Genomic DNA, 57,671 nt, shown 5'->3' with positions numbered 1-57,671 from the left:
CGCCGGTCAGCTCGAACAGCTGGCTGCCGACCTCCACGCCGGCGCGGTGCGCGAGCACCTTGGCCTCGGCGCCCGCCAGCGCGACCTCGCCGCGCTCCTGCGCGGTCAGCGCGTCGCCGCGCTCCAGCGCGCGCCGCAGCAGGTCGACGGCGTCCGCGGACACGGCCTGCGCCGCCCTCACCTTCAGCCACAGGTCGCCATAGCGGTGCTGCACCAGCGGGTCGTCGACCGCGCGGGACACGCCCGACGCCGGCCAGGCCCGGCCGCGCGTCGCGGTGTAACGGCGCGCCTCGTCGAAGGCGCCCTCGCCGAGGCCCAGGTAGAGGTGGGTCATGACCAGTTGAGCGATCTGCGAGCGCAGCGTCGCGCGCGGCGTCGGACTCTGGCCCGGCACCTGCAGCAGTTCGTCGTCGTCCAGCCGCACCGCGTCGAAGCGCACCGTGCCGCTGTCCGTCTGGCGCTGGCCGAAGGCATCCCAGTCCTGCTCGACGCGGACGCCCTCGCGCCGCGTCGGCACGATGCCGATCAGGAAGGCGCCCTCGCCGGTCGTCGCGGACACCGTGAGCCGGTCGGAGCCCAGCGCGCCCGAGCAGAAGCTCTTCACGCCATCGAGGCGCCAGCCGGCGCCGTCACGCGTCGCGGTCAGCCGCGTGTCGGCGGGATTCAGCGCATTGCCCCAGAACAGGCGCTGCTCGGCGGTCTCGCGCAGGTGACGCGCGCCGTGCGCCGTCGCCGCCGGGCCGCCGTACAGCGACACGCCGTAGAGCTGCAGGTGGTGGAAGGCCAGCACATGCGCCAGCGCGCTATCGACGCGGGCGATCCGGCGCACGGCCTCGAAGAATTCGGGGATGCCGCCGCCCAGACCGCCGTGCGCCTCGGGAATCGTCAACGCGAGCAGGCCGCTGGCGCGGATCAGCTCGCGCTGCTCGGCGGCGTGACCGCCCTCGCGGTCGCGTTGCACGGCGGTGGCGGCCAGCTGCTCGACGACGCGGTCAAGACCCGGCCCCAGGAGCTGGGTCAGCGCGGATGAGGCGTGGGCGTCGGCGTCGGCGGCGCGGGGATCGGAAGAGGTCGGGGAGGCGTCGTCAAGACGCCGCAGCACGGGAGCGGTCATCGGCGGGGGAACTCGGGGGCGGCAAACCGCGATGGCGCCGAGTGTTCCTGTCCGACCGCGCGGACCGAAGCGAGAAATTCGTCTGTGCTTATGCGGTGCCCGGCACCGCGCGGCGCCGGTTCAGCCGCCGACGGGCCAGTTGCAATCCGTCTTGGCCGCCTGCGCGTTGCTCTGGATGCCGACTTCCTGCGACATCAGCAGGCGCATCCGCTGCGCGCATTGCTCGATGTGACGCTTGTCGGGATGCCACGGCCCCGCCGCGTCCCCGCTGCTCTGCAGGTTCGCGTTCTTGGTGTAGACGACGCGCCAGAGCGTCTGCTTGAGGTCACTGGCTTGCATGGCGGGAGTATTCGAAACGCCCGCGCGTCGCGCGAGAGGGCATCGTCCTCACCGCGTGTCAGGCGTTGCCCTACATCGGGGCCTTCCGTGCCAGAGTGGCGCCCCGGGCTTGCCCCAAGCCAGTGCGCACGGCCGGGCTGTTAATCTTCCATTCATGAACCTGCTGCTCGCCGAAGACGACGCGATCCTGGCCGACGCCCTGTGCGAACAGATGCGGGCCAGCGGCTTCTCCGTGGAGCATGCGCCCAACGGCGCGGTGGCGCAGTACCTGCTCGCCAAACAGCAATTCGACGTGGTGGTGCTGGACCTCGGCCTGCCGATGGTGGGCGGCATCGAGGTGCTGCGCCAGCTGCGCCAGACCGATGCCTCGCTGCCGGTGCTGATCCTGACGGCGCTGGACAGTCTGGAGGACCGCGTCGCCGGCCTGAACGCCGGGGCCGACGACTACCTGACCAAGCCCTTCGACTTCCCCGAGCTGGAGGCCCGGCTGCGCGCGCTGCTGCGCCGCAGCCGCGCGCTGAAGGCCAGCACCGAACTGGGTCAGCTCAGCATGCAGCGCGAGACCCGCAGCGCGCAGGTGCGCGGCGAGATGCTGGAACTCAGCCCGCGCGAGTTCGACCTGCTCGACCTGCTGCTCACCCACCAGGGCCGGGTGATCACGAAGGAGCAGATCAACCAGGCCTGGGCGGGCGACCGCAACGGGGCCGGCGCCGGCGCCGCCAACGGGGCGGGCAGCGCGGACAGCGGCGCGGCGACCAACGCGGTGGAGGTCTACATCCACCGCCTGCGCCGCAAGCTCGAAGGCTCGCAGGTCGCCATCCGCACCGTGCGCGGCCTGGGCTACCTGCTGGAGCTGGAACGCGCCTGAGGCGCCCCCTGCCCCGGCACCCTCCCGATGGCCCCCTCCCGCTTCTCGCTCAAGCGCCAGCTGCTGCTGTGGCTGCTCCTGCCGCAGCTCGTGCTGTGGCTGGCGGGCGCGGTCTTCAGCTACCGCCTCGCGGGCCGTTATGCCAACGAGGCCGTCGACGCCACGCTGCTGCAGGCCACGCGCTCGCTCGCGCGCCAGGTCAAGCCGATGGGCAACGGGCTGCTGATCGACTTCCCGCGCGCCGCCCAGGACGTGCTCGAGGCCGACCCCAGCGACAAGCTGCTCTACACGGTCAGCTCCCCGCCGGGCAAGTTCATCCTCGGCAACCGCAACCTGCCCAGCCCGCCCGCGATGCCGGCGGAGCCGCCGCTGGGCCTGGCGCAGTTCTACGACGGCGAGCTCGACGCCGACGGGGCCCGCACCGCCTCGCCGGTGCGCGTCGCCGCGCTGTACCTGCAGTTCGGCGAGAACCCGCGGGCCCAGCAGACGATGCTGGTGCAGGTGGCGCGCTCCAGCGCCAACCGCGAGCTGCTCGCGCGCCGGCTGCTGATCGACACGATGCTGCCGCTGTCGATCCTGATCGTGCTGATGAGCATGGTCGTGTGGGCCGGCGTCGGCGCGGGCCTCGCGCCGATCGCGCGGCTGCGCCGGCTGGTCGAGGGCCGCAAGCCCAACGACCTGCGCCCCATCGAGCTCGACGCCGCGCCGCAGGAGCTGCGCTCGCTGGCGCAGGCGATCAACGACCTGCTCGAGGCCGTGCGCCACAATGTCCAGGGCCAGCGCCGCTTCATCAGCGACGCCGCCCATCAGCTGCGCACGCCGCTGGCCGGACTCAAGAGCCAGAGCGAACTGGCGCTGGCCGAGGCGCCGCCCGGGCCGCTGACGATGCGGCTGGCCCGCGTGCACGAGAGCGCCACGCGCAGCGCCCACCTGGTCAACCAGCTGCTGGCGCTGGCGCGCACCGAGCCGGAGTCCCTGACGCGGCAGACGCCGGTGCGCTTCGACCTCGGCCGGCTCGCCCGCGAAGTCACCGCCGAGCTGGTGCCGCGCGCGCTCCAGCAGAACGTGGACCTGGGCTACGACGGCCCCGACTGCGATCCGGAGTGCGCCTCCGCCTCGCAACTCGACGAGCCCCTCACCGAGCCCCGCGCGCCCGGCCTGGCCCAGGCGCAGGAGGACCGCCCCGTCGAGGTCACCGGCATCCCGCTGCTGCTGCGCGAGGCGTTGGTCAACCTCGTCGACAACGCGCTGCGCTATGCGGGACGCGGCGCCCGCGTCACCGTGCAGGTGCGCGGCGAGGCCGACCGGGCCGAACTGGTCGTCACCGACAACGGCCCCGGCATCCCGGAGGACCTGCGGGAGCAGGTCTTCGAACGCTTCTTCCGCGCCACCCACGAGGGCAACGGCTGCGGACTCGGCCTGGCGATCGTCAAGGAGATCGTCGAGCGCCACGGCGGCCGCATCGCGCTGTCGACCGCCCGGCCGCGCGGCCTGCGCGTCTCGATGAGCCTGCCGCTGGCGACCTGAACGGGGACACGGCGGCACCGCCCGCGCGTCGTCTCCCGTCGGCCTCGGCAAGACCTGTCACCGATCCAAGTCCGCAAGGCGGCGCGCTTCGCGGCGGGATCCCCTGCGTGGCCCGTCCCGTGACCCGTCGCGTGGTCCGCAGACCGTTTTGCACCAGGACGGCGCTCATGAACCATCAGTCGCCCGAAACAGCTACAGACCGCCCGAAAACCGTCCGTGGCGTGCACCACAACGCTAGTGGTAAGCACCAATATAGTTTCATTAATGAATTATTAAAGTTCAGCCCGCATGCAAGAAAGATAAACGTCCGATTAACGGCGGCACGCCCGGAGCGCCGTTGAGCGGAGACAACCGGAGACTGACCATGACCCGCACCTCGCGCTTGCGCACCACCACGCTGTCGACGCTGTCGGCAGCCGCCGGCCTGCTGATGGCCGCCGGATCCGCCCACGCCCTCGACTACACCGGCTACTTCCGCGCCGGCCCCGGCGGCACCACCGACGGCGGCGCCAGCCGCGCCTGCTACGCCCTCAACGGCGGCACCAGCGGCATGAAGTACCGCCTCGGCAACGAGTGCGACATCTACGGCGAATTCCAGCTCGCCCAGGGCTTCAAGAAGGACGGCATCGACTACAAGGTCGTGCTGATGACGGACTACTTCAATCCGCATTCGGACGCGGACGACGCCAAGCACCTGCGCCTGGCGCAGATGTACGCCGAGGCCAAGGGCTTCGACTTCGCCCCCGAGGCCACCGTCTGGGCCGGCAAGGAACGCGGCCGCCGCGGCGACGTCCACATCGTCGACACCTACTTCACCGAGATGGCCGGCATCGGCGCGGGCTTCAAGGGCCTCAACGTCGGTCCGGGCAAGCTCGGCGTCGCGTACTACACCAACGACAAGGACAACAACCAGCGTCCGGCCCACCGCGGCAACGTCGAGTACGTCGACATCAACTCCAATACCGACGGTACGCTGGCCTTCTTCGGCACCGCCACCAAGTCGCAGTTCGCCGGCGGCACCAACGGCTGGGGCCTGACCGCCAAGCATGTGCAGGCCAAGCTGTTCGGCTCGTCGTTCAACAACGTGCTGTGGCTGCAGTACGCGCAGGGCTCCACCGGCCTGAACTCCAACTTCGGCAACCAGACCGACACCTCCGCGGCCAAGAAGTTCCGCGTCGTCGAATCGGTGAACTTCCAGGAAGGTGCCTGGGGCGGCATGGGCATGCTGCTGTGGGCCAACGAGAAGGACAACGCCGGCAAGGCCACGGTGTCCACCTCGGTCGGCGGACGCCTGTCCTACGGCGTCACCCGCAACTTCAAGCTGCTGGGCGAAGCCGGCGTGTCGCAGTACAAGCCGGACGGCGGCCAGCGCGCCCGCCTGACCAAGGTGACCTTCGCCCCGACGCTGTCCACCGGCCCGGCGCTGATGGACCGCCCGGAGTTCCGCCTCTACGTCACCCACGCCAAGTGGAACAAGGCCGCCGGCAACGTGACCGGCGTGGAAGGCTACAACGGCGAAACCTCGGGCACCAGCTTCGGCGCCCAGGTGGAAGTCTGGTTCTGACCTGACGTCGTCACCGGCCGGACGAGGCCCCGGGCGCCTGGCGCCCCGCCTCCTCCGGCATCCCATGACAACATCACACGCATTGCCCGACGCCCTTCGAGTCGGGATGGAGACAACGGAATGATGAAGCTCAAGCAACTGTCCCAGGCCGCCGCGCTGTGCGCGCTGATGGCCGCCGGCGCGGCCCAGGCCGGCGAGGTCGAGGTCCTGCACTGGTGGACCAGCGGCGGCGAGGCCAAGGCCGCCACCGCCCTGAAGGCCACGCTGCAGAAGCAGGGCCACACGTGGAAGGACTTCGCGGTCGCCGGCGGTGGCGGCGACTCCGCGATGACGGTGCTGAAGTCGCGCGTGGTGTCGGGCAACGCGCCGGCCGCGGCGCAGATCAAGGGCCCGTCGCTGCAGGAATGGGCGGCCGAAGGCGTGCTGACCAACGTCGACGCCGTGGCCAAGGCCGGCAAGTGGGACGAGGTGATCCCGCCGGTGGTCGCCAACATCATGAAGTACCAGGGCCACTACATCGCCGCGCCGGTCAACGTGCACCGCGTGAACTGGCTGTGGGTCAACCCCGAGGCGCTGAAGAAGGCCAACGCCAAGCTGCCCACGACCTGGGACGAGTTCTTCGTCACCGCCGAGGCGCTGAAGAAGGCCGGCATCATCCCGGTCGCGCACGGCGGCCAGAACTGGCAGGACTTCACCACCTTCGAATCGGTGGCGCTGGGCGTCGGCGGCGCGGACTTCTACAAGAAGGCGCTGGTGCAGCTCGACCCGGCCACGCTGACCGGTCCGCAGATGGAGAAGGTGCTGGCCACCTTCAAGCGCATCAAGGACTACACCGACAAGAACGCGTCGGGCCGCGACTGGAACCTGGCCACCGCGATGGTGATCAAGGGCGAGGCCGGCATGCAGCTGATGGGCGACTGGGCCAAGGGCGAGTGGGTCGCCGCGGGCAAGACGCCGGGCAAGGACGTGCTGTGCGTCGCCGCGCCGGGCACGCAGAAGGCCTTCACCTTCAACATCGACTCCTTCGCGCTGTTCAAGCTGAAGAACGCCGCCAACGAGAAGGCCCAGCAGGACCTGGCCTCGACGCTGATGTCGCCCAGCTTCCAGGAGCTGTTCAGCCTGAACAAGGGCTCGATCCCGGTGCGCACCGACGTCAAGATGGACAACTTCGACGACTGCGCCAAGCTGTCCGCGAAGGACTTCGCCGCCGACGCCAAGGCCGGCACGCTGGTGCCCTCGATCGCCCACGGCATGGCCGTGCCGTCCGCCGCCGAAGGCGCGATGAAGGACGTCGTGAGCCAGTTCTGGAACAGCGACAAGATGACGGCCAAGGACGCGCAGGCGAAACTGGCGGCCGCCGCCAAGACGAAGTAAGCGCAGCGACCGTCGCCGGCGTCGTCAACGATGCCGGCGACGTCGGCCCCGAGGGGGCGGACCGACCGGACCGCCCCCGCTCCGTTTCCCCCGACGCGCCCCCGCGGCGCGTCCTCAGGTCCGCTCCCACGCATGTCCGCTTCCCGAGCCCCCCGCAGTCCCTGGCTTCCCAAGCTGGTGGTCGCGCCGACCTTCCTCGTCTCCTTCCTCTTCATCTACGGCCTGATGGCGTGGAACGGCTACCTGTCGCTGTCCGCGTCGCGGCTGCTGCCGAACTACGAGTTCGTCGGCCTGGACCAGTACCGCGCGCTGTTCGACAACGAGCGCTGGTGGCTGGCGCTGACCAACCTCGGCATCTTCGGCGGGCTGTTCATCGGCGGCGCGATGGCCGTGGGCCTGCTGCTGGCCATCCTGCTGGACCAGAAGATCCGCGGCGAAGGCGTGCTGCGCACGGTGTACCTGTACCCGATGGCGCTGTCCTTCATCGTGACCGGCACCGCGTGGAAGTGGATCCTCAACCCCGGCCTCGGCATCGAGCACCTGATGCAGCAGTGGGGCTTCGAGAACTTCAGCTTCGGCTGGCTGGTCGACCCCGACATGGCCATCTACTGCGTCGTCATCGCCGGCGTGTGGCAGTCGGCGGGCTTCGTGATGGCGCTGTTCCTGGCGGGACTGCGCGGCATCGACGACTCGATCATCAAGGCCGCGCAGGTCGACGGCGCCTCGCTGCCGCGCATCTACTGGCGCATCATCATCCCGACGCTGCGGCCGGTGTTCTTCTCGACCCTGATGGTCGTGGCGCACATCGCCATCAAGAGCTTCGACCTGGTGATGGCGCTGACCGCGGGCGGCCCCGGCTACGCCACCGACCTGCCGGCGACCTTCATGTACACGATGGCGTTCTCGCGCGGCCAGATCGGCCTGGGCGCGGCCAGCGCCACGGTGATGCTGGCCACGATCGCGGCCATCGTCGTGCCCTACCTCTATTCCGAGCTCCGCTCGAAGCAGTAAGCGAGCGCCGCGTCATGAGTACCCTCACCTCCCCCCGTCCCCCTCGCGGGCCCGCAGCCTGACCGTGCAGCGCCTGCTGCTGTGGGCCGTGCTGCTGGTGTTCGCCTTCTTCTTCCTGCTGCCGCTGTACGTGATGGTCAGCACCTCGCTCAAGGGCATGGACGAGGTGCGCAACGGCACGCTGCTGTCGGTGCCGATGGCGCCGTCGCTGGACGCCTGGTCCAAGGCCTGGACCAGCGCCTGCACCGGCACCGACTGCGGCGGCCTGAAGCCCTTCTTCATGAACTCGGTGCTGATGGTCGTGCCGGCGGTGCTGATCTCCACCGCGCTGGGCGCGATCAACGGCTACGTGCTGACCAAGTGGCGCTTCCGCGGCAGCGAGCTGCTGTTCGGGCTGCTGCTGTTCGGCGTGTTCATGCCGATGCAGGTCGTGCTGCTGCCGATGAGCCAGGTGCTGGGCACGCTGGGCATCGCCAGCTCGGTGTGGGGCCTGATCCTGGTCCACATCCTGGCCGGCATGCCGTCCACGACGCTGTTCTTCCGCAACTACTACGCCGGCCTGCCCGACGAGCTGATCAAGGCGGCGACGCTGGACGGCGCCTCCTTCTTCCAGATCTTCTGGCGCATCGTGGTGCCGCTGTCCACGCCCATCCTGGTCGTGACGCTGATCTGGCAGTTCACCTCGATCTGGAACGACTTCCTGTACGGGGTGGTGTTCTCCGGGGCCGACAGCAAGCCGATCACGGTCGGGCTGAACAACCTGGCCAACACGTCCAGCTCCGTCAAGGAATACAACGTGGACATGGCCGCGGCGCTGATCGCCGCACTGCCGACGCTCGTGGTCTACGTGGTCGCGGGCAAGTATTTCGTGCGTGGGCTCACCGCCGGCGCCGTCAAGGGTTAAGGAGTCAAGCATGGGCGCGCTCGCCATTTCTCAAGTCCGCAAGAGCTACGGATCGGCCGACATCCTCAAGGGCATCGACCTGTCGATCGAGGCCGGCGAATTCCTGATCCTGGTCGGCCCGTCGGGCTGCGGCAAGTCGACGCTGCTGGCGATGATCGCCGGCCTGGAGCACCCGACCTCGGGCGCGATCCACATCGGCGACCGGGACGTCACCTACCTGCCGAGCAAGGACCGCGACATCGCGATGGTGTTCCAGAGCTACGCGCTCTATCCGAACATGAACGTCGCGCAGAACATCGCCTTCGGGCTGGAGATGCGCAAGGTGCCGAAGGCGCAGCGCGAGACCACGGTGCAGCGCGTGGCCAAGATGCTGCAGATCGACCACCTGCTCGACCGCAAGCCGGGCCAGCTGTCCGGCGGCCAGCGGCAGCGCGTGGCGATGGGACGCGCGCTGGCGCGTGACCCGAAGCTGTTCCTGTTCGACGAGCCGCTGTCCAACCTGGACGCCAAGCTGCGCATCGAGATGCGCGCCGAGATCAAGCTGCTGCATCAGCGCACCAAGACCACGACGGTCTACGTCACCCACGACCAGGTCGAGGCGATGACGCTGGGCGACCGCATCGCGGTGATGCGCGACGGCCTGGTGCAGCAGTTCGGCACGCCGGAAGAGATCTACACGCGGCCGGCCAACCGCTTCGTGGCCGAGTTCATCGGCTCGCCGACGATGAACTTCGTCACGGCCGAGCGCAACGGCGGCGGCGCGCTCGCCGCGCAGGGCGTGACGCTGCCGGTGAACGCGGCGCAGCAGGCGTCGATCGACGCGGCGGGCGGCGTGCTCTACGGCGTGCGTCCGGAACACATCCGGCTGGCCGACACGACGGGCACCAGTGCGGGCGGCATGCCCGGCGTCCTGAAGATGCGCGAGCCGACCGGTCCCGAGACCTACCTGCTGGTGGACACGCCGAGCGGTCCGATGACGGCCCGCGTGGCGGGCAATCCGCACCTCAATGTCGGTGACGCGGTTCGCCTGCAATGGGAGGCGGAATCGGCCCACCTGTTCGACGCGAAGGACCAGCGCCGCCTGGCGTGATCCCGCCGGTGGGGACTAGCGGCCTCGCCCGCAGCCAGATCGTCTGCGCCGCGAGCACCACGGCGAGCGCCAGCGCGATCCAGGCGGAGCCGTCGGAGCCGGTCATCGGCGAGGCGGTCTGCTTCACGTACACGCCGACGAGGCCCCACACCGCGGCGCCGGCATAGCCGAGCGCGGCGGGGCCGGTGCCCGGCGCGTGCAGGCGCGCATTGGCGACCAGCAGCAGCAAGGCGGCCAGCGCCCACAGGACGAGGGTCCAGGGCAACTGGTCCTGCGTCGGCAGCATCTGCGCCGCGACGACAGTCTGCGCGGTGTCCAGGAACGCCGCCAGCGACAGCCAGCCTGCATGCAACGCCAGCGGGAACACGGCCAGCCACGACTGCGCGCCGCGCGGCATGGCGCGCGCCACCAGCATCAGCGCCCACAGCAGGCTCGCCAGCGCGGCCCAGATGACGGCCAGCGCTAGGCCGAACCATTGCTGCGAGAACACGATCATCCAGCTCGCCGTCAGCGTGAAGCCGACGACGACCAGCCAGTGGCAGCGATGGGAATCGCGGTGCCCTTCCCTGTCCGGCACCGGCTGGCCGCGCAGCAGCCACACGGCGAAGACCAGGTCGAGCAGGAAGATCACCCCCCAGATCGAGAAGGCGTAGCCGTCGGCGACGAGCAGCGTCGGGAAACGGTCGGAGATGGCGCCGTTGTCGGGGCCGAAGACGCCGCGCTGGGAGGCCCAGGCCACCAGGGGCATGGCCAGCGCGCTGAGGATGACGAGGATCTGGAGCATGGGATCGATGAGTACGGAGCCAGTCTGCGCCGATTCCGGCAAGCCACATGCCCCCTGGCCAAAGGCCCTCCTGCGAAGACCGCGGCCCTCACCCCCGCCCTCTCCCGCGGTGCGGGAGAGGAGCCCGATCGGCGCCCTTCTTACTCCCTCTCCCGCTTGCGGGAGAGTGTGGGGGTGAGGGCCAGCGGCGGTGGCATACTGAAGCCGAGACAGACGCCGGATCACTGTTGATACATACAGCTATGATCGCGGCCATGTGCCCCGATGCCCTCGCCGACGCGCCGAACGACGTCTTCGCCGACCTCAACCCCGAGCAGCGCTCGGCGGTGGAGCATGGCCTCGGCGGTCCCGCTCAGGACGGACACGGGCCGCTGCTGGTGATCGCGGGCGCGGGCTCCGGCAAGACCAAGACCCTGGCGTCGCGCGTGGCGCGTCTGATCCAGTCCGGCGCGGATCCTCAACGGCTGCTGCTGCTCACCTTCTCCCGCCGCGCGGCCGGAGAGATGGAACGCCGCGCCGGTCGCGTGCTGCATCGCGCGTTGGGCCTGGCCTCGACGCAGGCGCCGCCGCGTTTCCCGTGGGCCGGCACCTTCCACAGCGTCGGCGCGCGGCTGCTGCGCGAGTACGCCCATCGCATCGGCCTCGCCCCCAACTTCACCATCCTCGACCGCGCCGACGCCGAGGACCTGATGGGCCTGCAGCGTCAGGCGCTCGGGCTGGCCGAGACGGCCGAGCGCTTTCCGCTGAAGGGGACCTGCCTCAACATCTACTCGCGCGTCGTCAACAGCGAAGCGCGGCTGGACCAGGTGCTGCAGGAGCACTTCCCTTGGTGCTTCGCGGTCCATGACGAGCTCAAGCGCCTGTTCAAGGCCTATGTCGAGGAGAAGCAGCACCAGCAGCTGCTCGACTACGACGACCTGCTGCTCTACTGGTCGGAGCTGATGAGCGACGACAGCCTGGCCGCCGAGCTCGGCGAACGCTTCCAGCACGTGCTGGTCGACGAGTACCAGGACACCAACCGGCTGCAGGCGACGATCCTGAAGCGGCTCAAGCCGCGCGGCGACCGGCTGACGGTGGTGGGGGACGACGCGCAGGCGATCTACTCGTTCCGCGCGGCCGAGGTGCGCAACATCCTCGAGTTCCCCGCGCAATTCGATCCGCCCGCGCGCGTGGTCGCGCTGGAGCGCAACTACCGCTCCACGCAGACGATCCTGGATGCGTCGAACGCGGTGATCGCGATGGCGCGAGAGCGCCACGAGAAGCGCCTGTGGACCGACAAGACGTCGAGCGAGCTGCCGCACCTGGTCACCGTCGACGACGAGGCGCGGCAGGCGCAGTGGGTCGCCGACAAGGTGCTGGAGCGCCGCGAACAGGGCTTGAAGCTGACGCGCCAGGCGGTGCTGTTCCGGACCTCGAGCCACGCGGCGCCGCTGGAGCTGGAGCTGACGCGTCGCAACATCCCGTTCGTCAAGTTCGGCGGCCTGAAGTTCCTCGAGACCACCCACGTGAAGGACGTGCTGAGCGTGCTGCGATGGGCGGAAAACCCCCGCGGCCGGTTGGCGGGTTTCCGCGTCGCGCAGCTGCTGCCGGGCTTCGGCCCGGCGAGCGCGAGACGCCTGCTCGATGCGATGGCACCCGCGGCCGATCCGGCGCAGGCGCTGCGCGACTTCGAGCCGCCGCGCGCCGCGGCGGCGTCGTGGACGGCATTGCGCGACCTCATGCTGCAACTGATCTCGGGCGCCAGCTGGCCGCTGGACCTGGAAGAAGCCGTGCAGTGGTACGCGCCGCATCTGGAGCGGCTGCACGACGACGCGCCAGCGCGGCTGGCGGACCTCGAGCAGATCACGCGCATCGCCCAAGGCTACGGGTCGCGGGAGCGTTTCCTGACCGAGCTGACGCTGGACCCGCCCGACGCGAGCAGCGACGAATCGGGGGTGCCGTCGAAGGACGAGGACTACCTGATCCTGTCGACGATCCATTCCGCCAAGGGCCAGGAGTGGAACGCGGTGTACCTGCTGAACTGCGTGGACGGCTGCATGCCGTCGGACCTGAGCACCGGCGCGCAGGCGCAGATCGAGGAGGAGCGGCGGCTGCTCTACGTCGCGATGACGCGGGCGAAGGACCACCTGGCGGTGATGGTGCCGCAGCGCTTCTACGTGACGCAGCAGACGCGGCACGGCGACCGGCATCTCTACGCGAGCGTGTCACGTTTCCTGCCCGGCAAGGTCGTGCGCCACTTCGAGAAGGTGGGGCCCGCCAACCAGGCGCAGGCGCCGCTGCCGGAGCTCGTGAAGCCGGCGATGGACGTCGCGGCGAAGCTGCGCAAGGCCTGGGACTGATTCCCCCATCGGGCGGAGCGCATCCCCCGTCGCCATCGGATCAATCCCTCATTGGTGCGCACTCTTCGCCATCGTCGCGGAGCTGCAACTGGGTGCGCGGCGACCTGCCGGGGCGCTCATAGCATGAAGGCATGCCGTCTCCCGCCGTCGCCAAAGCAGCCGTCTCACTCCTTGCGGCGTGTCCGCCCAGCCTGATCCCGCAGTGGGTCCAGGACGTCAACACGGTCGCCGGTCTGATCAGCTTCGCGATCACGATCGTGGTGTGGTGGCAGGTAAAAAACGTCAGGCTGTCGTTCCGATTGCGAGTTCGCATTCCCGCCATCACAAAAAGTCTGGATGAGACCCTGGCCCTCCTCGACAAGGAACTCGATCTGCAGGATCGGAATCGACGGCGTCTGCGTTCGACCTTCTCGTCTTCCTTTGCGCACCTGGAAGCCGTGCTTCCCATCGCGCCGTCGCCTGCACGCCAGGCCGTCGAGCAAGCCATCGACGTCGTCGCGAAGGCGATGGACGCCTTGGAAACCGACGCCGCCATCGACGAAGGCGTCGAGGTCAAGGCGCGAGATGCCATTGGACGGGCATCGACTCAACTTCACCATGCATCTGAAAACCTTCTGTGGGACTAACCATGCACTTCGACATCAAATGCCAATCGCTCATCTCTGTACTGCACGGGCAGACACTTGCCCGCAAGGTCCAATGGCAGAAACCGGCCGACGCGCCCGCTGGAAAGGGAGAGGATCGAAGCGCACTCCGATACGAGGCGACGTATCGCCAGGCGCGCTTCGCTCTCTATCAGCAGGATGGTCTCCAACGGAACCCGTCGACGGGAATGGACGGTTCTTCGATGTGGTTCGTGCTGGCCATCCTCGACGAACAGGATTCGGAGTTCTGGCGCGAGGTGGATTCGAACGGCAGCGTCAGTCGCCTGTACCGCCTGGTCCAACGCCGTGCGACGCCCATCGACCAGATCTACGCCGCCATCGTCGATCCCGTCTACGAACAGCTCGACCGTGAAGCGGCGGAGTACCGGCGAGAGAATTCCGGCTGGCGAGCCAGTCTCCGCCGATTCAAGCGGACGTTCGTCGCGCGCTTCATGTCGGTGTCTTCAGCGCGCGCGTAACGCACGTCACGGCAAGCCCGGATGGCGGTCCGCCGCGAAGAACTTAAACTTCGCGACGGTCAAACCCTGACCCCGCGCTTTCCGGAAGATCTCCGGACAAGTCCCCGGACCACCTCCCGGACCCAGCCCGCCAGCCCAGCCCGACCGCCGTGACGATCCGCGACACCGTTCTCCGCACCCTTGCCCACACCAACTGGAAGCTCGCGCTGCCGGCGCTGATCCTCACCTGCGGTTGCCTGATCGTGCAGGCCGCCAGCGACGATCCCGAGGTCGTCGTCGCCACGGCCGCCCCCACCACCGCGGCCATCAGCCCGAACGGCGTGCTGACGCCCGCACCAGCCGGCGCCTCCGCGCCCGCGCCGACGGCCTCCTCGCCGCTGATCGCCCGGTCGCCCGACACCGTCGTCGCTCCCACGCCGTCCGACGAGCCGCTGATGAAGCTGCCGGTCAATGCCCGCCACATGCTGGTCATCGACGACACCGGGCGCGTGCTGATGTCCAAGGAGCCGGACACCGTCGTGCCGATCGCCTCGCTGACCAAGCTGATGACCGCGATGGTGGTGCTGGACGCGAAGCAGGACATGAACGAGGAAATCAAGATCGACGACGCGGACGTCGACCGCCTCAAGCACAGCAAGTCGCGCGTGCGCGTCGGCGCCACGATGAGCCGGGAGGCAGCGCTGGAACTGGCGCTGATCTCGTCCGAGAACCGCGCCGCGTCGGCGCTGGCGCGCCACTTCCCCGGCGGCCTACCGGCCTACGAGGCGGCGGTGGTCGCCAAGATCCGCGCGCTGGGCCTGTCGCACACGGCACTGGCCGACCCGACGGGCCTGTCGCCCAACAACACCTCGACGGCCGCCGAGGTCGCGCGCATCGCCGCCGCTGCCTCGAAGTACCCGGTGATCGCGCGCATCAGCAGCGACAAGTCCAGCGAGGTCGAGGTCAACGGCCGGCCGCGCGAGCTGCGCAACACCAACCACCTGGTCGGCGCCAAGGGCTGGGACATCCGCCTGTCCAAGACCGGCTACACCGAAGAAGCCGGGCGTTGCCTGGCCATGCGGATGAAGAGCGGCGGCCAGACCATCACGGTCATCCTGCTCGACGCCGACGGCTCCGCGCAGCGCCTGCGCGACGCGGCGTCGATCCGCAAGTCGCTGGCGAAGATCGCCGCGGCCTGACCCCCTCGCTGCGCACGTCATCCCCCTCGCGGGGGACGCGAGCGGATTCTTTGAGGCCGATCAAACAACCCTCGGTTTCGGCATTCGCGCCACGCCGTTCGAGCTCGACGGCTCCTAGCATCTTCGGCTCCTCCCACCGCATGTCCAGGAGTCGCCGCATGCATCCTCACTCTCCACAACTCACGAACGTCACGCCAATTCCGAACGCCCAGCCTGATCTCCATCACGTGATGTATCGGCTCGACCTGCTCTCCGCCGAGACTCACCAACTCCGTCAGGAGATGCGCGAAGGCTTCGCCGCGATTCGGAAAGATCAGGAGATTTTCAAGAAGGAACTCGCCGATCAACGCCTTGAGTCCGCCAAGGAATTCGCCAGCTGCCGCGCCGAGTTCAAAGCCGATCTCAGCACGACCCGCGCTGAGTTCAAGGCCGATCTCAGCGCAGCCCGTGCCGATTTCAAGGACGAGCTTCAGAAGATGCACGAGAAATCGCGGGAAGAATTCGAGGTCATGCTCGCGCGCACGAAGATCGAGATGAAGGAGCTCGTGGCCTCCGTGATCGCGGCGGTCGATGACCGAATCAAGATGAGCGGCCAGGCCTCGGATCTCCGCCTGCTCAAGTGGTGCGCCCGCGCCGCGATCAGCTCGTCCGCCGCTGCGGGCAGCCTCGCGTACGCGGTGTCGAAGCTGATGCCGTGATCGGCGTCCTGGGAGGCGCCCAACCTCGACCCACCTCGCGCCTCCCTCCGTCACCCGCAGTAGGCCCCGTCCTACCCGCCCCATGAGCCACCGGAGCTACTGTCGAGCCATATCGGCAGACCGGGTCCCGCCCTCATGGTTCACTCCTCCTCCCCTGCGACGGACCTGCCGCCGTCCGCCCCCCGGCTCCGCCCAAGAAGGCCAGGCGCCGCCGCCCGCCGCGCCTGTCCGCCGCCGCGTGGCGCCAGTTCATGCAGATCGCCCGGCCCTACTGGCTCGGCGACCAGCGCAAGGCCGCCTGGGGCCTGCTGCTCCTGATGATCGTGCTGATGCTGTGCGAGACCAAGCTCGCCGTCCTGCTCAACGACAAGACCGGGGAAATGACCTCCGCGCTCGCCGAGCGCAACCACTCGCGCTTCTGGCTCGCAGTGCGCGACAGCCTCATCGTGCTGGGCTTCGCCGTGCCGGTGTACGCCTTCTACTACTACATGCGCGACGCCTTCTCCAACCATTGGCGGCGCTGGCTCACCGGGAAGTTCCTCGACGGCTACCTGGACGGTCGCAAGTACTACGAGATCGGCACCGGCGCGGCGGGCGACATCGACAACCCCGACCAGCGCATCTCCGAGGACATCAACACCTTCACCGGCCGCTCCACCCACTTCGGGCTGCTGATGATCGGCTCCATGATGCAGCTGGTGGCCTTCTGCGCGGTGCTGTGGTCGCTGTCCAAGCTGCTGGTCGCCTTCCTGGTCGTCTACGCCACGGTGGGCACTTTCCTCGCGCTCTATGTCTTCGGCTCGCCGCTGATCCAGCTCAACTTCTGGCAGCTGCGCCGCGAGGCCGACTTCCGCTTCGGGCTGATGCGGCTGCGCGAGAACGCCGAGTCCATCGCCTTCTACCGCGGCGAGCCCCAGGAGCGCGCCCACATCGAAGGCCGCTTCGATTCGGTCTACCAGAACTACTGGAAGCTGATCCGCAAGCAGCGTGCGCTCAACCTCTTCCAGCGCGGTTTCAGCCAGTTGACGCTGGTCGTGCCGGCGGTGATCCTGGCCGAACGCGTGCTGTCGGGTGACCTCGAGGTCGGCGCCGCCGTCCAGGCCGCCGGCGCCTTCGCCGCGGTGCTGACCGCCGTCTCGCTGATCGTCGACAACTTCGAGAGCCTCAGCCGTTTCGTCGCCGGCATCGACCGGCTGCACGCGCTCTCCGAGGTCATGCACAAGCGCAAGCCCCGCGACGAACGGGCCCGCGAGAAGATCGAGACGAAACACGCCGAGCAGCTCGCCCTGCGCGCGCTGACGCTCTACACGCCGCAGTTCGACCGGCTGCTCGTGGAGAAGCTCGACGTCGCCCTCCAGCCCGGCGAGAGCCTGCTGATCACCGGCGTCAGCGGCTGCGGCAAGAGCTCGCTGCTGCGTGCGATCGCCGGCCTGTGGCGCTGCGGCGAAGGCACCATCGAGCATCCGCCGCTGGAGGACGTGTTCTTCCTCCCGCAGCGCCCCTACCTGCAGCCCGGCACGCTGCGCAGCCAGATGATCTATCCGGACACGACGACCGAGCTCGACGACGACGCGCTGCGCGCCATCCTCGACGAGGTCTGCCTGCCCGAACTCGCGGAACGCGTCGGCGGTCTCGACGCCTCGCAGGACTGGGAGAAGCTGCTGTCCATGGGCGAGCAGCAGCGCCTGGCCTTCGCGCGGGTGCTGGTGCGCACGCCGAAGATGGTCATCCTCGACGAGGCCACCAGCGCGCTGGACAGCTGCAACGAGCGCCGGCTCTACGAGCGCCTGTGCCGCGACGGCGTCACGCTGGTGAGCATCGCGCATCGCCACGCGGTGCTGCAGCATCACACCCACGTGCTGCGCCTCACCGGCGGCGGCGCTTGGCAGCTGCATGCCGCCGAAGGCTACGACTTCGACGCGGTGGAAGCGGAGGCCGAGGCCGCGCGGGAAGCCGCGCTCGAGGCCAAGCTGGCCGACGGTGCGCGCACCGGCCCGGTCGCAGAGCCGAGCGAGGCGGTCGGCGGACGGGCGGGCGGAACACCGGGAGCCAGGGAGTTGCCATGAGTATTGCCACCAGCGCCACCGCGGCCGCGACGCCCTCCTCGAGCCCCTCCTGGACCGACGAGGTCATCGAGACCGTGCGCTCCGAGTTCTCCGACGTCCCCGACGTCGCGCAGATCACCCGCATCGCCGTGCGCCTGCTGCTGGCGGCGGTGCTTGGCGGCATCCTCGGCTACGAACGCGAGCACCACGGCAAGGCCGCGGGCATCCGCACCCACATGCTGGTGTCGCTCGGCGCGGCGCTGTTCGTGCTGGTGCCTCAGCAAGGCGGCATGGCGCTGGCCGACATGAGCCGCGTGCTGCAGGGCGTCATCGCCGGCATCGGCTTCCTGGGCGCGGGGGCCATCCTCAAGCTCAAGGACGAGGAGCAGGTCCACGGCCTGACCACCGCCGCCAGCATCTGGATGACCGCCGCCATCGGCATCGCCTGCGGGCTGGGCCGCGAGGCGACGGCCGTCTTCAGCATGCTGCTCGCACTGCTGATCCTCGCGGTGCTGCCGCTGGTCACGCGGCCGCATCCCCGGAACGGCGAGGACCGGAAGGCGGAGGACCGGCAGGATCCCGACTGGAAGGAGGAGGTCAGACGGGACCGCCCCCCAGAGTACGAGGACCGTCAGGGCGGAGACCGGGCGCGCTCAGCTTGACCGCCTGCGGCACCGGCCGCGGGCGTTTCGTCAACGCGGTGCCGAGCTTGGTGCTCAGCTTCATGCGGTTGTTGATGGCCCATCCGCTCGCGTCCAGGATCGGCCCGAGGCTGCGCTGGCGCAGCTTGAGCCAGGCGATCAGCATGCTCGGTCCGGAGATCGACAGCACGATGCCGAGCACCGCCAGCGGGATCCACCAACCCAGATCGACGAAGCGTCCGAAGACGCCGACGATCACCGTGCTGATGCTGCCCAGCGCGACGCCGATGGCCGCGACGGTACCGACGTCCACGCGGCGGCCCGGCGCACCGAGGCCCGGCAACGTGGCGGCGCCGGCAGCGCCCGGCGCCGTCGCCACCCCGGCCGGCAGCCCGGGCGCGGCGGCCGCCGTCGCGGGCTGATCCGCCGTCGCGACGCGCCCGGCCCACTGCCCCATGCGCCCCTGCTGCGTCGAATCGCTCGCCGCGGCGCGCTTGGCCACCTGGTCCTCGACCAGCCGCACCAGCTTCTTGTACGGCGACAGGAAGGCCTGCCCGACGCTGATCGGGTTCTCGATCACCTTGACGATGCGCGCGTCCCAGTCGTGCCCGTCGCGGTCGTAGAACAGGCCGTTGCGGCCGACGAAGAGGAAGTCCACGTCGCCGGCGCTGACCACCGCGACGATGGTGCGCTTCTGGTTCAGCCGCACGCACTCGCAGTACGCGAGGTAGGCCTTGGCGAGTCCCGCGACCGGCGCATGCTTGGCGGGGTCGGTGACATCCACCGTCAACTCGCACGCACGGCCGTCGACGAACAGCGTGCCGGCCTGGAACACCGCGCCCCGGCCTTCGTAGAAGTCCTCGAAGGACACGAAGTTGCGCGCCAGCCGCAGCAGGCCGCGCTGGAGCAGCAGCAGCTTCTCGAGGTCGTTCAAGGCCGCATGGCGCGGCGCGGCGGCGCGGTCGTCCTCGACGTGCGTCAGCAGGCGCGCGCGCACCTCGTCGAGATGTCCGCCGGGCTGTCCGGCGGCGAGCGATGCCACGACGTCGACGCCGATCGCCGCGACCGGCCCGGTCGGCTGGCGTCGCAGCCACTCCCGGCAGGCGCGCACCGCGTCCTTCAACGCCAGCCAGTCACGCTCGTCGAGGCTGTCGCCGAAGTCGGCCCGCAGGGCCTGCTCGCGCAAGGTGGCGAGCGCGCCGCGCCAGGCGGGATTGGCGCGATCGTCCAAGGGCAGCGCCGCGCCCGGCGAGACCGGCGCGATCGGCATCTGCTTGAGCACACCGGCTTCCAGCGACAGCAGTCCCGCCGCATGCGCCTTCAGTTGCTCGGGATCGGTCGCGTTGAGCGTCGCCGTCGCGGACGCGTCGTAGCTCGCGAGCCGGCACCGCGCGAAGAAGTCCTCGACCTTGTCGTGCACCGCCTGCACCGCCATCGCGGCGGCGCGCCGTCCCGCGCAGCCGGCCTCGGCCTCGCCCTCGCGGTGCCAGGCGAGCAGTGTCGACGCCTGATCGAAGAAGGCCTTGATCCGGGTCTCGTCGATGCCCGGCCCGCCGCCGGCGTCGGCGACCGTGCCCATCGCCTCGCCGATGCGCTGCGCGAGCGCGCGATCCGCCGCATCCTCGATGGCCGCCACCGGTACGATGCCGTCGCCGTTGTGGCGTTCCGCGGCCAGGTGGGACTGACGTTCCCGGATCTCGTCCAGACCGATGTCGGACTGCCCCGCATGGCCGGTCAGGTCGAGCGTGCGGGCGAGTTCCTCCGCCAGCGCGCGGCCTTCGTCGGTGTCGGCCAGCGAGGCCAGCGCCAGTCGCGCGTCGCCGCGCAGCAGCGGCTGCCAGTCCTTCAGGCGCGCGCCCACCCATTCGCAGGCGGCGATCAGCTCGGGCGCGCGGATGCGGCCGTCGCGATCGAGGTCGATCAGGTCGAGGGTGCGCTCGTCGAATTCAAGACCGCGGGTGGGACAGGCCAGCGCGACCCAGCGTTTCTGGTCGAGGTCGCGGAGGTGCAGAAGATCGTCGGCGGAGTCGATGCGCGCTTGGTCCGCGCCGCCCGCCCGGAAGAATCGCCAGGGATGTGTCATTGATGCGAAAGGCGGCAAGCGACGTGCCGTTTGCCGCCGTTCCGGCCATTTCGCGGGCGTTCTCCGGACTGCCGGTCGTGACAGCGCGTGTCCGCCGGACCGTCCCTCCCATCCGCGACGCAGGCATGACAGTTGCCGCCCGATGCACTAGGGTCATCGATCCGGAGACGACCCGGAGCTCACCATGGATCTCGATACCGTCTCTTACGTCTTCCAGAGCCTGGACGGCACCTTCACGATCAAGCCGCGCCTGTCGCGGCGCTGGCGCGTGAAGCACGACAGCATGCCGTGGGGAGATTCCTTCGCCTCGGCGGAAGAAGCCGCCCAGGCGCTGTCGGCGCGCTTCGCGGTGCCTGCCGATCTGAGCGAGTGGACCGAGATCGGCGACTTCCACACCGACGTCGGGGGCTTCCACCTCTGACGTGACCGTTCCGGCCGCCACGCCTCCTCAAGCGGACCGGGTGTCGGGCGCGGGCCAGACCGCGCCGCCGCCGACCGCGTGACAACGCGAGCCTTCCGGCAGTCCCGCCTGCGTCGTGCCGGTGAACGCACCGAATGCGGGCAGGATCATCAGCCCCTCGGATTCGGCGAAGCACGGCAGCCGGTGACGCTCATGCGCGCGGCCGTGCAGCGTCGTCGCGGGATGCAGATGTCCCGCGAGGACATACGCGCCATCGACCCGCTGCGGATGGTGGCAGGCGGCGAACGGTCCCATCGGATGGGGCTCGTCGACGATCTCGAAGCGCAGCGACGGCGGCGGATCGCCCGCATGGCTGTCGTGGTTGCCGCGGATGAGCAGGCAGGCGAGCGCCGGATGACGCTCGCGCCAGGCCTGCGCGGGATCGAGCACCTGCGCGTGCTGCGCCGCGGCCGCGTGGAGGAAGTCGCCCAGCACCACCAGCCTCGCCGCAGACAGCCCGTCGATCAGGGCACTCAACCGGTCGAGGTTGTCACGCGTCGTGCCCGAGGGCACCGGCTGCCCCAGCGCGCGGAAGCTCGCCGCCTTGCCCAGGTGCACGTCGGCGACGAAGACCGTCCGCGTCGCCGGCCACCACACCGCGCGCTCGGGCAGCAGCCAGACGCGCTCGTCGGCGAGCGTCACGGCGAGCGCCCCCTTCTTCTCGGTCACCCGGTCCTCCAGGTGCGCCGCCGTCAGCTTGTTTTCCATCGACGCCTTCTCCATTGACGCCTTCTCCGTCGACGCCTTCTCCATCAACGTCGTCTTCGTCCACTTCGTCTTCATCCACTTCGTCTCCGACAACTGGTTCTCCTTCGACCGAGAGTCCGTCCACTGGCCCTCCGTCATCGCCGCCTGCGTCCGCCGGCCTCGCGTCGTCTGGCCGGCGCCTCGCCGCGTGTTTCCAGCGCGAGCGACTCCTGCACCGCCTCGACGGCGAACTGCGGCGAGTCCTTCTTCGCGAACACCGCCAGCGCGCGCTCCGCCGGCTCATGCGCGGTGCCGACCGCCTCGCCGCCGGCGCTGCGCTCGAGTTCCGACACCATCCGCGCGATGCGGTCGCCGAGCGACTCATTGCTGAGCTTCTCGCGGAAGCGCTCCACCATCAACGGGAACGCCAGCGGCGTCGGCTTCTTGAGTGCGTGGATCTGCAGCGTCTGCCGCCCCATCCGCGCCAGCGCCGCCGCGAGGTGGCGCACATCCAGTTCCTGCGTCAGCAATTCCTGTTCCGCCTGCGCCAGCAGCCGGTTGCCCGGATCGTGCTGCTGGAACACCTCGAAGAACAGCGTCGCCGAGGCCTGCAGTTGCCGGTTGCTGCGACGCTCGCCGGGGTGGCTCTGGAAGATCAGCCCGGCGATGCGCGCGATCTCGCGGAAGCGCCGCCGCGCGAGCTCGGTGGCGTTCAGGCTCGCGAGCACCTCGCGCAGCAGCGTCTCCATCGGCGGCAGCGTGAGCAGGTCCGGCAAGCGGGCCGCCCAGTCGATCGGCTTGGCGCTGAGCAGCTCGATGCCGTAGTCGTTCAGCGCGATCGAGAAGGTGCCGGTCTCCGGCTGCGCCGCGCGCCACGCGATCAGGCCGGCCAGCCCGAGGTGCACCTGACGTCCGGCGAAGGGGTGGAGGAAGAGGTGCCAGCCCTCGCGCGACTTGAGCGTCTCCGCCAGCAGCACGTCCGGTCCCGGCACGCCGGACCAGCGCCGCTGGATGTCGATCAGCGGCTTCACGCACTGCATCTCGGGCGACTCGAACTGCCCCGTGTCGGCTTGCGCGAACTCGCGCAGCACCGCGTCGGCGAGCGTGCTCGACAGCGGCATGCGGCTGCCGTTCCAGCGCGGCAGCGCGGCCCGGCCGGCGGTGGCGCGACGCACCAGCGCCGTCATCTGCTCGACCCGCACCAGCTCCAGCAGCCGGCCGCTGAACATGAACGCGTCGCCGGGTTTCAGGCGCGCGATGAAGCTCTCCTCCACGCTGCCCAGCTTGCCGCCGCTCAGGTACTGCACGCTGATGGACGCGTCGCTGACGATGGTGCCGATGTTGACGCGGTGCCGCCGCGCGAGCCGCGCGTCGGGCACGCGCCAGAGGCCCTCCTCGTCGGGCACGACGCGGTGGTAGTCCGGATACGCCGTCAGCGACGGTCCGCCCTGGCGGACGAAGTCCAGGCACCACTGCCAGTGGTCCGCGCCGAGGTGCTCGAAGGCGACGGTGCCGCGAACCTCGTCGAGGAGGTCGTCGGGTCTGAAGCCACCGCCCAGCGCCACGGTGACCAGGTGCTGGACCAGCACGTCCAGCGGCTCGCGCGGGCTGTGCCGGGACTCGATGTGGCCGGCGCGGACGGCGTCGCGCGCGGCGGCGGCCTCGACCAGCTCGAGGCTGTGCGTCGGCACCAGCGTGATGCGGGACGGCCGTCCCGGCGCATGACCGGAGCGGCCCGCGCGTTGCACCAGGCGGGCGACGCCCTTCGCCGAGCCGATCTGCAGCACCCGGTCCACCGGCAGGAAGTCGACGCCCAGGTCGAGGCTGGACGTGCACACGGCGGCCTTGATGCGGCCTTCCTTGAGGCCGAGTTCCACCCACTCGCGCACCTCGCGGTCCAGCGAGCCGTGATGCAGCGCCAGCACGCCGGCCCAGTCCGGCCGCGCTTCCAGCAACGCGCGGTACCAGCGCTCCGCCTGAGAACGCATGTTGGTGAAGACCAGGCAGCTCGCGCTGGCCTCGATCGCCTCGACCACCTGCGGCAGCATCCGCAGGCCCATGTGGCCCGCCCAGGCGAAGCGCTCGGCGGCCTCCGGCAGCAGCGTGTCGATGACCAGCATCTTGTCGGTCTCGCCGTGCACGATCACGGCGTCGGCGTCGTCGGCCGCGGTGCCCTGCAGGGTCCGCATGGCCTCGTCGAGATTGCCCAGCGTCGCCGAGAGGCCCCAGGTCATCAGCGCCCTGCCACGGCTGCTGGCCCTCACCCTCGCCCTCTCCCGCAAGCGGGAGAGGGAGTGAGAGGAAGCGAAGCGGCGCAGCCGCGCCAGCGCGAGCTGTGTCTGCACCCCACGCTTGTTGCCCATCAACTCATGCCACTCATCGACGACGACCAGCCGCACCTGGCCGAGCTGATCGCTCGCATCGGCCCGCGACAGCAGCAGCGAGAGGCTCTCCGGCGTCGTCACGAGCACGGTCGGCAGCCGCCGGTCCTGCGCGGCCCGCTGCGCGGAGGTCGTATCGCCGCTGCGCAGCGCGGCTGTCCATCCGGGACACAGCGCCGCCATCGGCGCTTCCAACGCGCGCAGCGTGTCGGCGGCCAGCGCGCGCATCGGCGTGATCCAGAGCACCGTCAGCGGCGGCGCGATCGACCTGCCGCCGTGCACGCGCGCCTCGGCGCCGACCTCGCTCCTCAGCGCGGCGAGCGCGCCCAACCACACCGCCAGCGTCTTGCCGCTGCCGGTGCTGGAATGCAGCAACCCGCCACGGCCGCGGGCGATCTCCTTCCAGACCTGGCGCTGGAACGGGAACGAGGTCCAGCCCTTGGCATCGAGCCACGCGTCGATCGCCTCGACACCGTCCGTTCTGCCGGTCACTCGCCCTGCTCCGGCAGCAAGGCCTGCAACGACTGCAAGGTGTCGGCCTCCTCCACCGGCTTGTCCTCCCGGCGGCGCAGCATGCGCGGGAAGCGGACCGCGATGCCGCTCTTGTGGCGGCCGCTGCGTGCGATGCCTTCGAAGCCGAGCTCGAACACCATCGTCGGCGTGACGCTGCGCACCGGGCCGAAGGTCTCGGTCGTCGTCTTGCGGATCACCGCGTCGACGACGCCGATCTCGGCGTCGGTGAGCCCGGAGTAGGCCTTGGCGAACGGCACCAGCTGCCGCGACGGATCGTCCGGCGGACCGTTCCACACGGCGAAGGTGTAGTCGGTATAGAGACTGGCCCGCCGCCCGTGACCGCGCTGCGCGTAGATCAGTACGGCGTCCACGGACAGCGGATCGATCTTCCACTTCCACCAGACGCCGACGTCCTTGGTCCTTCCGACGCCGTAACGCGCGTCCCGCCGCTTGAGCATCATCCCCTCGACGCCGAGCGCGCGCGCCTGCTCGCGCTGCCGGGCGAGGTCATGCCAGTCCGCGCCGGCGATCAGCGGGCTGAGTTCGAGCCCCGCCAGCGGATGCCCGGCGACCAGACGCTCCAGCCGTTCGCGGCGCTCCTGCTGCGGGCGGTCGCGCAGGTCGTCACCGCCCTCCTCCAGCAGGTCGTAGACGCATAACGCCACCGGCAGCTCGCCCAGCAGCTTCGCGCTCAGCGTCTTGCGTCCGATGCGCTTCTGCAACTCAGCGAACGGCATCGCACGGCCGTCGCGCCACACCAGGATCTCGCCGTCGAGCACCGTGCCGTCGGGTAGCGCTTCGCCCATCGCGCGCAGCTCGGGAAAGCGCTCGGTGACGAGCTCCTCGCCGCGCGACCAGATCGCGGCCTCGCCACCACGTTTCACCAGCTGGGCGCGGATGCCGTCCCACTTCCATTCGACCAGCCAGTCGGACGCGGGTCCGATCGCGGCGTCGAACTGCTCGACCGCGAGGTTGAACGGATGCGCGAGGAAAAACGGATAGGGCTGCAGGCCGCGGCCCGCGCCCTCGTCCCCGTCGAGGCCGACGGGCGCGATCAGGGCCGCATAGTCCGCCGCAGACGGCGTCGCGCCGATGTGCGTGTAGCCCATCAACCGCTGCGCGACGAGCTTGGCATCCAGGCCGCCGACCGCGGCCAACGCCTGCGTCACCTGCAGCTTCGACACGCCGACGCGGAACGCGCCCGTGATCAGCTTCAGATGGACGAAGCGCTGCTCGACCGCCAGCGCGGCCCACTGGCTATGCAGGGTCAAGGCCAGCGCGTCGGGCGGCTGGCCGCGCAGCGGCAGCAGATGCGCGCTCATCCACTCGGCGAGCGGACGCTCGACGACCTGCGCCGGTTCGGGCAGCAGCAGCGCGATCGTCTCGGCGAGGTCGCCGACCGCCTCGTAGCTCTCGTCGAACAGCCACTCCGGCAAGCCGGCCGCGAGCCGGGCCTGCTCGCGCAGCAGCTTCGTGGGCACCAGCTGGCGCGGCTTGCCGCCGGCCAGGAAGTACACCGCCCACGCGGCGTCCTCAGGCGGCGCCTGGCGCAGGTAGGCCTGCAGCGCGGACTGCTTCGCGAGGCTGGACGTCGAGGCATCCAGCTCGCGGTACAGCGCGGCGAAGGCCTTCATGCCGGGCGGGTCCCGGACGCGACCGACGTCGACGGGTCCGGGACCGACGACGCAGCGGACGAAGGATCCGTTGCGGAAGGATCCGATGCCGGCGCGACCGCCGCGTCGGACCCCGGCGCGGACGCGGACGCTGCCTCAGCCTCGCCGCCGGCCTCCTCGTCGCCGTACTCGGTCGCGATGCCCTGCGCGCGCAGCCCCTGCTCGTTGAGCCACCGCACCATCGTCGCGACGCTGCCGTGGGTGACGAAGACGCGTTCCGCGCCGGTGCCGCGAATGGCCGCCATCAATCCCGGCCAGTCGGCATGATCGGACACGACAAAGCCGCGGTCGACGCCGCGCCGCCGGCGCGTGCCGCGCAGCTGCATCCAGCCGCTGGCGAAGGCGTCGGCGAGGTCCGGGCCGAAGCGCTTCAGCCAGGGTGAACTCGCGGCCGACGGCGGCGCGACGACCAGTGCGCGCGACAGCGCGGCCTTGTCCAGCGCCGGATCGCCGACCGACAGCGTCGGCGGCAGAACCACGCCGGCGGCGCGGTAGACGGCGTTCAACGGCTCGACGGCGCCGTGCGCGACGATCGGCCCGATGGACGCATCGACGCCGTGCAGCAGCCGCTGCGCCTTGCCCAGCGCATAGGCATAGAGCACCGACGGCCGGCCCGCCTCGGCGTTGCGGCGCCACCAGGCGTCGATCTCGGCGAACAGCGCCGCCTGCGACGGCCAGCGGTAGATCGGCAGGCCGAAGGTCGATTCGGTGATGAAGGTGTCGCAGCGCACCGGTTCGAACGGCGCGTTGGTGCCGTCGGCCTCGAGCTTGTAGTCGCCCGACGCGACCCAGACGCGCCCGCCGTGCTCGAGCCGCACCTGCGCCGACCCGAGCACGTGTCCGGCCGGATGCAGCGACACGCGCACCCCGTGATGCACGATCGCCTCGCCGTAGCCGAGCGTCTGCAGCGTGATGTCGTCGCCGAGCCGGCGCCGCAGGATCGCGGCGCTGTCGTGATGCGCCAGGTAGTGCGCATGCCCCCAGCGCGCGTGGTCGCTGTGACCGTGCGTGATCACGGCGCGGTCGACCGGCCGCCACGGGTCGATGTAGAAGTCGCCGGGCGGGCAGTACAGGCCCTGCGGCCGGGCGACGACGAGATCGTCCCCGTCCGGGTCGTCCGCGGGCCCGGTCGTGGCGGTGCGCGTGTCCATGTCGACCGATCCTAGCCAAGCGTCCCGCCGGGGGCTGTAGGACGAGTCCGCGTCCTACAGCCCCCAGGCCCCATCCCTCGTCAGGCCCTCCCCGGGGTCGTCCCGTGCCCGCGCGACCGCCTGGCCCGAACCCCCGGCCTGCGCCGGTTCGGGGGCTTGCGCCCCGCGCCGCCTCCCCTACACTGATCCGGCGTTCATCCACCATCGCCCGGGGCCCATGTACCCCGGGCGTTCCTGGGGGGAGAAGGATGGGTCGTGTCTCCGAATGGCTGCTGGGGCATCGCCGGTCCGCGTGGCTGCTGGCCGCGGGGGCGGCGCTCGCGCTGGGCATCGGCGCGAGCGAGCTGCACCGCCGCTCGCTCGAACACGACGCGCTGCGCAACCTCCACAACGCCGCCCAGCGCGAGGCCCTCGCGCTGCAGGGCCTGACCCTGACGGGCAAGGGCATGGGCGCGATCGTGCTCGCCGGCCAGCTCGACCCGGCGCTGAAGACCACCGCGGCGCTCACCGACGTCGAGCGGGCCCGCCTCACGCGCCCCGCCGCCGACACGCTGGAGGTGCTCGGCAACAGCGTCGGGGCGCAGCAGGCCTTCGTCGTGAACGCGCAGGGCCGCATCATCGCGGGCTGGGACGACGAGGGCACGACGCCGATCGGCCTGGACGTCAACTTCCGCCAGTACTTCCGCCAGGCGATCCGCGGCCAGCCCAACGTCTTCGCCGGCATCAGCGTCAGCACCGGCCAGCGCGTGTTCTGGCTCGCCGCGCCGATCTACCGGCAGCCCGGGCTGGACGGCGAGATCGCCGGCGTCATCGTCGGGCGGGTCTATGCCGACGCGCTGGACCGTTTCCTCGATACCCGCAGCTATGCCGGCGCGTTACTGATCTCGCCGTCCGGCGTGGTGATCGCCGCCAGCCGGCCGGGCTGGCGCATGAGCCTGCACGGCGCCGCCACGCCGGAGCGCGCCCAGGCGATCACCGCCGCCCGGCAGTTCGGCAAGCTCTTCGAGGATCCGGCGCGCTCGCACAGCCTGCCCTTCCTGCTCGACGCGCCCGTCGTCGAGATCGACGGCGTGCGCCACGCCGCGATCCAGGCCGACGTGGCCTGGAACGATCCGAACGGCCCCTGGCGGCTGGTGCTGCTGGGCGACCTGGACGCGCTGGAGCCCCTCGCCACGCGCGCCGGCATCGCCGCGCTGGTCGCGCTGCTGGCCTTCGGCCTGCTGGCCGCGACCCTGCGCAGCCTGGCGCACGGTGCGTCGCGCGACCGCAAGGAGCTCGAGCTCCAGGCCCAGCACGGCCAGCTGCAGGCGCTGCTGGCCGAGCGCGAGCGCGCCCAGGACGCGCTGCAGCGGGCCAAGGAAGACGCCGAGGGCGCCACCCGCGCCAAGTCCGACTTCCTGGCCAACATGAGCCACGAGATCCGCACGCCGATGAACGCGATCATCGGCATGTCCCACCTGGCGCTGCAGACCGGGCTGGATGCGCGCCAGCGCAACTACATCGAGAAGGTGCACCGCTCCGCCGAGAACCTGCTCGGCGTCATCGACGACATCCTGGACTTCAGCCGCATCGAGGCGGGCAAGCTCAGCCTGGAATGCGTGCCCTTCCGGATGGAGGACGTGCTCGACCACCTGGTCAACCTGATCGGCTTCCGCGTCGAGGACAAGGGCCTGGAGCTGCTGCTGAACCTGCCGCCGGACCTGCCCACGGCGCTGATCGGCGATCCGCTCCGCCTGGGCCAGGTGCTGGTGAACCTGGGCAACAACGCCGCCAAGTTCACCGACCACGGCGAGATCATCGTCGGCATCGAGGCCGTGCCGCTGGCGCCCGCCGAGCTGGCACGGGCCGCGCTGGCCGCGTCCATGGCCGGGGCGGTGACCGATCCTTCGGGCGAGTCCTGCGCGCCCGAGGTCGAACTCCACTTCCAGATCCGCGACAGCGGCATCGGCATGACGCCGGAGCAGCAGGCGCGGCTGTTCCAGAGCTTCAGCCAGGCCGACAGCTCCACCACGCGCAAGTACGGCGGCAGCGGCCTGGGGCTGGCGATCTGCAAGCAGCTGGTGGAGATGATGGGCGGCCGGATCTGGCTGGAGTCGACGCCCGGCGCGGGCTCGACCTTCCATTTCACGGCCCGCTTCGTGCTGCAGGCCGAGGGCTCCGACCTGCCCGCGCGCCGCGCGCTGATGGCGCATGAGCTGTCGCGGCTGCGCACGCTGGTCGTCGACGACAACCGCGCCGCGCGCGAGATCCTGTCCACGCTGGGCGCGAACTTCGGGCTGGAGGTCTCCACCGCCGCCGACGGCGCCGAGGCCGTGCGCGACGCCGAACGCGCGCAGGCCGAGGGACGGCCCTACGCGCTGGTGCTGATGGACTGGCAGATGCCGGTGCTCGACGGGCTGGAGGCCGCGCGCCAGCTCGGCGACGGCCGGCTGCACGCGCCGCCCGCGGTGGTCCTGGTGACCTCGTTCGGCCGCGACGATTCCTTGACCGCGGCGCTGGCCGCCGCCGATCAGCCGCGCCGGCCGGTGCTGCTGACCAAGCCGGTGACCGCGTCGTCGATGCTGGCCGCCATCGGCGAGGCGCTCGGCCACGTCGACCTGCCGGCCCCGGCGGCGCAGCGCCGGCGCGACTCCGCGCGCGAGGCGATGCGCCAGGTCGCCGGCGCCCGCCTGCTCGTGGCCGAGGACAACGAGCTGAACCAGGAACTCGTCACCGCGTTGCTCGAGGATGCGGGGGTCCACGTGACGCTGGCGGGCAACGGGCGCGTCGCGCTCGACCTGCTGGAGGCCTCGCCCGACGGCTTCGACGGCGTGCTGATGGACTGCCAGATGCCGGTGCTGGACGGCTATGCGACGACCCGCGCCCTGCGCGCCGTGCCGCGCTGGGCCGGGCTGCCCGTCGTCGCGATGACGGCCAACGCGATGAGCGGCGACCGCGAGCGCGTCCTGGAGGCCGGCATGAACGACCACATCGCCAAGCCGCTCAACGTCGACCACCTGTTCGAAATCCTGGCGCGGTGGATCCGGCCGGCGATGCCCGCCGCCGACGTGCCGATGGACACGCGTTCCGGCGCGGGGCAGCGCGTGGACACGCACGGACTGAGCGAGGCGCTCGAACCCGGCCTGCCTGGTGGACGCGAGGTCCGGCCGGGGAGCGACGCCCTGCCGGGGAGCGACGGCGCCGGCAAGCCGGACGGTCTGCCGCAGATCGCCGGGCTCGACGTGCAGGCCGGCCTGGCGACGGCGGGCGGCCACCTGCCGCTCTACCGCAAGCTGCTGCGCACCTTCCACGACACGCAGACCGGCTTCGCCGCCGACTTCGCCGACGCCACGGCGTCCGGGGACGCGATCACGATGACGCGGCTCGCGCACTCGCTGCGCGGCGCGGCGGCCACGCTCGGTGCCCGCCCGCTGGCCGCGGCGGCGGGCGCGCTCGAACAGGCCTGCGCGCAGCGTGCGTCCGCGGCCGAGCGCGACCCGCTGCTGGTGCGCACGCAGTCGCTGCTGGCGACGCTGCTGGTCTCGCTCGGCCGGCACCTGGCGCTCGAGGCCATGACGCAGGCGACGCGCCCGGCGATGTCGTCCGCGTCGTCCGCCACGTCGCGCGCCTATGTGCCCTCCCCGTCGCCGTCATTGCCGCCTGTCCTCGACGACGCGTCCAGCGAGCGCCTCGAGGCGCTGCTCGCGCGACTGTCCGCGCTGCTGCAGGACAGCGATTCCGCCGCCACCGACGCGGCGCAGGAACTGAACGCGCTGCTCGACCGCCTGCCGCTGCCGACGGCCCGCGCGCGCCGGCTGCGCCGCGCGGCGGACTCCGCGGCCCGCTTCGACTTCGACGGCGCGCTGGACTGGCTGCAGGACGACGCCCAGGCCGCGACCGAGCCGTCCCCTCGTCCGGGAGGTCCTCATGAACGCCGACGCCGATCCCACCGACGGCGCCACCGTGCTGGTCGTCGACGACACGCCGGACAACCTGGCGCTGATGAGCGAACTGCTGCGCGACCGCTACCGCGTCAAGATCGCGAACCACGGCGAGAAGGCCCTGGCCATCGCGGCCGCCGAGCCGCATCCCGACCTGGTCCTGCTCGACGTCATGATGCCGGGCATCGACGGCCACGAGGTCTGCCGGCGGCTCAAGGCCGATGCGGCGACGCGTGACGTGCCGGTGATCTTCCTGACGGCCAAGTCCGACGTCGCCGACGAGACCCGCGGGCTGTCGCTGGGCGCGGTCGACTACATCACCAAGCCGATCAGCCCGCCAATCGTGATGGCGCGCGTGCGCACGCACCTGCGGCTGAAGGCGAGCGCCGATTTCCTGCGCGACAAGGCGGCCTACCTCGAAGCCGAGGTGGCCCGCCGCAGCGAGGAGCTGGCCGCGATCCAGGACGTCACCATCCTGGCGATGGCCTCGCTGGCCGAGACCCGCGACAGCGACACCGGCAACCACATCCGCCGCACGCAGCATTACGTGCGCGCGCTGGCCGAGGCGCTGCGCGAGCATCCGCGCTGCCGCGAGCTGCGGGCGCCCGGCTTCATCGCCACGCTGTTCAAGTCGGCGCCGCTGCACGACATCGGCAAGATCGGCATCCCCGACCGCATCCTGCTCAAGCCCGGCAAGTTCACGCCGGAGGAGTTCGAGGTCATGAAGGCGCATCCGGCGCTGGGGCGCGATGCCATCGAGCAGGCCGAGGCGCAACTGGGCACGCCGGTGGCCTTCCTGTCGACGGCCAAGGACATCGCCTACTGCCACCAGGAGAAGTGGGACGGCTCCGGCTATCCGCAAGGCCTGCGCGGCGAGGCGATCCCGCTGTCCGCGCGCCTGATGGCGCTGGCCGACGTCTACGACGCGCTGATCAGCCGGCGCGTCTACAAGGACGGCATGCCGCACGAGCAGGCGACGGCGATCATCGCCGGAGGCGCGGGCACGCACTTCGACCCGGACGTCGTCGAGGCCTTCCTGCGCATCCAGCCGGAGTTCCAGGCGATCGCGCGGCGCTTCGCCGACGACGACGCGGCGCTCGCGCGCAAGCGCGCCTGGATGGAGACGGTCAGCCCGCCGGACCTCACGCCGCTGGGCGTCGACCGGGGCCGCTGATGCCGCGCCCGGCGGACCGCGGACGGACCGCGCTCGCCTGGAGCGCGGCGGCCGCGGTCGCGATCGCCGCCGGCTGGGGCGTGAGCGCCGCGCAGCGCCTCTACCTCGAGACGGACCAGCACCAGGCGCTGCAGTCGGCGGCCGACCGCGAGGGCGTCTCGCTGGTCCAGCGCACGCTGTCGGGACGGGACATGGGGGCCGTCGAGCAGAGCGGCCTCGTCGATCCGCTGATCAAGACGATGACCTTCGAGACCGACATCGAGCGCGCGAAGCTGGTCCGCCCCGGCGAGGCGCACCTGCGGACCATCGCGCAGACGATCGGCGGCGACGACGCCTGGGTCCTCAACATGGGCGGGCTGCTCGTGGCGGAATGGGTCGAGCGCGACGCCGAACGCGCCATCGGCCTCGACCTCTCGTTCCGCGGGTATGTCCAGCAGGCCCTGCAGGGCCGTCCGTCGATCTACCTGGGCCTGAGCCCGCATCTGCGGGAACGGGCGCTGGTCTTCTGCGCGCCGATCTTCTCAGGCCGGGAGTCGACCAGCACCGTCGTCGGCGTGATGGCCGTGCGCAGGCCGGCGGTGATGCTGGACCACAGCCTCGCCTCGCGGGCACAGGGGGACGTGCTGCTGATCTCGCCGCACGGCGTCGTCTTCGCGGCCAGCCGGCCCGCGTGGATCCTGTCGGTCGTGGGCCCGCTCACCCCGGCACGCGCCGCGGAGCTGACCGCGACGCGGCGCTTCGCCGATCTCTTCGCGGACCCGGCCCGCGCCCGCGCGTTGCCGTTCGATCCCGTCGACGGCGAAGAGATCGATCTCGACGGCCGGCGTCTGGCCGTCGCCTCGACGCTGGTCGACTGGAACGACCCGGACGGCGCCTGGCGTCTCGTGCTGCTGGAGGACCTCTCCGGCGCGCTGGGCGCGCGCAACGCGTGGGGCGTCGGGGCGCTGACCGCGGCGTTGCTGCTGGCCGCCTACGCCCTGTGGCGGCGGATGGCGGCCCTCAGCCGCCAACGCGAACGCAGCGCCGCCGAGATCGCCGCGCGCGGCGACGAGTTCCGCACCATCATGCGCACCTCGCCGCTGGGCCTGTGCCTGGTCGTCGACGACCGGGTCGAGTTCGTGAACCCGGTGCTGACCGAGCAGCTGGGCGTGCGCCTCTCCGAGCGCTGGCCGCACCGCTACGTCGACGACGCGAGCCGCGAACGGGTCGACGCGGTGCTGGACGAACGGGCCCGCACGCTCGATGTCGAGGTCGGCCTGGTCGGCGCCGCCGGCGAGCCCCGCGCCTACGTCATGTCCTCGATGCCCTATGAGTACGAAGGCGACAAGCCCGGCGTGGTGCTGTGGCTGACCGACATCACCCGGCGCCAGGAAGCCGCCTGCGCCGCGCGGCGGGCGATGGAGGCCGCCAATGACGCGGCCCGCGCCAAGTCCGGCTTCCTCGCCGGCATGAGCCACGAGATCCGGTCGCCGATGAACGTGATCGTCGGCATGTCCGACCTGGCGCTGCAGACCGGCCTGGACGCGCGCCAGCGCAACTACCTCGAGAAGGTGCACGGCGCCGCGCTCAGCCTGCTCGACCTGATCGACGACATCCTGGACTTCAACAGCATCGAGTCCGGCCGCATCGCGCTGGAGCGGGTGCCGTTCCAGCTCGACCAGGTGCTGGACCGCCTCGTCGACCTGATCGGCCTGCGCGCCGAGGACAAGGGGGTGGAGCTGCTGATCCATCGTCCCGCCAGCGTGCCCGACGCGCTGATCGGCGATCCGATGCGGCTCGGCCAGGTGCTGATCAACCTCGGCGCCAACGCCGTGAAGTTCACCGACAGCGGCGAGGTCATCGTCGCCGTGGAGCTCGTGACGGCACGGGGGCCGACGGCAACGGCAACGGCAACGGCAACGGCAACGGCAGCGAAGGCGAAGGCGACGGTGAAGGTGACGGCGACATCGAACTGCGCTTCAGCGTCACCGACTCGGGCATCGGCATGACGCCGGAGACGATCTCGCGGCTGTTCCAGAGCTTCAACCAGGCGGACACGTCCACGACCCGCCAGTACGGCGGCAGCGGCCTGGGACTGGCGCTGAGCCGCCAGCTGGTCGAGCTGATGGGCGGGCGCATCGAGGTCAGCTCTCGCCTGGGCGAGGGCTCGACCTTCTCCTTCACCGTGCGCCTGGGCCTGTGCCGGGACGCGCGCGCGGCGGCCACGACGGCCTCGGCGGCCTCGGCGGCGATGGCCGACCTGTCCCGGCTGCGCGTGCTGGTGGCCGACGACAACCGCGCGGCACGCGAGATCCTCGGCGCCCTGTGCGCCGGCTTCGGCATGCAGGTGGAGACGGCCGTCAATGGCGCCAACGCCGCGCAGTGCGTGCTGGAGGCCGAGGCCGGGAAGCGGCCCTTCGACCTGGTGCTGATGGACTGGCAGATGCCCATCCTGAACGGCCTCGAGGCGACCCGGCTGATCGCGGACGGCCGGCTCGCCTCCCCGCCGGCGATCCTGCTGGTGACCGCCTTTGGCCGCGACGCGACGCTCGCCGCCGCGCTGGTCGACTCGGACCCGCAGCATCGGCCCCGGCTGCTGAGCAAGCCGGTCACCGCCTCGACGCTGCTGTCGGCCATCGGCGAGGCGACCGGCCGCGCGCTGGGTCCCACCCTCGCCGCGCCCCGGCGCGGCGGCGCGACCCGCGCCGCCATGGCGCGGCTGACCGGGACACGGGTGCTGGTCGTCGAGGACGACCCGGTCAGCCGGGAACTGAGCGCCGAGCTGCTGCGCGCCGCCGGCCTGGAGGTGGTGCTGGCCCCGGACGGCCAGACCGCGCTCGACCTGCTGGCGCGGCCCGAGCCCGGCATCGACGCGGTGCTGATGGATTGCCAGATGCCGAAGATGGACGGTTGCGAGACCACGCGCCGCCTGCGCCGGGACCCGCGCTGGCACGCGCTGCCGGTCATCGCGCTGACGGCCAGCGCGACGCTGGAGGCGCGCGAACGCATCCTCGCCGCCGGCATGGACGGCTGCCTGAGCAAGCCGCTGAACGTGGACCGCCTCTTCGAGACGCTGGCGCGCTTCGCGCGCGGCACGAGTTCCGCGTCGGCGTCGGCGTCAACGGAGACCGGCCGGTCCGAGGTGGCGGCGGTGGCGGAGTCGGCGCCGGCGCCGGCGGCCGCTGCGGCTCCCGACGATGCGCTGGACGCGCTGCTGTCGCGGCTGACCGGACTGCTGCAGGCCAGCGACGCGACGGCCGTCGAGATCGGCCAGGCGCTGGCCGAGGCGCTCGACCGGCGGCCGCCTCCGCCGGCCCGCGCGCAGCTGCTGCGCCGCGTCGCCGCGGCGGCCTCGGGCTTCCGCTTCGAGGAAGCGCTGGCGCTGCTGAGCTGGGACGCGGGTGCCCCGGCCGGAGGGCCGCCGGCATGATCCGCGTGGCGATCCTGCTGTCGCGTCATCCGACGGCCGCATGGGCCGGCGCGGCGGTGCTGTCGCTGGTCGCCGGCGCGCTGGTCGCCGAGGAGGGTCGGCGCATCCTCGACGACCGTTTCCGCGCCCGGATGACGGCCACGATCGATCGGGAGGTCCTGCTGTTCCGCGGCCTCACGAGCGAAAGCAAGGCGATGGGCGCGTTGCGCCTCGCGGGCCGCGTGGATCCCGCCCTGAAGACCGCCGCCCGGCAGACCGACCTCCAGGCCGCCCTGAGCATGCGGCCGGCGGCCGGCACGCTGTCCGCGATGAACGACCAGCTGGGCGCCGACGTGACCTTCGTGACCAACGGCGCCGGCGTGATCGTCGGGGAATGGAACCGCGGCCTGCAGCGCTCGCCGATGGGACAGGATCTCAGCCACCGGTCGTATTTCCAGGAGAGCATCGCCGGCCGCACCGCCGTCTCCATGGCCGTCAGCCAGGCCACCTCCCGCCGGTCGCTCTACCTGAGCGCCCCGGTGCTGCGCGACACGGACGGCGGCGGCCCCGTCATCGGCATCGTCGCCACGCAGTTCTACGGCCCGTCGCTGGACCGTTTCCTGACCGCCCGCACGGACATGACCTCGCTGATCCTGTCGCCCGAAGGCGTGGTGATGGTGTCGACGCGCCCCGAGTGGTCGCTGATGCTGGCGGGCCAGCCTTCCGCGGAGCGCAGCCGGCGCCTCACCGAGGGACTGCGCTACGGACGTCAGCTCGAGGATCCGGCCCACGCCCGGGTGCTGCCCTTCGACCCGGGCGCCGTCGCAGGCGCCGGCGACGTCATGATCGACGGACGTCCGCACGCCCGGGTGTCGCGCGACCTCGGCTGGCCCGATGCCGCCGGCCCCTGGCGGATGGTGATCGTCGCCGACCTCTCCAACGCGATCGGCGCGCCGGCGCGCGCGGGCCTGGGCCTGCTGTCCGCGCTGCTGTGCTTCGCCGCGCTCGCGGCGCTGCTGCGCAGCCTGACGCTGCGCGCCGCACGGCATGCGCAGAAGACGGCGCTGCGGCGCCAGGGCGAACGCTTCATGGCGCTCATCGAGCACACGCCCGCCGGCATCGGACTGATCTCCGACGGCGTGGTGAGCATCGCCAATCCGGCGCTGCGGCGGCTGGTCGACGTCGAGATCGGCCAGCCCTGGCCCGACGTCTACGCGGACGACGCCAGCCGCCAGCGCGCCCTGGCCCTGCTCGACAGCAACGGCACCGGCAGCGATGTCGAGCTGCGGATCGTCGATCCCGGCGGCGCGCGCCACGACTGCCTCGCCGCCTTCCTGCCGGTGGACTTCGGCCGCTCCGGGATGCTGGTCTGGCTGATGGACCTGACCGATCGCCTGGCCGCCGAGAACGAGATCCGCGCGGCGCGCGAGTCCGCCGAGACCACCACCCGCGCCAAGGCCGACTTCTTCGCCAACATGAGCCACGAGCTGCGCACGCCGATGAACGCGATCATCGGCATGTCCGAGCTGGCGCTGCAGACCGAGCTCGACGCGCGTCAGCGCAACTACGTCGACAAGACCTGCCGCGCGGCGGAGACCCTGCTCGGCGTCATCGACGACATCCTCGACTTCAGCCGCATCGAGGCCGGGCGGCTGGCGCTCGAGCACATCCCGTTCTCGCTCGACGAGGTGCTGGCGCACCTGGTGCAGGTGATCGGCCTCGGCCTGGAGGAAAAGGGCGTGGAGCTGCTGCTGAGCGTGCCCGCCGGCCTGCCGGCGACGCTGGTGGGCGACCCGTTCCGGCTCGGCCAGGTGCTGGCCCATGTCGGCAAGCACGCGGCGCGGCGCAGCGAGCAGGACGAGGTGGTGGTCGCCGTCACCGATGCGTCGGACGCGGAGGACGGCGGCGCCCGCGCCGACGACGGCACGATCCTGCTGCGCTTCAGCGTCCGCGACAGCGGTCCCGCGCTGTCGCCGCCGGAGCTGGCGCGGCTGGGCCGCCGGGGATCGCAGGTCGACGCCGACACGCCGGACCGCGGCGACCTGTCGCTGGCCGTGTGCCGGATGCTGGTGGAGATGATGGGCGGCACGCTGCGCGTGGCGTCGATGCCGGGCTCCGGGCTCACGCTGCATTTCACCGCGCGGCTGGGCGTGGGCCCGCGCGACGAGACGCCGCCGCCGGCGCTCCGCGGCCGGGTGCTGATCGTCGACGACAACCGCGTCGCCCGCGAGGTCCTGGCCGCGCTCTGCCAGGGCCTGGGCCTGCAGGTCGAGCAGGCCGTCGACGGCACGCCCGCGCTGCTCGCGGTGCAGGCGGCCGCGCGGGAGCACCGCCCCTTCGACTGGGTGCTGATGGACTGGAAGATGCCCGGGCTGGACGGCGTGGCCACGGCGGCGCGGCTGCTCGAGGAGACGGCCCCGGTGCCGCGGATCGTCATGGTGACCGCATGCGGCAACGACGACGGCCTGTACGAGGCGATGGCGGCCCTGCCCTCCGGGCCGCTGCCGGTGCTGGGCAAGCCGGTCACCACCGCCGCGTTGCTGGACGCCCTGGGCGCGCCGGCCGGTACCGGCGCGCCGATCGACCCGCAGGCCCGCCGCGCCGCCGCGCGAGCGGCGATGCAGTCCCTGGCCGGCGCGCGGCTGCTGGTGGTGGAGGACAACCAGGTCAACCAGGAACTCACCGAGGAGCTGCTGACCAAGGCCGGCATCGCCGTGACCCTCGCGGACCACGGCGCGATCGCGCTGACGCTGCTGCAGCAGTCGCCGGACGGTTTCGACGGCGTGCTGATGGACTGCCAGATGCCGGTGATGGACGGCTACGACGCCACGCGTTACCTGCGCCAGGACCCGCGCTGGCGCGATCTGCCCATCATCGCGCTGACCGCCAACGCCACCGGCGCCGATCGCGCCCGCATCCTGGCCACGGGGATGAACGACCACGTGGCCAAGCCGCTGCATGTCGACACGCTGTTCGAGGTGCTGGCGCGCTGGATCCATCCGGCCTATCCCGCCGCGGTCCCGACAGCCGGTCTCGCGGAGGAGCTGGAAGACCTCGGGGAGGACGCCGCCGGGATCGCGGCGGACGGGCCTGCGGACGCGTCGGCCGGCCGGCCCGCCCGCTCCGCGAGGACGCGCCCGGCGACCGGGCCGGCGCTGCCCGTCGTCGACGGTCTCGAAGCGCGCGCCGGCCTGGCCACGGCCGCGAACAACGCCGCGCTCTACCTGCGCCTGCTGCGGATCTTCCTGCACTCCCAGCAGGAGACCGGGGCGCGACTGGACCGGGCCGCCGAGGCGGACGACGCGCATGCGCTGGAGCAGATCGCCCATTCGCTGCGAGGCTCCTCCGCGACCATCGGCGCGCTGCCCTTGAGCGAGGCCGCCGCCGCGCTGGAGAATGCCAGCCGCACGCAGACGCCGACGGCGGAACGCCGGGAACTGGCGCAGGCCGTCCACGTCGCGCTGGACCGCCTGCTGCATGCGCTGGGACAGACCTTGTCGGACGGCGCGCCGCCGACGATGCCGGGACCGCTGCACGACCTGGCGCAGCCGCCGGGCATCCCGGCGCTGGAGGAGCGGCTGGCTCGCCTGCGCCGCCAGCTGGCCGAGCACGACGGCGCGGCGATGGACACCGCCGAGCAGCTGCGCGCGGAGATCGCGCGGGGCCGTCACGGCCTCGACGAACGGCGCGCCGCCGTCCTGCGCGAGGTCCTGGAGGCGGCCGTGCGATTCGACTTCGAGACCGCGCGCCGCGGTCTCGACAACGACGCCGCCGGACCGGGGCAGCCGCCCCCGGCGGGCGTCCGACCGATGGAGGAACCCTTGCCATGAGCCTCTCGAACGGAGACCCGCGTCCGACGATCCTGATCGTGGACGATTCGCCCGAGGTCCTGTCGCAGCTCTACGAGCTGCTCAAGGAACGCCATCGCGTCAAGGTCGCGACCACCGGCGACCGCGCGCTGCGCATCGCGGCCGAGGCGCCGCGGCCCGACCTCATCCTGCTGGACGTGCTGATGCCCAACATGGACGGCTACGAGCTCTGCCGCTGGCTCAAGGCCGACGCGGCCACGCGCGACATCCCGGTGCTGTTCCTCACCGCGCGGTCGGATCCGGCGGACGAGAGCCACGGCTTGTCGCTGGGCGCGGTGGACTACATCACCAAACCGATCAGCCCGCCCATCCTGCTGGCGCGCGTGCGCACCCACCTGCAGCTCAAGGCCACCGCGGACGTGCTCAGGCAACGCGCCGCCCACCTGGAAGCCGAAATCGCCCGTTGGGCAGGAGGCGATGCGGAGCTTCCATAATCGCGCGGTCGTTCGAGCTCGCATCATTCCCATGCCTCTCCGGTCGCGCCAGGTCTTGCCCCTCCTGTCCTCCGTCGTTCTCGCGCTTCTCCTGGGCGCCGCTTCCGCGCAGCCGCGGCCGGTCACGCCGCGCGGGCCGCTCGACGCGCAGGAACAGAACAACATCGCGGTGTTCCGCAAGGTGTCGCCGTCGGTGGCCCACATCACGACACTGGCGCAGCAGCGCGACTTCTTCTCGCGCAACGTGACGGAGGTGCCCAGCGGCACCGGCAGCGGCTTCCTGTGGGACGAGGCGGGCCACATCGTCACCAACTTCCATGTGATCCGCGGCGCCTCGGCGGCCAAGGTCACGCTGTCGGACCAGAGCGCGTACGACGCGACGCTGGTCGGCGTCGATCCGGACCGCGACCTGGCCGTGCTGCGCATCGTCGCGCCGCGCGAGAAGCTGACCCCGGTGCCGATGGGCAGCAGCCGCGACCTGCAGGTCGGGCAGACGGTCTATGCGATCGGCAACCCGTTCGGGCTGGACCAGACGCTGACGCGCGGCATCGTCTCGGCGCTGAACCGGGAGATCGAGTCGATGACGCAGCGCACGATCCGCGGCGCGATCCAGACCGACGCGGCGATCAACCCCGGCAACTCGGGCGGTCCGCTGCTCGACTCGGCCGGACGGCTGATCGGCGTCAACACCTCGATCTTCAGCCCCAGCGGCGGCAGCAACGGCATCGGTTTCGCGATCCCCGCGGACGAGGTGAACCGCGTCGTGCCGCAACTGATCCAGCACGGCCGCGTCATCCGCCCGGCCCTGGGCCTGACCGCCGGCAGCGAGCAGCTGCGCCAGGTCTTGCGCCTGCCCAAGGGCGTCGTGCTGATCGGCCTGCAGGCCGGCGGCGGCGCGCAGCGCGCCGGACTGCGGCCCTTCCTGCGCGGGCGCGACGGCCGCATCGTCGCCGGTGACGTCATCACCGCGGTCAACGGCAAGCCGGTCGCCACCCTCGACGACCTGCTCGGCGAACTCGAGGAACGCCAGATCGGCGAGAAGGTCACCCTGACCGTCTGGAGCGGCGGCAAGACGCGGCAGGTCCAGGCCCCGCTCGGCAGCGACTGAGCGGGATTAACCCTCCCGGGGCTGCGGTCCGGACGGCGCGCCTAGACTCCGCGCCCATGCAAGCCCGACTTTCGATCCTCGACCTCGCCTTCATCGTCGAAGGCGGCTCCGCCGCGCAGGCGCTCCACGAGAGCATGGCCCTGGCCCAGCATGCGGAGCGGCTCGGCTACACCCGCTACTGGGTCGCCGAACACCACAACATGGACGGCGTCGCCTCGTCCGCCACCGCCGTGCTGATCGGCCAGATCGCCGCGGCGACGTCGACGATCCGCGTCGGCTCGGGCGGGATCATGCTGCCCAACCACGCGCCGCTGACGATCGCCGAGCAGTTCGGCACGCTGGCCACGCTGTTCCCCGGGCGCATCGACCTGGGGCTGGGCCGGGCGCCGGGCACCGACGGCCCGACGATGCGCGCGCTGCGCCGCCACCTGGCGACCGCGCACGAGGACCGTTTCCCCGAGGACGTGCTGGAGCTGATCGGCTACCTCGCGCCCGCCCAGGAGGGTCAGGTCGTGCGCGCCGTGCCGGGCCAGGGCACGGAGGTGCCGGTGTGGCTGCTCGGCTCCAGCCTGTACGGCGCCCAGCTGGCCGCCTACCTGGGCCTGCCGTTCGCGTTCGCCTCTCACTTCGCACCGGCGATGCTGATGCAGGCGCTCGAGATCTATCGTGCGCAGTACCGCCCGAGCGCCCGCCATCCGGAGCCGTACGCGGCGGTCGGCCTGAACGTGGTCGTGGCCGACACCGACGCGCAGGCGCAGCGCCTGTTCACCTCGATCCAGCAGCGCTTCCTCGGCATGCAGCGCGGCCAGCGCGGCCTGCTGCCGCGGCCGATCGACAGCATGGACGTGCTGTGGACCGCCGGGGAGAAGCTGGGCGTGGAGCGCATGCTGTCGGAGTCGATCGTCGGCTCGCCCCGCACGGTGCGCGATGGCCTGCTGGCGACGCAGGAGCGCACCGGCGCCGACGAGTTCATCGTCGCCTGCGCGGTGCACGACCCGGCCGCGCGGCGGCGGTCGTACGAGCTGCTGGCGGGCATCGCCGCGGGGACGGACGCCGGCTGAGTCCGGCGTATCCGGCATCCGGCATCCGGCATCCGGCGGCATCGTCCGGCGCCGGCATGAGGCCGGCGCCAGGGGATCACGGAACCGGCGCCGGGCCCAAGGAGGCCCGGAGCAGCCGCCCGATCAGCCCACCCACTTCCGCGCGTTGCGGAACATGCGCATCCACGGGCTGAACTCGCCGGCGTCGCCGCCGGTCCAGCTCATCTGGATGTTGCGGAACACGCGCTCCGGATGCGGCATCAGCGCGGTGAACCGGCCGTCGGCCGTGGTCACCGCGGTCAGGCCCTGCGGGCTCCCGTTGGGGTTCAGCGGGTACTGCTCGGTCGGCTGGCCATTGCCGTCGACATAGCGCATCGCGCGCAGCACCTGGTCGGCGTTGCCGCGCTGCGAGAAGTCCGCGAAGCCCTCGCCGTGCGCGACCGCGATCGGCAGGCGGCTGCCGGCCATGCCGGTGAAGAAGATGCTCGGCGACTCGATGATCTCGACCTGCGCCAGGCGGGCCTCGAACTGCTCGCTGCGGTTGCGCACGAACTTCGGCCAGTCCTGCGCGCCGGGGATCATCGGCGACAGCGCCGCCAGCATCTGGCAGCCGTTGCACACGCCCAGCGCGAAGCTGTCGGGGCGCGCGAAGAAGGCCTCGAAGGCCGCCTTCAGCACCGGGTTGAACAGGATGGAGCGCGCCCAGCCCTCGCCCGCGCCCAGGGTATCGCCGTAGCTGAAGCCGCCGCAGGCGACGAAGCCCTTGAAGTCCTTCAGGTCGACCGCGCCGGCCTGCAGGTCGCTCATGTGCACGTCGTAGGCGTCGAAGCCGGCCTGCGCCATCGCGTAGGCCATCTCGACATGCGAGTTGACGCCCTGCTCACGCAGGATCGCGACCTTCGGCCGGACGCCGCTGGCGATCAGCGAGGCGGCGACGTCGTCCTTGACGTCGAAGCTCGGCGACCAGTGCAGGCCCTGGCCCGGCGTGGCGGACAACGCATGTTCCTGGTCGGCGCAGGCGGGGTTGTCCCGCTCGCGGGCGATGCGCCAGGAGACCTGGTCCCATTCCTGCTGCAACTCGTTCAGCGGCGCGGCGAAGACCTTCTTCGCGTCGCGCCAGACTTCCGCCTGCGTCGCGTCGTTGGTCTTGCCGACCACGTGCGAGATCTTCGACAGGCCGTGCGCGCGCAGCGTCTGCAGCACCGCGTCGCGGTCGCCGGTGGCGACCTGCAGCACGACGCCCAGTTCCTCGTTGAACAGCGCCTTCAGCGTCAGTTCTTCGCGGCGGGCGCTGACCTGCGAGGCCCAGTTCTTGGAGTCGCCCACCTCGGCGCGGCTGTCGCTGATGCCGTCGCCTTCGGTGACCAACATGTCGACGTTCAGGCTCACGCCGCGCTGGCCGGCGAAGGCCATCTCCAGCGCCGCGGCGAACAGGCCGCCGTCGCTGCGGTCGTGGTACGCCAGCAGCTTGCCCTGGCCGCGCAGCTCGTTGACCGCGGCGACCAGCGCCTTCAGCAGCGCGGGATCGTCGAGGTCGGGGACCTCGGGGCCGAACTGGTTCAGCGTCTGCGCCAGGATCGAGCCGCCCATGCGCATGCGGCCCTGGCCGAGGTCGACCAGCACCAGCGTCGTGTCGCCGGCCTGCAGCTGCGGCGTCAGCGTGCCCCGCACGTCGGCCAGCGACGCGAAGGCGGTGATGATCAGCGAGACCGGCGCGGTGACCTGCTTCGTGGCGCCGTCATCCGACCAGCGCGTGCGCATCGACAGCGAATCCTTGCCCACCGGGATCGAGATGCCCAGCGCCGGGCACAGGTCCATGCCGACGGCCTTGACGGTGTCGTACAGCGCGGCGTCTTCGCCGGGCTCGCCGCAGGCGGCCATCCAGTTGGCGGACAGCTTCACGCGCGACAGCTCGATCGGCGCGGCCAGCAGGTTGGTGATGGCCTCGGCCACGGCCATGCGTCCCGAGGCCGGCGCGTCGACGGCGGCCAGCGGCGTGCGCTCGCCCATGCTCATCGCCTCGCCGGTGAAGCCCTTGAAGTCGGACAACGTGACGGCGACGTCGGCCACCGGCAGCTGCCACGGGCCGACCATCTGGTCGCGGTGGTTCAGGCCGCCGACGGTGCGGTCGCCGATGGTGATCAGGAAACGCTTGCTGGCCACCGTCGGGTGGCGCAGCACGGTGCGCGCGGTGGTCGCGAGGTCGACGCCGTCCAGCGTCAGCGCGCCGCCCGAACGCGCCACGCGCGTCACGTCGCGGTGCATCTTCGGCGGCTTGCCCAGCAGCACGTCCATCGGCATGTCGATGGCGCGTTCACCGCCGGTGCCGTCCTCGAGGACCAGCTCGCGCTGCTCGGTCGTCACGCCGACGACCGCGAACGGGCAGCGCTCGCGCTCGGCCATCGCGGTGAAGAGTTCCAGGCTCTCCGGCGCGATCACCAGGACGTAGCGCTCCTGGCTCTCGTTGCACCAGATCTCCTTGGGCGCCAGGCCGCTCTCCTCGAGCGGGACCTTACGCAGGTCGAAGATCGCGCCCCGGCCGGCGTCGTTCACCAGTTCCGGGAAGGCGTTGGAGATGCCGCCCGCGCCGACGTCGTGCACGGCCAGGATGGGGTTGCGCTCGGCCAAGCCCCAGCAATGGTTGAGGACTTCCTGCGCGCGGCGCTGGATCTCGGGGTTGCCGCGCTGGACCGAATCGAAGTCCAGGTCGGCGGTGTTGGTGCCCGCGGCCATCGAGCTCGCGGCGCTGCCGCCCATGCCGATGCGCATGCCGGGACCGCCCAGCTGGATCAGCAGCGAGCCGGCCGGGAAGGCGATCTTCTTGGTCAGGTCCGCGCGGATCGCGCCCAGGCCGCCGGCGATCATGATCGGCTTGTGATACCCGCGGCGGATGCCGTCCACGTCCTGCTCGAAGACGCGGAAGTAGCCGCCCAGCGCGGGCCGGCCGAACTCGTTGTTGAACGCGGCGCCGCCCAGCGGCCCTCGGTCATGATCTGCAGCGCGCTGGCGATGTGCGCCGGCTTGCCGACGGGGTTCTTCTCCCAGGGCTCGGACAGGCCCGGCAGGTGCAGGTTGGAGACCGAGAAGCCGGTCAGGCCGGCCTTGGGCTTGGCGCCGCGGCCGGTGGCGCCCTCGTCGCGGATCTCACCGCCGGCGCCGGTGGAGGCGCCAGGATGCGGGGAGATCGCCGTCGGGTGGTTGTGCGTCTCGACCTTCATCAGCACGTGGGCCGTCTCGGCGCGGGCCTCGTACTGCGGCGCGCGGCGGTCGCCGGCGGCCATCCAGCGCTCGATCACGTGGCCTTCCATCACCGCCGCGTTGTCGGCATAGGCGATCACCGTGTGCTGCGGGTGCAGCTTCTCGGTGTTGCGGATCATGCCGAACAGCGACAGCGGCTGCGCTTCGCCGTCGATGGTGAACTGGGCGTTGAAGATCTTGTGGCGGCAGTGCTCGCTGTTGGCCTGCGCGAACATCATCAGTTCCACGTCGCTGGGGTCGCGGCCCAGCTTGGTGAAGGCGGCGACCAGGTAGTCGATCTCGTCGTCGGACAGGGCCAGGCCCCAGGCGCCGTTGGCCTCGTCCAGCGCGGCGCGGCCGCGGGCCAGCACGTCGACGTGTGCGAGCGGCTGCGCCTGCTTCTCGTCGAACAGGTGGGCCCCGGCCTCGCGCGACAACAGCACGCTCTCGGTCATGCGGTCGTGCAGCAGGTCGGCGCAGGCGAGGATCTCGGCCTCGGTCAGCGTCTTGGCGCCCCCGGTCAGGCCGGCCGTCAGGCTGCTGAGCAGGCCCGCCTTCAGCGTCAGGCGGAACTCGGTGACGCGCTCGACGCGGTGGATCGGCAGGCCGCAGTTGTGGGCGATGTCGGTGGCCTTGGAGGCCCAGGGGCTGAGCGTGCCCAGGCGCGGGGCGACGACGATCAGCGCGCCCTCCGCCGGGCCTTCGTAGGCGTCACCGTAGTCCAGCAGCGCGGCCAGCTTGCCGCGACCTTCATCGTCGATCGCGGCGTCGGTCCAGACCCAGTGGACGTGGCGCGCATGCACCGCGGCGATGCGGTCGCTGACGGCCTGCAGACGCGCCAGCAGCGCCGCGGCCCGGAAGGACGAGAGGGCATTGCCCCCTCGAAGTGAATCAGATGCTTGGAGGAGGTGGTGCTGGCCATGGGATCCCAGGGGGTTTGCGCCGCGCGCGCCGCGACGGTGAGCCCGCCATTCTAGCCAGCGCGGTCGCCCGGGCCGGGTTTACCCCGTCCGCCCGGCTTCCTGCCACCGCACCGCCGGTCCCTCAGCGGCAGTCCGTGAGGCGCTCCAGCGCCAGGTGCATCTGCTGGTCGGTCAGCTTGCCGCGCTGCGGCTGCACCCAGGCGCCCGGCGTGCCCGTGGTCAGCGGCTTCACCGCCAGCACCTTGACCGGTTCCGGCTGCTGCGGACGTTCACGGTCCAGCGACCACCAGCCATCGGGCACCGTGCAGGTCATGCCGGCGGCCACCTCGCCGGGCGCGGCGGCGGCGGCCGTCGTTCCAGCGGCCAGGCAGGCCAGGATGAGGACGGACGACCAATGGTCGGCAAACACTCGCAACTTCACTGCAGCTCCCTGACTTATTCGAATCACCGAATGTAGGGATGTTTCGTGACGTAACCGCCCGGCCCTTCCAGTATTCGCCCGATTTCCTGTCCCTCATTCGCGGGGGCACCGCCGGGCGCGCGGCGTGCCGGCGCTTCGGGGAACAGCCCCGGCGCCTCATCCCTGAGGCGCCGGGGCTCTTCCAATCGGCGGATGGCGGGGGTCATGGCTTGTCGCTACATTGGTCGATTCCCGGACCCGGCGGGCGCCTCCAGTGAAAGGGGCGCCCGCGGGTCGTTCCTCGGCCACTGGAGACCACCATGTCCCGCAAGACCCCCATCGAGCTCTACCGCAACATCGGCATCTCGGCGCACATCGACGCCGGCAAGACGACGACGACGGAGCGCATCCTGTTCTACACCGGGGTCAATCACAAGATCGGTGAAGTGCACGACGGCGCGGCGACGATGGACTGGATGGCGCAGGAGCAGGAACGCGGCATCACGATCACCTCCGCGGCGACGACCTGCTTCTGGAAGGGCATGGACCGCTCGTATCCGGAGCACCGCATCAACATCATCGACACCCCGGGGCACGTGGACTTCACCATCGAGGTGGAGCGCTCCATGCGCGTGCTGGACGGCGCGGTGATGGTGTACGACTCGGTCGGCGGCGTGCAGCCGCAGTCGGAGACGGTCTGGCGCCAGGCCAACAAGTACAAGGTGCCGCGTCTTGCCTTCGTGAACAAGATGGACCGCGTGGGCGCGGACTTCTACCGGGTGCGCCAGATGATGGTGGACCGGCTCAAGGCCAACCCGGTGCCGGTGGTGCTGCCGATCGGCGCGGAGGAGCACTTCAAGGGCGTGATCGACCTGCTGAAGATGAAGGCCATCCTGTGGCACGACGCTACGCAGGGCATGACCTTCGATTACCAGGAGATCCCGCCGGAGCTCAAGGCGCAGGCCGACGAATGGCGCGAGAAGATGGTCGAGGCCGCGGCCGAGGCCGACGAGGAACTGATGAACAAGTACCTCGAGACCGGCGAGCTGGACGAGGCGGAGATCAAGCGGGCGATCCGCAAGCGCACGATCGCGGGCGAGATCCAGCCGATGCTGTGCGGCACGGCGTTCAAGAACAAGGGCGTGCAGCGCATGCTGGACGCGGTGATCGACTTCATGCCCTCGCCGGTGGACATTCCGCCGGTGCACGGCACCGACGACGACGAGCAGGACACGACGCGCGCGGCCGCGGACGACGCGAAGTTCAGCGCCCTCGCCTTCAAGCTGATGACCGACCCGTACGTGGGCCAGCTGACTTTCGTGCGGGTGTACTCGGGCATCCTGAAATCGGGCGACTCGGTCTACAACCCGACGCGCGGCAAGAAGGAGCGCATCGGCCGGATCCTGCAGATGCATGCCAACCAGCGCGAGGAGATCAAGGAGATCCTGGCCGGCGACATCGCCGCCTGCGTGGGCCTGAAGGACGTCACGACCGGCGAGACGCTGTGCGACCCCGAGGCCATCATCACGCTGGAGCGGATGATCTTCCCGGAGCCGGTGATCTCGCAGGCGGTGGAGCCCAAGACCAAGGCGGACCAGGAGAAGATGGGCATCGCGCTGGGCCGTCTGGCGGCCGAGGATCCGTCCTTCCGCGTGCGCACGGACGAGGAGTCGGGCCAGACCATCATTTCCGGCATGGGCGAGCTCCATCTGGAAATCATCGTGGACCGGATGAAGCGCGAGTTCAGCGTCGAGGCCAACGTCGGCAAGCCGCAGGTGGCCTACCGCGAGACGGTGCGCAAGGCGGTGACGGACGTCGAAGGCAAGTTCGTGCGCCAGTCCGGCGGCAAGGGCCAGTACGGACACGTGGTGTTCTCGCTGGCGCCGCAGGAGCCGGGCAAGGGCTTCGAATTCGTCGACGCGATCAAGGGCGGCGTGGTGCCGCGCGAGTTCATCCCGGCGGTCGAGAAAGGCGTCATCGACAGCCTGCCCAACGGCGTGCTAGCCGGCTATCCGGTCGTGGACGTGAAGGTCACGCTGACCTTCGGCTCGTACCACGACGTGGACTCGAACGAGAACGCCTTCAAGATGGCCGCGTCGCTGGGCTTCAAGGAAGCCTGCCGGCGCGCCAGCCCGGTGATCCTGGAACCGATGATGGCAGTGGAAGTCGAGACGCCCGAAGACTACGCCGGCACGGTGATGGGCGACCTGTCCAGCCGCCGCGGCATGGTGCAGGGCATGGACGACATGGTCGGCGGCGGCAAGATCATCAAGGCGGAAGTGCCGCTGTCGGAGATGTTCGGGTACTCCACCTCGCTGCGCTCGGCCACGCAGGGCCGCGCGACCTACACGATGGAGTTCAAGCACTACGCCGAAGCGCCCAAGAACGTCGCGGACGCGATCATGACGGCGCGGGCCAAGTGAGAAGGACCCACGGCCGGCATCGCCTCGGCTGAGGGGAACGGGACGGGCCGCGCCAGCGGCCCGTCCTTCTTGACGCGCCTGACCGCCCAGGCTCAGACGGCGCCCTCATGGTGCGGCAGGCCTGATTCCTTCACGCGTTGATCGATGTCGGACTTGCTGCCGCGCGCGGCCTCCAGGTCCGCACGGGCACGCGCCGCATCGCCCTGCCTCGCCCACACCAGGCTGCGGCCATACAGCGACCAGGCCTGATCCGCCTGCAGGCGGATCGCTGCGTCGAACGCCGACCGGGCGCCCACGAGGTCCCCCAGACGCAGACGGGTCCACCCCAGCGAATCCAGGAACTCGGCGCGTGGGGCGCCCAGTGCCGTCGCGCGCTCGCAGTCCTGCAGCGCGAGCGGCAGGTCGATGTTGCGCAGGGTGCGATGGAAGCAGCGCTCGTTGTAGCCCTCGCCCAGGTACACATCCTCGGGATGGCTCTCGATCCACATCGTCCATTGCCGGATCGATTCGGTCACGCGGCCCGCCTTGCCGTAGAGCCAGGCCATCTCGGATCGGGCGTCGGCGTCGGACGGCAAGCGGCTGTCGAGCAGCGCGAGATCCGGGAGCGCCTCCTCGCGTGACCCGCGAAGGACCTGGACGTCGGCGCGGATGAGTCGCGCGTCGTCGAGTGCCGGATCCAGGCGCAGGGCCTCTTCCGCGTCCTTGCCCGCGGCCGGGAGATCACCCAGGGCGCGCTGTGCGCGGGCCCGCGTCACGTAGAAGTCCGCCACGCCCGGGTCCAGGGCGATGGCCCGGTTCATCGCGTCGATCGCCTCGCGAAGCCGCTTGAACCGGTAATGGAAGAGTGCCGCGCCCGCCCAGGTCTCGGGCTCCTGCTGCAGCCCCTCCCATGCCTTTTCCCAAGCCTGGGCGTCTGGCCCGCCAGCGAGGTAGCCGTCCCGGTTCCGGAAAGCGGGAAAACCGTTGCGGATGGAATACAGCCTGCGCTGCGCATGGGACACGTAGACCCGATGGGACAGCAGGTAGTCGACCCCCAGCAGCATGTCGAAACTGCCTTGCGCGTCGTACGGCTCGACCTCCAGCTGCTGGCGGCTGAAACGCTCCGCACCGACCTGCACGCGCTCGACCTCGACGATCCGCGTGGCCGACCCGTCCGGAGCGACGGGCGAACGCAGGTCCCGGTCCGGGATACCGGCCGCGCGGGCCGCGTGCGGCTGTAGCGCGCTGAACTGGACGCCCGAGGCGAGCATCGCGACCACCGGCCTGCCATTGAGCTCGATCGGAATCCGGATCCGGCGGTCGTCCGCGCCCTCCGGATCGCTCAAGGGCATGTCGTTGACGGGCGCGCTGCCGCCCCGGAAGGCCAGCGCCTCACGGCGGCAGTCCCCCTCGGTTGTGATCAAGCGGATGACGCCGCGGGACACGTCGAATTCAATGTCGCGAGATGCGAGGAGGTCACGTCCGATCACCCCCGAGAGCGACAGTCCGCTGTCGATGTCGGCCACGACGAAGTCCACGTCCTTCAGGTCCAGGGTGCCGCTGTTGAACCGGCGCACCGTGGTCATCTGCGCCGGCAGGTTCAGGCCGTTGTTCGTGATCTCCAGTCCCTGCGGCAGCGGGCGCTGCGACAGCCCCAGCCCGCGAACGACCTCGGGGGACAGGAAAGAGTACTCCGAGGAGGTGTTGACCATCATGGCCAGGCTGCGCCCATTGATCTTGGCGACCGCGATCAGGCGGTAATGCACCACCTGCACCGGGACTGTCGCCGTCTGCAAGCGACACGTTGGCGCCACCACTTGCGTACCGGCGTCGATGCCGGTGCCGCCGCTGAGGCCGGCCCACGCCGACGATGCCGACGCCGCCAGCGCGCAGAGCACACCGATCCACTGGCGGAGACCCGCCCTGCCTTGTCCTTGCACGCTGATCTCCCTGATGGCGGGCACCGGGCTCGCCGTTGCTGGTGGCTCGGCTCGCCGACCGTTCCGCCGGGCAACTCTACCGGAGCGCGCCGGGAGCGTGCCGCTCGTGATCCCGCACGGGCTCCGCATCGTGTCCGACGCGCAGGGATCGCTTCCGGAGATCGGCCGTCAGGAGACATCAAGCACATCGCCGCATGAACAACGGGCCGCGGTTCATCACCGCGGCCCGTTCCGTGTCATGGCGTCTCCGTCCTCGACGTGACGCCCGGTGTCAGGTCTTGCTCAGCGCTCGTAGGCGCCGGCGTCGATGACCTGGATGACGCGCGCGGCGCCGGCGAAATCGGTCGCGCCGACGATGCTCGCGCCGAGGTTGGTGCCGGCGCCGACGGCCGGCGAGTTCGCCGACACGCGCAGGTCACGGCCGGCGAGGTTGAAGAACAGCGGGTTCCCGAACTTCGAGCGCGCGTCCTGCTTGGCGCCGGAGACGAAGCTGCCCAGGCCGGTGTAGGTCTTGTTGTTCCAGATCCAGGTGGCGTTGCCGGCGTCGTTGAAGTAGACGTTGTTGTCGAAGGCGACCGGCGAGGTGGTCCAGGTGGCCACGTTGCTGACCATGTGGCCACCCGTGCCGCTCTGCGCGTTGGACAGGAACACGATGTTGTTCTTGAACACGCTGTTGGTCGTGTTGAACTGGACCTGGAAGCCCTCGCCCTTGGCCGAGGCGGACTGGTAGAGGGTGTTGTTCACCACGTTCACGCGGTCCGCGCCGCCGCGGCTGGCGTCGTAGCCGCCGATCGAGATGTTGGCCAGCTGCGTGTCGTAGACCAGGTTGTTGCGCACGGTCACGTTGCTGGACTTCTCCCCGCCGGTCTCGGCGGCGACCTCGATGCCGAGGTCGGCGTTGCGGATGAGGTTGCGCTCGATCACCACGTTGGCGCAGCCGTCGCAGTAGATGCCGCCGGCGGACGGCTCGTTGTTGTAGGACGGGTTCTTCGTCGTCGTGATGTTGTAGATCCGGTTGTCCGCGATCGTGCCGTTCTTCACCTGGTCGTGGCCGTCCGGGCCGGTGCCCTGGAAGCCGATCACGTCGATGCCGATGTTGGAGTTGTCGTGGATCAGGTTGCCGGTGATGGTGAAGTCGGTGACGTTGCCGTCGAGCGCGACCGTCTCGGTCTGGCCGGTCTTGAGGTTGTAGACCTCGTTGCCGCTGATGGTGATCTGCGAGTACGGCGTGGTGCCCGTGCCCCACACGGCGATGCCGTGCGCGTTGCCGGTCTTCTCGATGGTGGTCTTGATGTCGTGGATCTTGTTGTTGAGCAGCTTGATCTGCGTGCCCGAGCCGATCACGACGATGCCGGCCGGCTCGTCGTTCTTGGTGCCGCTGGCGTAGTTGCGGATCTCGAAGCCGTTGATCGTGATGTAGCTCTTGCTGTTGACGTTGAAGAGACCGCGCATGTCGCCGCCGCAGCAGTTCACGCCGGTGCCGTCGACGATGGGCAGCTCGCCGGCGTAGTTCTGGAAGACGATCGGGCCGGCCGTGGCGTTGCCGGACTTGGCGAAGGTGACGTACTCGTTGTAGACGCCGCCACGCACGTAGACGGTCGCGCCGGCGGCGGCGACCGTGGCGGCGTGGTTGATGTGCCGCCACGGTGCCGCGAGGGTGCCCGGGTTGGCGTCGTTGCCGGTGGTGGAAACGTAGTACGTGGTGGCCGCCTGGGCGTGGGCGCCCGCGAGCAGCAGGGCCAGGGCGACGGAGGAAAGCGCGTGGATGGGTTTCAAAGGAGGCTCCGGGTCGGGATCGCGAGGATCCCGGGGTTGAGGACGCATGGGACTGAGTGCCCGACCCGGATTTTTAGTTTCGAATGCCTTCTCGTTTCTGACAACCAATCGTCGATATCGAAACCATTCGAAGCTATTTTGTGTCTATATGTGCGAAATTAAGAACACAAATCTCGCAAATCGCCCGAAAACAATCCAACAACTTTCGATCAAATGGATATCGAAAGTCATCAATGGTTGCATTGGCCTGCACTCCTCTCAACTCTGAGATCGATATGCAAGCCATGGCTTGCAAATATGCGTATTCAACCAATTTTCGCAAGCCATGACTTGCAATTCATGGATATCCGTGTCAGCTATGGCTTGCAAAATACCGACTGAAGAATAAAATGCCAGCCATGGCTGACACTGCAAGCTTTCCTGAAGACATCGGTCTGGCGTTGAGGGAGCGTCGTGAACTCCTGAAGCTGTCGAAAACGGAACTGGCGGAGAAGGCCAGCCGCGTCCGGGAAGTGATCTATCGCCTCGAAGCGGGTCAGGAGTCCACGGTGACCTCGCTCATGGCCGTGACCCGCGCGCTGGGTCTGCGTATCCGCTTCGAGAAGGCCGGGATGCCGACCATGGAGGAGCTCGCGGAGCGATTCGCCAGGGACGACGACGATGCTCCCTGACAAGCTGCCGCTGCTCGACGTCAGCATTGGGGGCGTCCCCCAGGTCGGTCAGTTGGTCAAGGGGTCCACCTACGAATTCCGATATCTGGACACTTCGCCCGACCAGCCTTCCGTGGCCTTGCTGATGCCGGCCCGGACGCAGCTCACCTGGCGGGCTGGCGATCTGTTCCCTTCGATGGATCAGAACCTGCCGGAAGGCGACCTGTTCATGCGCATCCGGGAACTGTTCCCCAAACAGCCGACCACGCCCATGCACCTGCTGGCCTTGATCGGCGAGAACGGCATTGGCCGATTGGGGTACAGGCTGCCTGATGCGGTGCCCTCCCCTCGCGCGCAGACACTCAGCCGCGACTCACTGCTCAAGATGCGATATACGCCGGAGCTGTTCGACGAACTGGTCCGGGCCTACCTGAACACCGGCGCCGGCATTGCCGGCATGCAGCCCAAGATCATGGTTCCCGACCGGCCCACGATCCCCATTCCCTCGCTCATCGTCAAGGCGGCGAGTCCGGCCTATCCAGGCCTGGCGGCCAATGAGTTTCTCTGCCTCAGCGCAGCGAAGCGTGCCGGCATCGAGGTGCCAGGTTTTGATCTTTCCGACGACGGACAGCTGTTGCTCGTGGACCGCTTCGACGTGATCCAGCATCCAGGCGGCGCGGTGGAACGTCTGGGCTTCGAGGATGTGGCGGCGCTAGCCGGCCAGCGGGTGCGGGACGTGCTCTCGGACCGCAAATACCACGGCAGCTACCAGCGCATCAGCGATCTGCTGACCCTGATCCACCTCCCCAAGGCGGATCTGCGCCGGTTCTTCGAACAGGTCGCCTTCTCCGTCATGGTGCGCAACGGGGATGCCCACCTCAAGAACTTCGGTGTGCTCTATCGATCCGAGCAGGAGGCGTGGCTCGCACCGATGTTCGATGTCGTGACCACGGCGGTGTATCGCTACACCCGCTATGCGGGCGGTCCGGAGCTGGAGGACCGCACGATGGCGCTCAAGCTGGTTTCCGGACGTCATCAGTCGAAGGCGTATCCGACCACGGAGGAGTTGATCGCGTTCGGCCGGCAGCACTGCGCGGTCGACGATCCCAGGTCCGTACTGAGCCGCATCGCCGACGCCATGCGCGAAACGCTCAAGGCGGCAGCGGGCGACGACCGGATCCCGAAGCCATTGCTGGGTGACCTCTCCTCAGTCTGGGAAGAGGGGCTGATGCATGGTCGCTGATCGGTGACGCCCTGCCGCAGCCCCCTGCTGCGTCAGGCCGCGGCAAGCGCTGCGCGCACCGCGACGTCCAACGTCGTCGTCGGTCGGCCGATCAGACGCGTCAGATCTCCGCTGTCGTCGAACAGCGCGCCGTCGGCGGCCTGCTCGTCCGAATCGGCGAGGAGCTCGGCCAGTGGCGCCGGCAGGCCCGCGTCCAGCAGGAAGCGCTGGAAGTCCGCGCGCGGCAGGTCCTTGTAGACCACGGGCTTGCCGCTCTGGCGGCCGACTTCCGCCGCCAGCGCCGCCAGCGTGTGGGCCTGATCGCCGGCCAGCTCGAAGACGGCGTTCGGCCCGATGGGCTGCGACAGCACCGCGGCCGCGGCGTGCGCATAGTCGGCGCGCGCCGCCCAAGAGATGCGTCCCTCGCGCGCCGAGCCGAGGAAGGCGCCGTGCGCCAGCGCCTGGGGCAGCGCGGCGAGGTAGTTCTCGACGTACCAGCCATTGCGCAGCAGCACGTGCGTGAGGCCGGAGGCGGTGATCAACGCCTCGGTCTCGCGGTGCTCGCCGGCCAGGCCGAGCGTGGAGCGGTCGGCATGCAGCACGCTGGCGTAGACGAGCTGGCCCACGCCGACCGCCTTGGCCGCGTCGATCACGGCGCGGTGCTGCGGGATGCGATCGCCCAGCTCGTTCGAGGAGATCAGCAGCACGCGCTCCGCGCCGGCGAAGGCCGTGGTCAGCGTGTCGGGACGGGTGTAGTCGCACTCGCGGACGACGACGCCGCGCGCGGCCAGGTCGGCCGCCTTGGCGGGAGTACGCACGGCAGCGACGATCCGGCCGGGTTCAACGCCCAGGGCCAGCAGGCGGTCGATGACGAGGCGGCCGAGCTGGCCGGTGGCGCCGGTGATGACGATCATGTTCAGGACTCCGGAATCAGTGATGAGGCCTCCATGCTAGAAAGCGGATCACGTACCAGGAATGGACAAAGATCCATAATTCATGTCTTTCCGTTCCATGATCCCCACTCATGAGCATCGACCTGCTGAGCGCCGTCCTGCGCGACACCGGTCTGTCGCGACGGCTGCTGGACCTCAGCGAGCTGTCGGAGGATTGCGCGTTGCGTTTCCCCTGCGACCGCAGCATCGGCCTGCACGTGGTGCTGCGCGGCAGCGTGGTGCTGCATGCGCCGGAGCTGGAGAAACCCCTGACGCTGAACGGCGGCGACATCGCCGTGATGTCGCGCGGTCATCCGCATGTGCTGAGCCTGCGCCCGACGCTGGACGGCCAGCGCGTCGACGACATCGACATGCAGCGGACGGTGGCACTCGACACGCTCGGCCCGTCGGGCACACCGGACGAAACAGGCGCTGTCGTGCTCAGCGGCGCCTACCAGTTCTGGCATACGCCGCTGCACCCGTTCTTCGCGGAGCTGCCGATCTGGGCCGTGCTGCGCGCCGCCGACATGCCGCGGCTCGGGCCGCTGGCGCTGGCAGGTGGCCTGCTGGTCGAGGAACTGCGCGAGGCGGAGCCTGGTGCCGAGATCATCACGCACGGCTTGCTGGACCTGCTGTTCACCTACGCGCTGCGGCAGCTGATCGCGCGCCGCGCGGCGACGAGCGTCGGCTGGAGCCTGGCCGTGCAGGACCCGACGGTGGGCCGCGCGGTGGCGCTGATGCACGGCGACCCCTCGCATCCGTGGACGCTGGAAGCGCTGGCGAAGCGGGTCGGCCTGTCGCGCACGGCGCTGGCGGAACGCTTCCGCGAGGCGATGGGCGACACGCCGTTGAATCACCTGCGCATCGTGCGCATGCAGCGCGCGATGCAATTGCTGGCGCAGACGCGACACAGCCTGGAGGCCGTGGCCGCGGCGGTCGGTTATCGCGACGCCTTCGGTTTCTCGAAGGTGTTCAAGCGCACCGTCGGGAAGTCGCCGAAGGCATTCCGGCAGCAGGATGCGGCGGAGCGGGAAGATCCGTGGCGGCTGTCGGCGGGTTGAACTGCCCCCGTAGACTGCGCGCTTCAAACGGATCAAGAAGACGACGAATTGAAGACGCTGGTACTGGGAGGCTATGGCAACTTCGGAGCGCGCATCTGCCGCGCCCTGGCGGGCGATCCCGCGATCGAGTTGCTGATCGGGGGACGGAATGCAGCACGCGCCCGCGCGTTGGCCGATGAACTCGGATCGGGCGCCGAAGGCATCGCCATCGATCTGTCCTCGCCCGCGTTCTCGGAGGAACTTCGGCGCCTCGGCGTCGAGCTGCTTATCCATACCGCGGGGCCGTTCCAGGACCAGTCCTACGACGTCGCGCACGCCGCGGCCCGGGCCGGTGCGCACTACATCGATCTCGCCGACGGACGCCGCTTCGTCTGCGACTTCCCCTCGGCGCTCGATGAGGCATTCCGCGGGTCGGGACGCGTCGGCATCTCCGGCGCGAGCACCGTCCCCGCCTTGTCTTCGGCCGTCGTGGAAGCGCTCACGCGCGAGTGGCGGTCCCTCCGCAACATCGACGTCTGCATCGCGCCGGCGCAGACTGCGCCGCGAGGGGAAGCGACGCTCGCCGCCGTGTTGAGCTATTGCGGCGGCCCGGTCCAGATCTGGGACGAGGGGCGCTGGCAGCCGCGCCTGGGCTGGGCGGACCCCACA

Annotated in this window: 38 protein-coding genes and 3 pseudogenes (2 of these 41 only partly in view); 28 read left to right on the top strand and 13 right to left on the bottom strand. The window is 70.4% G+C overall.

Translation table 11 applies throughout. The features are described 5' to 3' along the window. Both ACQ859_RS13370 and ACQ859_RS13365 read right to left on the bottom strand, forming a co-directional pair. On the bottom strand, positions 1-1,114 hold the 5' portion of the coding sequence (locus ACQ859_RS13370; protein ID WP_431266184.1) for an acyl-CoA dehydrogenase family protein. 149 nt of this gene lie to the left of the window's left edge; only the first 1,114 of its 1,263 coding nucleotides appear in the window; it begins with the start codon at positions 1,112-1,114; its stop codon lies beyond the left edge, outside the window. A gap of 120 nt (positions 1,115-1,234) precedes the next feature. After that, positions 1,235-1,453 carry a hypothetical protein gene (locus tag ACQ859_RS13365; RefSeq protein WP_431266183.1) on the bottom strand — a complete coding sequence of 73 codons (219 nt, stop codon included), beginning with the start codon at positions 1,451-1,453 and terminating at the stop codon, positions 1,235-1,237. A 154-nt stretch (positions 1,454-1,607) separates the two neighbouring features. Here ACQ859_RS13365 and ACQ859_RS13360 point away from each other — a divergent pair, with 154 nt between their 5' ends. The 7 genes from ACQ859_RS13360 (at position 1,608) to ACQ859_RS13330 (ending at position 9,791) form a co-directional block, all read left to right on the top strand. After that, complete coding sequence (locus tag ACQ859_RS13360; protein WP_431266182.1) at positions 1,608-2,321, top strand: response regulator transcription factor; 714 nt, start codon at positions 1,608-1,610, stop codon at positions 2,319-2,321. Positions 2,322-2,348: 27 nt separating this feature from the next. Then, positions 2,349-3,848 carry a sensor histidine kinase gene (locus ACQ859_RS13355; RefSeq protein ID WP_431266181.1) on the top strand — a complete coding sequence of 500 codons (1,500 nt, stop codon included), beginning with the start codon at positions 2,349-2,351 and terminating at the stop codon, positions 3,846-3,848. Positions 3,849-4,212: 364 nt separating this feature from the next. Further along, positions 4,213-5,412: a maltoporin gene (locus tag ACQ859_RS13350; RefSeq protein WP_431266180.1), complete on the top strand. Its 1,200-nt coding sequence runs from the start codon at positions 4,213-4,215 to the stop codon at positions 5,410-5,412. A 120-nt stretch (positions 5,413-5,532) separates the two neighbouring features. Further along, positions 5,533-6,786, top strand: coding sequence for an ABC transporter substrate-binding protein (locus ACQ859_RS13345; RefSeq protein WP_431266179.1), 1,254 nt, complete (start codon positions 5,533-5,535; stop codon positions 6,784-6,786). A gap of 132 nt (positions 6,787-6,918) precedes the next feature. After that, positions 6,919-7,797 (top strand): carbohydrate ABC transporter permease, encoded by an 879-nt coding sequence (locus tag ACQ859_RS13340; RefSeq protein ID WP_431047177.1) that lies wholly within the window; start codon positions 6,919-6,921, stop codon positions 7,795-7,797. A 58-nt stretch (positions 7,798-7,855) separates the two neighbouring features. Next, positions 7,856-8,701 (top strand): carbohydrate ABC transporter permease, encoded by an 846-nt coding sequence (locus tag ACQ859_RS13335; protein WP_431266539.1) that lies wholly within the window; start codon positions 7,856-7,858, stop codon positions 8,699-8,701. Positions 8,702-8,711: 10 nt separating this feature from the next. After that, a complete protein-coding gene (locus tag ACQ859_RS13330) occupies positions 8,712-9,791 on the top strand; it encodes an ABC transporter ATP-binding protein (protein WP_431266178.1) in 1,080 nt (359 codons plus the stop codon). Here ACQ859_RS13330 and ACQ859_RS13325 read toward each other — a convergent pair. Then, positions 9,706-10,575, bottom strand: coding sequence for a hypothetical protein (locus ACQ859_RS13325; protein WP_431266177.1), 870 nt, complete (start codon positions 10,573-10,575; stop codon positions 9,706-9,708). The genes ACQ859_RS13330 and ACQ859_RS13325 overlap by 86 nt on opposite strands. 254 nt (positions 10,576-10,829) lie before the next feature. Between ACQ859_RS13325 and ACQ859_RS13320 the strand changes: the two genes are divergently transcribed. The 7 genes from ACQ859_RS13320 (at position 10,830) to ACQ859_RS13290 (ending at position 18,620) form a co-directional block, all read left to right on the top strand. Then, a complete protein-coding gene (locus tag ACQ859_RS13320) occupies positions 10,830-12,914 on the top strand; it encodes an ATP-dependent helicase (protein ID WP_431266176.1) in 2,085 nt (694 codons plus the stop codon). 131 nt (positions 12,915-13,045) lie between these two features. Further along, positions 13,046-13,540 carry a hypothetical protein gene (locus ACQ859_RS13315; RefSeq protein ID WP_431266175.1) on the top strand — a complete coding sequence of 165 codons (495 nt, stop codon included), beginning with the start codon at positions 13,046-13,048 and terminating at the stop codon, positions 13,538-13,540. 2 nt (positions 13,541-13,542) lie between these two features. Beyond that, on the top strand, positions 13,543-14,037 hold the full coding sequence (locus ACQ859_RS13310; protein ID WP_431266174.1) for a hypothetical protein: 495 nt from the start codon (positions 13,543-13,545) through the stop codon (positions 14,035-14,037). Positions 14,038-14,186: 149 nt separating this feature from the next. Beyond that, complete coding sequence (locus ACQ859_RS13305) at positions 14,187-15,215, top strand: serine hydrolase (RefSeq protein WP_431266173.1); 1,029 nt, start codon at positions 14,187-14,189, stop codon at positions 15,213-15,215. A 158-nt stretch (positions 15,216-15,373) separates the two neighbouring features. Further along, positions 15,374-15,913 (top strand): hypothetical protein, encoded by a 540-nt coding sequence (locus tag ACQ859_RS13300; protein ID WP_431266172.1) that lies wholly within the window; start codon positions 15,374-15,376, stop codon positions 15,911-15,913. Positions 15,914-16,164: 251 nt separating this feature from the next. Continuing rightward, positions 16,165-17,979, top strand: coding sequence for an ABC transporter ATP-binding protein/permease (locus ACQ859_RS13295; RefSeq protein WP_431266171.1), 1,815 nt, complete (start codon positions 16,165-16,167; stop codon positions 17,977-17,979). Next, a complete protein-coding gene (locus tag ACQ859_RS13290) occupies positions 17,976-18,620 on the top strand; it encodes an MgtC/SapB family protein (RefSeq protein ID WP_431266170.1) in 645 nt (214 codons plus the stop codon). Before ACQ859_RS13295 ends, ACQ859_RS13290 begins: the two co-directional genes overlap by 4 nt. Here the strand turns inward: ACQ859_RS13290 and ACQ859_RS13285 are convergent. Further along, positions 18,556-20,682, bottom strand: coding sequence for a hypothetical protein (locus tag ACQ859_RS13285; RefSeq protein WP_431266169.1), 2,127 nt, complete (start codon positions 20,680-20,682; stop codon positions 18,556-18,558). The two genes, ACQ859_RS13290 and ACQ859_RS13285, sit on opposite strands and share 65 nt — an antisense overlap. Before the next feature lie 184 nt (positions 20,683-20,866). Between ACQ859_RS13285 and ACQ859_RS13280 the strand changes: the two genes are divergently transcribed. After that, on the top strand, positions 20,867-21,103 hold the full coding sequence (locus ACQ859_RS13280; RefSeq protein ID WP_431266168.1) for a hypothetical protein: 237 nt from the start codon (positions 20,867-20,869) through the stop codon (positions 21,101-21,103). Positions 21,104-21,130: 27 nt separating this feature from the next. Here ACQ859_RS13280 and pdeM read toward each other — a convergent pair whose 3' ends face one another. The 4 genes from pdeM to ACQ859_RS13260 form a co-directional block, all read right to left on the bottom strand. Continuing rightward, positions 21,131-21,850 carry a ligase-associated DNA damage response endonuclease PdeM gene (gene pdeM, locus ACQ859_RS13275; protein WP_431266538.1) on the bottom strand — a complete coding sequence of 240 codons (720 nt, stop codon included), beginning with the start codon at positions 21,848-21,850 and terminating at the stop codon, positions 21,131-21,133. 134 nt (positions 21,851-21,984) lie between these two features. Continuing rightward, a complete protein-coding gene (locus ACQ859_RS13270; RefSeq protein ID WP_431266167.1) occupies positions 21,985-24,702 on the bottom strand; it encodes a ligase-associated DNA damage response DEXH box helicase in 2,718 nt (905 codons plus the stop codon). Next, on the bottom strand, positions 24,699-26,357 hold the full coding sequence (locus ACQ859_RS13265) for an ATP-dependent DNA ligase (RefSeq protein WP_431266166.1): 1,659 nt from the start codon (positions 26,355-26,357) through the stop codon (positions 24,699-24,701). The genes ACQ859_RS13270 and ACQ859_RS13265 overlap by 4 nt, the downstream gene beginning before the upstream one ends. Beyond that, positions 26,354-27,547 (bottom strand): ligase-associated DNA damage response exonuclease, encoded by a 1,194-nt coding sequence (locus ACQ859_RS13260; protein ID WP_431266165.1) that lies wholly within the window; start codon positions 27,545-27,547, stop codon positions 26,354-26,356. Before ACQ859_RS13260 ends, ACQ859_RS13265 begins: the two co-directional genes overlap by 4 nt. Positions 27,548-27,795: 248 nt before the next feature. On the opposite strand from ACQ859_RS13260, the pseudogene ACQ859_RS13255 reads away from it, so the two are divergent. The 8 genes and pseudogenes from ACQ859_RS13255 to ACQ859_RS13220 form a co-directional block, all read left to right on the top strand. Continuing rightward, positions 27,796-31,038, top strand: a pseudogene (locus ACQ859_RS13255) (response regulator); the annotation flags it as partial. A 415-nt stretch (positions 31,039-31,453) separates the two neighbouring features. Beyond that, entirely contained in the window at positions 31,454-32,641 is a 1,188-nt protein-coding gene (locus tag ACQ859_RS13250) for a response regulator (protein ID WP_431266164.1), read from the top strand. Next, entirely contained in the window at positions 32,641-34,629 is a 1,989-nt protein-coding gene (locus tag ACQ859_RS13245) for a histidine kinase dimerization/phospho-acceptor domain-containing protein (protein WP_431266163.1), read from the top strand. The genes ACQ859_RS13250 and ACQ859_RS13245 overlap by 1 nt, the downstream gene beginning before the upstream one ends. Continuing rightward, positions 34,626-36,050 (top strand): response regulator, encoded by a 1,425-nt coding sequence (locus ACQ859_RS13240; RefSeq protein ID WP_431266162.1) that lies wholly within the window; start codon positions 34,626-34,628, stop codon positions 36,048-36,050. Before ACQ859_RS13245 ends, ACQ859_RS13240 begins: the two co-directional genes overlap by 4 nt. Continuing rightward, positions 36,047-39,859 (top strand): response regulator, encoded by a 3,813-nt coding sequence (locus ACQ859_RS13235; protein WP_431266161.1) that lies wholly within the window; start codon positions 36,047-36,049, stop codon positions 39,857-39,859. The genes ACQ859_RS13240 and ACQ859_RS13235 overlap by 4 nt, the downstream gene beginning before the upstream one ends. After that, positions 39,856-40,299 (top strand): annotated as a pseudogene (locus ACQ859_RS13230) (response regulator); the annotation flags it as partial. The gene ACQ859_RS13235 and the pseudogene ACQ859_RS13230, both read left to right, overlap by 4 nt. A gap of 64 nt (positions 40,300-40,363) precedes the next feature. After that, entirely contained in the window at positions 40,364-41,440 is a 1,077-nt protein-coding gene (locus ACQ859_RS13225; RefSeq protein ID WP_431266160.1) for a S1C family serine protease, read from the top strand. A gap of 56 nt (positions 41,441-41,496) precedes the next feature. Continuing rightward, positions 41,497-42,501, top strand: coding sequence for an LLM class flavin-dependent oxidoreductase (locus ACQ859_RS13220; RefSeq protein WP_431258141.1), 1,005 nt, complete (start codon positions 41,497-41,499; stop codon positions 42,499-42,501). 123 nt (positions 42,502-42,624) lie between these two features. Here the strand turns inward: ACQ859_RS13220 and purL are convergent. Further along, a pseudogene (gene purL / locus ACQ859_RS13215) lies at positions 42,625-46,649 on the bottom strand (phosphoribosylformylglycinamidine synthase). A gap of 112 nt (positions 46,650-46,761) precedes the next feature. After that, positions 46,762-47,049: a hypothetical protein gene (locus ACQ859_RS13210; RefSeq protein WP_431266159.1), complete on the bottom strand. Its 288-nt coding sequence runs from the start codon at positions 47,047-47,049 to the stop codon at positions 46,762-46,764. A 311-nt stretch (positions 47,050-47,360) separates the two neighbouring features. On the opposite strand from ACQ859_RS13210, the gene fusA reads away from it, so the two are divergent. Then, positions 47,361-49,463, top strand: coding sequence for an elongation factor G (gene fusA / locus ACQ859_RS13205; RefSeq protein ID WP_431266158.1), 2,103 nt, complete (start codon positions 47,361-47,363; stop codon positions 49,461-49,463). Between the two features lie 92 nt (positions 49,464-49,555). Here fusA and ACQ859_RS13200 read toward each other — a convergent pair whose 3' ends face one another. Beyond that, positions 49,556-51,511 carry an aspartyl protease family protein gene (locus ACQ859_RS13200; protein WP_431266157.1) on the bottom strand — a complete coding sequence of 652 codons (1,956 nt, stop codon included), beginning with the start codon at positions 51,509-51,511 and terminating at the stop codon, positions 49,556-49,558. A gap of 153 nt (positions 51,512-51,664) precedes the next feature. Beyond that, positions 51,665-53,158 (bottom strand): choice-of-anchor Q domain-containing protein, encoded by a 1,494-nt coding sequence (locus ACQ859_RS13195; protein ID WP_431266156.1) that lies wholly within the window; start codon positions 53,156-53,158, stop codon positions 51,665-51,667. Between the two features lie 389 nt (positions 53,159-53,547). On the opposite strand from ACQ859_RS13195, the gene ACQ859_RS13190 reads away from it, so the two are divergent. Together ACQ859_RS13190 and ACQ859_RS13185 are read left to right on the top strand one after the other, a co-directional pair. Beyond that, entirely contained in the window at positions 53,548-53,829 is a 282-nt protein-coding gene (locus ACQ859_RS13190) for a helix-turn-helix domain-containing protein (RefSeq protein WP_431266155.1), read from the top strand. Beyond that, positions 53,819-55,051 carry a type II toxin-antitoxin system HipA family toxin gene (locus ACQ859_RS13185; RefSeq protein ID WP_431266154.1) on the top strand — a complete coding sequence of 411 codons (1,233 nt, stop codon included), beginning with the start codon at positions 53,819-53,821 and terminating at the stop codon, positions 55,049-55,051. The genes ACQ859_RS13190 and ACQ859_RS13185 overlap by 11 nt, the downstream gene beginning before the upstream one ends. 32 nt (positions 55,052-55,083) lie before the next feature. On the opposite strand, the gene ACQ859_RS13180 is transcribed toward ACQ859_RS13185, so the two are convergent. Further along, positions 55,084-55,944 (bottom strand): SDR family oxidoreductase, encoded by an 861-nt coding sequence (locus tag ACQ859_RS13180; protein WP_431266153.1) that lies wholly within the window; start codon positions 55,942-55,944, stop codon positions 55,084-55,086. Between the two features lie 110 nt (positions 55,945-56,054). Here ACQ859_RS13180 and ACQ859_RS13175 point away from each other — a divergent pair, with 110 nt between their 5' ends. Both ACQ859_RS13175 and ACQ859_RS13170 read left to right on the top strand, forming a co-directional pair. Further along, complete coding sequence (locus ACQ859_RS13175) at positions 56,055-57,023, top strand: cupin domain-containing protein (protein ID WP_431266152.1); 969 nt, start codon at positions 56,055-56,057, stop codon at positions 57,021-57,023. Positions 57,024-57,071: 48 nt separating this feature from the next. Further along, positions 57,072-57,671, top strand: partial view of a saccharopine dehydrogenase family protein gene (locus ACQ859_RS13170; RefSeq protein WP_431266151.1) — the 5' portion only. The gene runs 516 nt beyond the window's last position; 600 of the gene's 1,116 nt are visible here — the first part of the coding sequence; its start codon is at positions 57,072-57,074; its stop codon lies off the right edge, out of view.

The organism is Roseateles chitinivorans, from assembly GCF_050632235.1.
Lineage (GTDB): Bacteria > Pseudomonadota > Gammaproteobacteria > Burkholderiales > Burkholderiaceae_C > Roseateles > Roseateles chitinivorans_A.
Note: the sequence above shows the minus strand (reverse complement) of the source record. Positions and strands in the feature narration are given on the sequence as shown.

What these genes read in the sequence shown, in the direction of transcription:
- ACQ859_RS13285 (WP_431266169.1), bottom strand. Translation starts at nt 20,682, where the DNA reads ATGACACATCCCTGGCGATTCTTCCGGGCGGGCGGCGCGGACCAAGCG.
- ACQ859_RS13345 (WP_431266179.1), top strand. Translation starts at nt 5,533, where the DNA reads ATGATGAAGCTCAAGCAACTGTCCCAGGCCGCCGCGCTGTGCGCGCTG.
- ACQ859_RS13350 (WP_431266180.1), top strand. Translation starts at nt 4,213, where the DNA reads ATGACCCGCACCTCGCGCTTGCGCACCACCACGCTGTCGACGCTGTCG.
- pdeM (WP_431266538.1), bottom strand. Translation starts at nt 21,850, where the DNA reads ATGGAAAACAAGCTGACGGCGGCGCACCTGGAGGACCGGGTGACCGAG.
- ACQ859_RS13260 (WP_431266165.1), bottom strand. Translation starts at nt 27,547, where the DNA reads ATGGACACGCGCACCGCCACGACCGGGCCCGCGGACGACCCGGACGGG.
- ACQ859_RS13220 (WP_431258141.1), top strand. Translation starts at nt 41,497, where the DNA reads ATGCAAGCCCGACTTTCGATCCTCGACCTCGCCTTCATCGTCGAAGGC.
- ACQ859_RS13290 (WP_431266170.1), top strand. Translation starts at nt 17,976, where the DNA reads ATGAGTATTGCCACCAGCGCCACCGCGGCCGCGACGCCCTCCTCGAGC.
- ACQ859_RS13355 (WP_431266181.1), top strand. Translation starts at nt 2,349, where the DNA reads ATGGCCCCCTCCCGCTTCTCGCTCAAGCGCCAGCTGCTGCTGTGGCTG.
- ACQ859_RS13330 (WP_431266178.1), top strand. Translation starts at nt 8,712, where the DNA reads ATGGGCGCGCTCGCCATTTCTCAAGTCCGCAAGAGCTACGGATCGGCC.
- ACQ859_RS13340 (WP_431047177.1), top strand. Translation starts at nt 6,919, where the DNA reads ATGTCCGCTTCCCGAGCCCCCCGCAGTCCCTGGCTTCCCAAGCTGGTG.
- ACQ859_RS13185 (WP_431266154.1), top strand. Translation starts at nt 53,819, where the DNA reads ATGCTCCCTGACAAGCTGCCGCTGCTCGACGTCAGCATTGGGGGCGTC.
- ACQ859_RS13265 (WP_431266166.1), bottom strand. Translation starts at nt 26,357, where the DNA reads ATGAAGGCCTTCGCCGCGCTGTACCGCGAGCTGGATGCCTCGACGTCC.
- ACQ859_RS13180 (WP_431266153.1), bottom strand. Translation starts at nt 55,944, where the DNA reads ATGATCGTCATCACCGGCGCCACCGGCCAGCTCGGCCGCCTCGTCATC.
- ACQ859_RS13360 (WP_431266182.1), top strand. Translation starts at nt 1,608, where the DNA reads ATGAACCTGCTGCTCGCCGAAGACGACGCGATCCTGGCCGACGCCCTG.
- ACQ859_RS13280 (WP_431266168.1), top strand. Translation starts at nt 20,867, where the DNA reads ATGGATCTCGATACCGTCTCTTACGTCTTCCAGAGCCTGGACGGCACC.
- ACQ859_RS13300 (WP_431266172.1), top strand. Translation starts at nt 15,374, where the DNA reads ATGCATCCTCACTCTCCACAACTCACGAACGTCACGCCAATTCCGAAC.
- ACQ859_RS13225 (WP_431266160.1), top strand. Translation starts at nt 40,364, where the DNA reads ATGCCTCTCCGGTCGCGCCAGGTCTTGCCCCTCCTGTCCTCCGTCGTT.
- ACQ859_RS13295 (WP_431266171.1), top strand. Translation starts at nt 16,165, where the DNA reads ATGCAGATCGCCCGGCCCTACTGGCTCGGCGACCAGCGCAAGGCCGCC.
- ACQ859_RS13250 (WP_431266164.1), top strand. Translation starts at nt 31,454, where the DNA reads ATGAACGCCGACGCCGATCCCACCGACGGCGCCACCGTGCTGGTCGTC.
- ACQ859_RS13245 (WP_431266163.1), top strand. Translation starts at nt 32,641, where the DNA reads ATGCCGCGCCCGGCGGACCGCGGACGGACCGCGCTCGCCTGGAGCGCG.
- ACQ859_RS13235 (WP_431266161.1), top strand. Translation starts at nt 36,047, where the DNA reads ATGATCCGCGTGGCGATCCTGCTGTCGCGTCATCCGACGGCCGCATGG.
- ACQ859_RS13310 (WP_431266174.1), top strand. Translation starts at nt 13,543, where the DNA reads ATGCACTTCGACATCAAATGCCAATCGCTCATCTCTGTACTGCACGGG.
- ACQ859_RS13325 (WP_431266177.1), bottom strand. Translation starts at nt 10,575, where the DNA reads ATGCTCCAGATCCTCGTCATCCTCAGCGCGCTGGCCATGCCCCTGGTG.
- ACQ859_RS13200 (WP_431266157.1), bottom strand. Translation starts at nt 51,511, where the DNA reads ATGCGGAGCCCGTGCGGGATCACGAGCGGCACGCTCCCGGCGCGCTCC.
- fusA (WP_431266158.1), top strand. Translation starts at nt 47,361, where the DNA reads ATGTCCCGCAAGACCCCCATCGAGCTCTACCGCAACATCGGCATCTCG.
- ACQ859_RS13175 (WP_431266152.1), top strand. Translation starts at nt 56,055, where the DNA reads ATGAGCATCGACCTGCTGAGCGCCGTCCTGCGCGACACCGGTCTGTCG.
- ACQ859_RS13365 (WP_431266183.1), bottom strand. Translation starts at nt 1,453, where the DNA reads ATGCAAGCCAGTGACCTCAAGCAGACGCTCTGGCGCGTCGTCTACACC.
- ACQ859_RS13190 (WP_431266155.1), top strand. Translation starts at nt 53,548, where the DNA reads ATGCCAGCCATGGCTGACACTGCAAGCTTTCCTGAAGACATCGGTCTG.
- ACQ859_RS13315 (WP_431266175.1), top strand. Translation starts at nt 13,046, where the DNA reads ATGCCGTCTCCCGCCGTCGCCAAAGCAGCCGTCTCACTCCTTGCGGCG.
- ACQ859_RS13240 (WP_431266162.1), top strand. Translation starts at nt 34,626, where the DNA reads ATGACGCCGGAGACGATCTCGCGGCTGTTCCAGAGCTTCAACCAGGCG.
- ACQ859_RS13320 (WP_431266176.1), top strand. Translation starts at nt 10,830, where the DNA reads ATGTGCCCCGATGCCCTCGCCGACGCGCCGAACGACGTCTTCGCCGAC.